Genomic DNA, 56,315 nt, shown 5'->3' with positions numbered 1-56,315 from the left:
TGATCGCGATCCGTTCGCGCTCAYCCTTGTCGGCAACGCGGTGCCTTGCGCAGTAGTCGTTCAAGGCTTTTGTGAGAATGTCGAGCTGGGCGGAATCCGCCACACCGCATGCTGGCATGCTTGCCTCCCTTGACAGGGGCGAAAGCATGATAGCCGCTTCCAAGCGTCCRCTTGCCTCTATTCGGTACGGACGAYGAACAAACAGTACGCTCGAAATGTGACCGTTACGAGTCAATTTGCGTAGGGTGAACTCCATCTACTTCTTCTTCAGCAGCCGCGCCTCCCGAAGAAGCGAGTTCGGATCGATGCCGATCATGTCGACAAGGTCGCGGGCCTGGGTCTCGGTGATGCCGGTTTCCTTCATGAGGAACCGGACCCGGAATTCCTTCTCCGCCCTCAGTCGCTCGTCGCGTTCTTGCTTGCTCTCGGCCATGGATTTGTCCCCAAGCCCTGAAACTGCAAGTTGGCGCTAAGGTTCCACTCAGCGCACGATCTGCCGATGCCCGTCGGGAAGCACGAAGCGCCGGTCATTGTAACGGGCCAGATAACCCGAATGGATGGGATCTGCCAGATGCCGGGATTTCATATAAACCTGCGCCACAGTCGATGRCCCGCCTCGAGCGGATCAACCTCGATCGGCACGCGCCAATTGCCGGGAGAGCCGATGGATTCAATTCTGTYGAGGCGCAAGAGGGCGCGATCATCGACCGCGTAAAGTTCGCCAGCGACCTGGAAGCCGACRCCCGGTTCGTTGAACATCATCGGGGCAAAGCGAGGCCCGGCAATCAGCATTGGAAAGCGCTCACGTGTGCGACGGTTGCCGAGAAACGCGGCCCCGCTCAAACCCCGGTCGTGAAGGGGAAAGCCCATCTTCAAAGTGCCGAATACAAAGACTTTCCAAACCATCGGGCCAAACCATCGGGCCAAACCATCGGGAAGGAACGTTGGCCGACGCCGGAAGTCATTGTCCATGCCATTGTTCGGAACAGGCAGACATGAACGAGACTTCGCATCTGAGAATAGTGGCGTTGGCCGACGAGGCCACCAAGGCCGAGGCGGCAGTTGCGCTCTATCGCTATAACGTCGCTGCCACAGGCGTGGATGACCGCGCGCCCATCGGCGCGATGCTGTGCAATGGCTCGGGCAGGGCGCTCGGCGGGCTTTGGGGTCGCACTGAGCTCGGCCTGCTGTTCCTCGACATGTTTTTCGTGCCGGAGTATTTACGTGGCCGATCCTACGGCGCGCGATTGCTCGCAGCCGTCGAGGAAGCAGCAAAAAGGCGCGGCTGCCGGGCCGCGGTCGTCGAGACGAGCAGCTTTCAAGCCCCCGGCTTCTATGCCCGRCATGGTTACGCCGAATTCGGCCGCATTCCTTTCGCAATCGACGGACAGGCGCGCATTTTTTTGCGCAAACAGCTTGCCTGAGCGGATGTCAGGAGTTCCAGCCCTATCGAGAAATCGGGGAGACGATCCTCAGCGCACGACCTGCCGATGCCCGTCGGGCAGACGGGTGGCGATCAGCTTGTCGATGCGGCGGCCGTCGAGATCGACCACCTCGAAGCGCCAGCCTTGGGCGTCGACGCACTCGCCGGTCGCCGGCAGATGGTGGAGATGCGACAGCACATAGCCCGCGACGGTTTCGTAGTCGCGGTTCTCCGGCAGGTCGATGCCCAGCACCTCGGCCATTTCGTCGGCCTGCATGTAGCCGGCGAGCAGCCAGGAGCCGTCGTCGCGCTTGACGGCGTTCTCCTCCTCTCCGGCCTCGAGATCGGAGCGGAACACGCCGGTGATGGCTTCGAGGATGTCGGCCGGCGTGACGATGCCTTCGAAATGGYCGTATTCGTCGTGGACCAGCGCCATCGGCACATCGGACTCGCGCAGCTTCTGCAAGACATCGAGCGCGTCGGCCTGGTCATGCACGATAGGGGCGGCGCGCACATGCTGGCGCGGATCCAGCACCCTGCCGGCGAGCAGGGCGGCCAGCACGTCGCGCGTCTGGATGACGCCGACCATGGCGTCGACATTGCCGTCGCCGACGGGCAGCCGCGAGTGCTGGGTGTCCATCAAAAGCTTTCGAACCGCGGCTTCGTCGGATTGCAGGTTGAGCCAGTCGACCTCGGTGCGCGGCGTCATCACGGCGCGCACGGCGCGGTCGCCGAGGCGCATGACGCCAGCGATCATGCGGCGCTCGTCGGATTCGATGGTGCCGTGATGCTCGGCCTCGGCAACCAGCATCTTGATCTCCTCATCGGTGACCTTTTCTTCCGCCTCGCCGCTCTGGCCGAGCAGCCAGAGAATGGCGCGGCCGGAAATGTCGAGCAGGAAGACGAGCGGCGCCGAGATGGTGGCAAGGATCGTCATTGYGGGCGCGGCGCGGGCCGCGACGCGCTCTGGATCGCGCAACGCGATCTGCTTCGGTACCAGCTCGCCGACGATCAGCGAGGCATAGGTGATCAAAGCGACGACGATCCCGACGCCGACGGGGTCGGCGATGTTTTCGCGAATRCCGGTCGAGGCCAGATATTGCGCCAGTCTCTCGCCGAGCGTCGCGCCCGAGAAGGCGCCCGAGAGAACGCCGACGAGCGTGATGCCGATCTGCACCGATGACAGGAACTTGCCGGGGTTCGAGCCCAGCGCYAGCGCGCGGCCGGCGCCCTTGACGTTGCGGTCGATCATCRCCTTGAGGCGGGCGGGCCGCGACGACACGATGGCAAGCTCCGACATCGACAAAAGGCCGTTCACCAAGATGAGGACGGCAACGACGGCGATTTCAACGTAAAGCATGGGCGGTCAATAGCATTGCTGCAGTGCATTCGAAAATAGCCTGCCGGTATTTTTGGAAGATGACAGGCCGGAGCAAGACAGGGCTGGCGAGACCATCCGGCGAAGCAGGCATCGGCCTGGAGTTTGCAAGCCGCATATGGGCACGACGGCCCAATTCGGCGACAGCGTCCTATTAAAAATCAACGGGATAGAGTGGAACCAATATCAAATGACATAGTTATAACAGCTCGTTGGGGGTTGCCCAATGGCGCTCGAACCGAAACGTGGCCTTGTCCAGAGGCTTCTGGAAGAGACTGGCATCACCGAGACGCAGGCGCTGGAATTGATCTCGCTGCTTGGATCGAATTGGTCGTCGCTGGTCAGGGAAGCGAAAGCCATCAGGCACAGCCTGAAGCCGCCGACCGGGTCTTCGTCCGCGTGACCTCTGCGCCACCGCTCGGCTTTCGTCGTGCCGTCACTCCCGTGTGTTCAACACGCCAATCACGGCCATGCCATCGGTGAAATAGGGATCGCCGCCGCCGTTGCGTCCGGTCCTGGTGGCGCCGATCCCCGGTATCTTGCTGGTCGAGGCCAGCAGACCGGCGGCATCCAGGTCGCCGATGAGGAAATCGCGCTCCGCGTCGATGTCGGGGTCGATGTGATGCGTGATGGCGCCRGTGTCGTGGCTGAGGCCGACGCCGCGATCGAAGCTCGCGGCGCCCAGCCAGAGCGGGCGGCCGTCGTCGCCGACCGTGTCGGTCAGCCAGAAGCGGACGTGATGGCGCCGGTCGGCGCTGCCGCCGACCGGCTTTTCAAAGGCAAGATCCTGGGCGCGGCCCTCGAACAACAGGCGGCTCATCGGCGCGTCGGGGTAGGGGCGGGAAAACAAGACGCTTTCGCCGATGTCGATCGCGGTCCTGAGCGTCACGGCATCGGCCGTGTCCCAGCCGGCGGCCGCGAAGGCGTGGACGACTTCCTTCTCGGTGCCGACAAGGCCGACATTGATCGGATCGCCGGGAATACCCTGCGGCGTATGCGTCACCATCTCGAAGGGGCGGGTGCGGAAGCCGCGCTCCCGCCAGGTCCAGAATTCCGGCGCGGCGACATAGGCGAGCGCCAGATAGAAAGCGCAGACCGCCGCGAGCCAGATCGCCGCGCGCCGCCTCAGGCTTCGTTCACCCACGACCAACCGCTCCYAAATCCTTGCGCGACCATTTTATGCGGTGTTGGCCGTTTTGGGGCAGAGCCGCCTCAGCGGCAGGCGCGGTAACCGCTTTTGCGGTTCTTGATGTCGAAATGGAAATGGTTGCGGTGGTCGTAGTTGTAGCCGGGGCCGAGCACCGTGGTGAAATATTCGCAGCCGTCGGCGCGCACATTGTTGAGGAAGCCGCGCGTGCGGAAAGCGAACAGGCCGGGCTTGCGGACGTCGATGTCGTCGCCATTGTTGAGCTCGATGCTCATGACGTCGAGGGCGTTGCCCTTGCCGTGCTCGGACAAAACGCCTTCACCGGCGATGTTGCGGCAGGAATAGCTGGAGCCCTGGTGGATCGCCTTGACGCCGGAGAAGTAGCGCCAGCGGGCGGCCGGCTGCAGCTCGTTCTTCGTCCAGGCGGCAAAGGTGGCGGCCATGTTGCAGGTCAGCGTCGCCGCCGGCTTCATGGCGACGCTGCCGATCGCCGAGACCTTTACGGGAAAGTCGATGYCGCACTGGCCTTCATGGATCGGCTGGACGTCCTGATAGACGACGCCCATCCGCTTCAGCTCGTTGCGGCAGTCGATCTCGCTGGCCGGCATCTGCTCGAGAGGCGACATCGGCTCATCCATGCGCGGATAGGCGGCCTGGGTCATGTAGGGGTTGGACGGAACAAGGCGCTGCATGCCGGAATATTGCGGCGCGTCGGGTTGCGGCACTGCCGCCGTCTGGCTGCCGACATCGACGGCCGRCTGCAGCGCAAAGACGTCACCGGTCGTGCAGGCCGATATCATCGCGATGGCGCCCGCGGCCAGCCCGACAATCGCGATCCGCGCGCACTTGTTCCGTCGCGCCGCCATCAGCACAGCGCCAAGTCTTCGAGCCATTGAAGGGCGTCCTTGTCCCCAAGATCTGATCCCAATTGGGATCATGATCCATGTGGCACAAGGTTAACCCTCAACAGTAAAGGAAAGATCAGCGCTGGCATTCATGCCTGGGGCGGAATTGCGGCGTTGTTCTTGGGCCCGAAGCGGCCAGGACTTTCGGAAATCGCCTATTGGCAGAAGGTGCCGCCGTGGCGGCGCGGCTCCAGATCGAGGTGGAAATGCAGCGCATGATCGGGGTCGGCCCCCGGCCCAAGCACCGTCTTGAACGGCCCGCAGGCAGCCTTGCGGACCGCGGCGAGGAACTTCGCATCCTTCTCCGGCGGCGCCGGACCGACCTCGATCTTCCTGTCGTCCGACAGGGTGAAGCTGGCGATGTCGAGCGCGTTGCCGAAGGCATGTTCCGACAGCTTGCGCGTACCGTTGCGCGGCCGACAGACGAATGCCGAGGCCTGGTTGACCGACTTCAAATCGGCRCCGAATTCGGCCTCGGCCGCCGGCTGGACGACATCGGCCATGAAGCGCGCGGTCGCCTCGGCCATCGGGCAGTTGAGCTCGGTGCCGGGGCTGATGCCGATGGACTTGCCGAGCGTCTTCAAAATTATCGGATAGGGGATCGAGCAGCCGATCTGCGCATCGTGCTCGGCCTTGTGCTCCTCGAACTCGACGCCCAGCGCCTTCAGCCGCTCGCGGCATGCGGTTTCTTCCGCCGGCATCTTGTCGGCCGGCATGTCGGCCGAGCGCGGATCGGGAAGCATCGTTTCCTCGCCCGGCGGTTCGGGTTTTTCCGGCGGCTGCGGCGCGGTTTCCGGCGGCTCCGGCTCCAGTTCGACGGGCTTCTGCGGCGGCGTCGGCACGACGTCCGGCGTCTCAGGCTCGGATTCCGTCCGCGGCTCTGATTGAGCGCCCGTCGAACGCGGCGGGCGGGCGTCCCATTTCGGATGCGACTTCTCCTGGTTGAGGAAGTCGTCATTGCTGTCGAGACGCCTTTTGTCTTGCCCGGACTTATCTGCGCCGTTCTCCATATCCTGGGGACGCGGCCCCGGAACCGGTGTCGCCGGCGGCGTTTCAGGAGCCGGAGCGGCGCTCTGGCTGGCCGGCGGCAYGTGCCTTTTGTGCCGATGATGATGTTTGGCCGAGGCCGGGGTAACGAGCAGGATCGCGGCCGCCACAGGCAGCGCCAGTCTGCAAAGTCGTGAAAGGCTCAGCGTTGCCATCGCCCCGAAACGGCAATCGTAGCGCGAAGTTGCTTGCACCAGATGCCTTGCCGATCACAATCGGTTACCGGCGCGTTACGCGCCGATGGCTTCAAGGCCTGCCTCCAGCCAGTCGGCAAGCATCGGCAGGCCGAGCAGATATTTGGCCGTGCGCTTCCTGGGACGCTCCCTGGCGGCGGCCACCGCATCCGCCCATTCGGATGCGTCATAGTCGCCGCGCCCGATCCAGGCGAGCGCGATCAGCTCGGCCGCTTCGTCGATGTTGAGATCGTTGATCAGCTCGCGGAATTCCTCTTCGGTGAGGTTTTCCGAGGCTTCCTCGACAAGGCCGTCATGGTGGTGGCTGGCATGCGTGCCGCCGTCGAACTCGACCTCGTGCTCGGCCCCGTCGTCATAGTCCTCGTTGACGGCGGCGCTCAGCGCCTTCGCCTTGAGGATGAACAGGCGTACCGTGTCCGGATCGATCGARAGGTCCCACTCCTTCTCGAGGCGCTGCTGCACGGCCCTTCTCCACGTGATGCGCTTGGCTGYGATGATAGCGGAATTAAAGCGCGCGTCACGTCCGCAGGTAAATGCTTCTTTCCGGYCATCGAAAATAGTTCGGCAGCCRCTCGCATTTCGGGATGAAACCGCGCCAGAGCGGCGTTAATCTGCCATTGTCACGCTCATGGAGGCTTCGATGCGCAGACGTTTGCTTGTTCAGGTCATGGCTATCGCGGCGCTGCCGCTGTTCGTTGCTCCGGCTTTTGCAGCTGGTGAAGGCGGCAGCAGCAGTGGTCAGACGACCACCACCTGCAAGAAGGGCGAAGTTTGGGACAAGAAAAAGAACAAATGCGTGAAGCCGCAATACGGCATGCTGGATGACGACAGCATCTATGAGGCCGGACACGATCTGGCGATGGCCGGGCGCTATGACGAGGCGATCTCGGTGCTGACGCTCGCCGCCAACAAGCAGGATCCGCGCATCCTCAACTATCTCGGCTATTCGCACCGCCATTCGGGCCGCGTCACGGTCGGCCTCGGCTACTACGAGGAAGCGCTGAGGATCGACCCGAACTACACGTTGGTGCGGGAATATCTCGGCGAAGCGCATCTGCAGATCGGCGATCTCGCCGGCGCGCAGCAACAGCTCCAGGAAATCGAAAAGCGGACCGGCAAGGGCTCGCGCGAATACGGCATGCTGTCCGAGCAGATCGATCATTTCCTGAGGAGCTGACAGGCTTCCAGGCTCCTCGAACCGGCTGCGGGCAAATCGCGGCCGGTTTTCATTTGCCGCGCGCCGCGGACCCRCGAAAGCGGTGATCATTTTGCCGAATTTCATTTTTGGGCGTGAAAATCGCGCGAAGATTGCTATATTCAGGGAAATTGTGGTGAGACGGTTCCGTTAGCCCGAGGCTGCCGGACCGTTTTCTTTTTGTACCTATCGACAAGGCCGCTCCCGAAAACGGGGGCGGCGGCAGGAAAGGTCAGGCATATGATCAAGGTCCCGATGACAGGCGAGGGGTTCGCGTCATTGAAGGAAGAGCTCCGCTGGCGCCAGCAGGAGGAACGCCCGCGTATCATCGAGGCGATTTCCGAAGCGCGCTCGCATGGCGACCTGTCGGAAAATGCCGAATATCACGCGGCGAAGGAATCGCAGAGCCACAATGAAGGCCGCATCAACGAGCTCGAGGATCTGATTGCGCGCGCCGAGGTCATCGACGTCTCCAAGCTCTCGGGCGACAAGGTGAAGTTCGGCGCGACGGTGGTGCTCGTCGACGAGGACACCGAGGAAAAGAAGACCTATCAGATCGTCGGCGACCAGGAAGCGGACGTGAAGTCCGGCCGCATCTCGATCTCGTCACCGATCGCGCGCGCGCTGATCGGCAAGGAAGTCGGCGACGCCATCGAGGTCAACGCCCCGGGCGGCGCGCGGGGGTATGAGATCGTCCAGGTGCAGTTTATCTGAGGACCTTTTGATAATTCTACTCTGGCGGCCGACTAGCGCGGTTTTCTGCGCTTCCGGTGCTCACGTACGTTAAGTACGCTCCGCTCCGGTTCTCGAAAACCACGCTATTCGACTCGCCAGAGCGAATTCTGAAAAGGTCCTCACGCTGGCGCGTTTGATCTGAGCGCCAGGAGGCACTCCGCCTCCGCCATCACCTCAGCCGGCGTTACCTTGCCGCCGGCTGGCGCAAGCAAGGTCGATGCAAACTTTCCGCGCGGGCCGGTGAGACCCGGTTCCGTCGCCAGGAAGATGGCGACCGTCGGCAGGCCGAAGGCGCTGGCGAGGTGGGTGAGGCCGGTGTCGGCGCCGATGACGAGCGTCGAACGGCCGAGGATCGCTGCGATATCCGCGAGCGGCGATCTCGCAACCAGCACCGTCCTTGGCACGGCTGCGGCAATGGCTTGCGCCACCTTCCTTTCCGCCTCATTCGACCAGGTGACGACCGGCGTGAATTGCCGGTCGGCCAGCTCGCGCGCGGTTTCGATCCAGTCCTCGACCGGCCACTTCTTGTCCTCGCGGCTGGTGCCGTGCAGCAGGAAGGCGGTTTTGCCTTCAACGCCGGCCAGGTCGCCCGCCGGCGGCACGATGCCGGACTCCAGCGCCGACAGGTCAGGCTGGTAGCCCAGCGCCAGCCCGAACAGCCGCCTGGTGCGTTCGATGGCATGCAGGTCGCGCGGCACGGCGTATTTGCGCTGATAGAACAGCGTCGCCGAAGGCTCGCGGGCGCTGGCCCGATCGAAGCCGGCGATAGGCGCGCCGGCCTGGATGGCGACCAGGGCCGACTTCAACAAGCCTTGCGCGTCGATGACAAGATCGTAGTTTCCCGACTGCAGCGCCCGCCGCAGACTTGCCATTTCGCGCCAGGTTCCGCCGTCGAAAAGCCTCTTGCGCCAACGCCGGACCGCCACCTTGTGGATGGTGCCGATCGCCGGATGCAAGGCCACGATGCCGGCAAACGGCTCCTCCACGCACCAGTCGAAGCTGATGTCGGGGCGATCRCGCAGCGCGTCCTCGACGGCCGGAAACGTGTGGATGACATCGCCCATCGACGACGTCTTGACGATCAGCACTTTCATGCCGCTGCCGGGACCTCGAGCAGGCGGTCGGCCGCTGCGGTGACGCGGCCGACATCGAGCGTCTTGAGGCAGTTGAGGTGCCCGAGCGGGCAAACCTTCTTGTGGCAGGGCGAGCAGGACAGATGCAGCCAGATCAGCTCGGCGCGCTCGCTGAGCGGCGGCGTGTTTTCCGGCGAGGTCGAGCCGTAGACGGCGACGATCGGCGTGCCGACGGCGGCCGCGACATGCATCAGGCCGCTGTCGTTCGAGACCGCGAGCTTCGCCGCGGCGATCAGGTCGATGGCGTCCTCCAGCCGCGTCTTGCCGGCAAGGTCGATAGCGCCCGGGGCAAGTGCTGCGATCTCAGCCGTGACGTCGGCGTCGTTCTTCGAGCCGAGCAGGGCGACGCCCAGACCCCTGGCCATCATGTCGCGGGCCAGCCCGGCATAGTGGTCGCTCGGCCAGCGTTTTGCCGGGCCGAATTCGGCGCCAGGCATGAGCGCCACGAATTTCTTACCGGTCAGCCCGAACCGCGCCAGCAGATCGGCTTGATTGGCGTTGTCGACGGTAAGCCTCGGCGCACGAAACGTGCCGCCGCGCGCGAGGCCGAAATAGGCGCGCGCCGTGCGCCGCTTCAGGGCTTCGGGCAGCGGCACGATGTCGGTCAGCAGGCCGTAGCGCATCTCACGCAGATTGCCGACGCGGCGCGGGATGCGGGCAAAGAACGGGATCAGCGCCGATTTCCAGCTTCCCGGCAGCACATAGGCCATGTCGTAGCGGCCGCGCAGCAGGCGGCCGAAGCGCCTGCGGCTGCGGAATTCGAGCGCTCCCGGCATCAGCGGAAAGTCGATCTGGCTGCGTATCTCGGGCATGCGCTTGACCAAAGGCGCGGCCCAGGCCGGCGCCAGCACGTCGATGGCCGCATGCGGATGTTTTTCCTTCAGCGCCGCAAACAGGCACTGCGCCATGACCATGTCGCCCACCCAGCGTGGGCCGATCACGAGGATCGTTGGGCCTTCAGCCATTCGACATAGTCCCTGACGCCGGTTTCGACTGTGCGGAATTGGCCATTGTAGCCGGCCGCGCGCAAGCGGGACATATCAGCCTGCGTAAAACTCTGGTAGCTGCCCTTGAGATGGTCGGGGAAAGGGGTGAATTCAATCTCCCCCTTGCCCAGCGTGTCGATCACCGTCTCGGCGATGGCGCGGAACGGCTGCGCGCGGCCGGTGCCGCAGTTGAAGATGCCGCTCAAGCCGCGTTTCCAGAGCCACAGATTGACCTCGGCGACATCGCCGACATGGATGAAATCGCGGCTCTGCTCGCCGGGCCCGAAGTCGCCATAAGCGCCGAACAGTTTCGGATTCTCGCCGCGCTCGACCTGGTTGAACAGATGGAAGGCGACCGACGCCATGGCGCCCTTATGCGCCTCGCGCGGTCCGTAGACGTTGAAGTAGCGCAGACCCGTCACCTGCGAATGATCGGCGTCGAAATTGCGGCGGACGTAGTCGTCGAACAGCTTCTTCGAATAGGCATAGACGTTCAGCGGGCGCTCGAATTCGGGCTCCTCRCGGAACTCGCTGCCGCCGCCATAGACCGAAGCCGACGACGCGTAGAGGAAGGGCACGCGCAGCTTCAGGCAGGCATGCAGCAGCCGCTTCGAATAGGCGTAGTTCACGTCCATCATGAACTTGCCGTTCCACTCGGTGGTGGTCGAGCAAGCGCCCTGGTGGAAGACGGCCTCGATGCGGCCGAGCCCGCCATCCTCGATCAGGCTGAGAAAATCGTCCTTGTCGAGATAGTCGGCGATGCGCAGGTCGGCGAGGTTGGCGATCTTGTGGCCGTCGGTGAGGTCGTCGACGACGACGATGTCGTCATGGCCCTCGGCATTGAGAGCGGCGACGATGTTGGAGCCGWTCATGCCGGCGCCGCCCGTGACGATGATCATGAAGGCCTCTGCTGCTTACGATTCCGGCTCTTATAGGGGAGGCGGAGGGGAGTGTCGATAAAGCTGGCGCCCGTCCCGTACCCAGCTCGTAGTTCTTGTCTATTTCGCCCGTTTTGTCTATTATGTACAAAACGGAGCATTCCATGAAACAATATCCGTCGACCGATTTGAAACAGAATCTCGGTGACGTTCTTGCGGCCGCGAGCCAGCAACCTGTCTCCATCACTCGTCACAACAAGCCTAGATATGTCCTGATGAGCATTGAGGCCTACGAGGCTCGCTTCGCCGACGACAGCCGTCGCGCTTACGCTGCGAAGGACGCCCCGGTCGAACATGTCGAGATGCTTGAGGAGTACGCTGCCGGAGAAAGTCGCGATTAGGTCAATCGCCGCCGCGAGCCCAGTCGCTTCCGGCTGAATGTCGGGAACCACGTCAGGTTAGCGCTGCCCCTCATTGCCCTGCCGGGCATTTCTCCCCGTATAGTGACGGGGAGAAAGGGCTGACCGCAACCTCGGCGCCCCTATTGCAACGTTGGCGATTGGCGAAACCGTCGATGACAGCTCCCCTCTCCCCGTCACTATACGGGGAGAGGATGCCGGCAGGCAGGTGAGGGGCAGCGCCAACGTCTGAAATTATGTTGGAGGAATTCGAAGATATCCATATCTGTGGTATCGCCAATATGGAGATCAGGCCAGCAAGGCGTAGCCTGACAGAGACGTGATCATTGAGGGACCAGGCATGCCGTCCACTGAACTGCTGATCGCCTTCTTCGCCACCACGGCGATCTTCGCCTATATCCCGGGYCCCGCCATGCTTTATGCCGCCGCGCAGACGATGGCGCGCGGCCGTTGGTCGGGGCTGACGGCGGCACTTGGCATTCACCTTGGCGGTTATTTCCATGTCTTCGCGGCCGCCGCCGGCCTGTCCGTCCTGTTCCATGCGGTGCCGCCGCTCTATCTGGCGGTCAAGCTCGGYGGCGCGCTCTACCTGATCTGGCTTGGCGTCTCCATGTTCCGCAAACGAAYGGATGCGGCTCTGCCCTTGATCGAGCGGAAATCGGCCCGTCGCGCCTTTTTCGAAAGCGTCACCGTCGAGGTGCTCAATCCGAAGACCGCGATCTTCTTCATGGCGTTCCTGCCGCAATTCATCGATGCCGCGGCGGCGTTTCCGGTCTGGCTGCAGTTCGTCGTGCTCGGAACCATCGTCAATCTGATGTTCTCCTCCGCCGACATCGTGTGTGTTTTCCTTGCCGGCGCGATGGTCGCGCGGCTTCGCCGATCGGGCCGGGCGCAGCGTTTGATGCAACGGGCAGGCGGTGCCGTGCTTGTCGGGCTCGGCGTTCATGTCGCCCTGCAGCGGAGCTGAGGTAGGCGGGCCGGCGTTGCACTGACCCGAATTGCGGTATATCGGCATCGCCTTGAGCAGCCCACGCCACAATTCCGGCGCTGAAATCTATTCAAGTCCGGCCTTCTTCAGGCATACCTCGAGCGAGATGATCAAGCACAATCCGCCTTCTCCGGAACCTTTGCACCGCACCATCGCCCGGTTCGGCGACGTCACCGTGCTGGTCGTGGGCGATTTCATCCTCGACCGGTTCGTCAGCGGCGTGATCGAGCGCATCTCGCCGGAAGCTCCGATCCCCGTTCTGCATGGCAAGGGCGAGTCGCTCAACATGGGCGGCGCCGGCAATGTCGTCTCCAACATCGTCTCGCTGGGCGCGGCCGCCATACCCGTGTCGGTGATCGGCGCCGACCAGGCCGGCAACAATCTGATGCGCATGCTTGGCGAGATCGGCGTCGACACCGACGGGCTGCTGCAGCGCCAGGACCGCATGACCTCGTCGAAAAGCCGCTTCAGCGCGCTCAACCAGCAGGTGCTCCGTTTCGACGAAGAAGAGATCAAGCCGCTCACCTCCGCCGAGCGGGCCAAGCTCATCGATCATTTCCAGGCGGCGCTCGGCCGCGCCGATATCGTCATCCTCTCCGATTACGGCAAGGGCATCCTGCTCGACGGCGTCGCCGGCGAATTGATCGCGATCTGCCGCGATGCCGGCAAGCCGGTGCTGGTCGATCCGAAGGGGCACGACTACGCGCGCTATGCAGGCGCGACGGCGGTTACGCCGAACCGCAAGGAGCTTGGCGAGGCGGTCGGGCGCAAGGTGTTCGGCGACGACGAGATCGTGGCCGCCGCACGCGACCTGATCGCCGCGCATGATTTCGAATTCATCGTCGCCACGCGCAGCGAGAAGGGCATGAGCGTGGTCTCCGCCGAGGATGCCCGCCACATTTCCACCCAGGYCCGCGAAGTGTTCGATGTTTCAGGAGCCGGCGACACGGTCATCGCGAGCTTCGCGCTTTCGCTTGCCGCCGGCGCCGACCGCGTGCATGCGGCCGTCATCGCCAACGCGGCCGGCGGCGTCGTGGTGGGAAAACGCGGCACGGCGCGGCTGAACGTCGAGGAATTGTCCGGCGCGCTGTTCCGCTCGCATGGGCCGACCGGTCACCAGGACGCCATCCTCGATTTCAATGYCGCGGCCAGGATGGTGGCGGCATGGAAGGAAGAGGGGCTGACCGTTGGCTTCACCAATGGCTGCTTCGACATCCTGCATGCCGGCCATGTCAGCCTGYTGCATGCYGCGCGCAGCCAGTGCGACCGGCTGGTGCTCGGCCTCAACAGCGATGACTCGGTGCGCCGGCTGAAAGGGCCTGGACGCCCGGTCAACAACCAGCACGACCGCGCCTGCGTGCTGGCAGCGCTTGCCTCTGTCGATGCCGTCGTCGTCTTCGAGGAAGATACACCGCTGAAGCTCATCGAGGCGCTCCTGCCGGACATCCTAGTCAAGGGCGCGGATTACACGATCGAGACCGTGGTCGGCGCCGATGTGGTGCAGAAGGCGGGCGGGCGCGTGGTGCTGGTCGACCTCGTCGCCGGCAAGAGCACGACGAACACGATCGGCAGGCTGCGTGCCGCAAACTGAGGGTCTCATGTCCGATTTGAACGACTACCTTGTCCGCTCCGCGGCGGCGATCTCGGCGATGGTCGAGCGCGATCTCACCGCCGAGATGGAACGCGCGGTGAGCACCGTGGTGACCGCGCTGTCGCAAGGCAAGGCGCTGCTGATCTGCGGCAATGGCGGCTCGGCCAGCGACGCCATCCACATCGCCGGTGAGCTGGTCGGCCGCTTCCTGAAGGAGCGCAAGGCCTACAATGTCATCGCGCTGCCGGCCAATGCTGCGGTGCTGACCGCCTGGGGCAATGATTACGGCTTCGACACCGTCTTCTCGCGCCAGGTCGAGGCGCATGGGTCGGAAGGCGCGGTGCTGCTGGCGATCTCGACCAGCGGCAATTCGCCGAGCATCCTTGCCGCCGCCGAGCAGGCGAGGGTGATGGGCATGACGGTGATCAGCCTGACTGGCGAAACCGGCGGCAAGCTCAAGCCRCTGACCGATATCCTGCTCAACGTGCCGTCGACCTCGACGCCTATCATCCAGCAGGGGCATCTGTGCCTCTATCACCATCTGTGCGAGGCGGTCGAAGCGCGTCTCAGCAATGGCTGAGAATACGGGCTTTCCGCTGGCCGAGCCAGGTCTCTGGGTCGAGCGGACCAGCACCAGGAGCTTTCCGACCGGCCGGCCGGCGCTGTTCCTGGACCGTGACGGCACGATCAATGTCGACACCGGCTATCCCGACGATCCGGCGGCCATGGTGTTGCGCGACGGCATCGCGCCGGTCATCGAGGCCGCGAACCAGTGCGGTGTTCCGGTCATCGTCGTCACCAACCAGTCCGGCATCGCGCGCGGCTATTTCGGCTGGGATGYGTTCGCGCGGGTCAATGGGCGGGTGCTGGATTTGCTGGCCGAGCAAAATGCCTTCGTGGACATGGTGCTCGCCTGCGCCTATCACGACGCTGGTTCAGGTCCTCTCGCCATTGCCGATCACCCGATGCGCAAGCCCAATTCGGGCATGCTGCTGGAGGCGGGTCGCCGCCTCGGCCTCGACCTGAAGCGGTCGCTGATCGTCGGCGACAAGCCGGCCGATTTGGAAGCCGGCCAGCGCGCTGGTCTCAAGCGCGGCTGGCTTGTCGACGGCGAGGTCTCGACGATGGACGGGCTTTCGGTTTCGCCGTTACGCGACGCCACGGACCTCGAAGGCCTGCTCACCGCGATACGGTCGCTCTGATCGCGGATTGATTCAAAACCTGGCGCTAAGCCCTTTGTTTGCACGGGCGAATTTCCGGAAGCCGGCACATTAAGTTGGGAAGGCCACCAGCCCTTCGTCCTTGACGCGACGGATGGTCAGGGCGGTGCGTACGGTATCCACATTCGGGGCCGAGGCCAGCTCCTCGATGACGAAGGTCTGGAAGGTGCCGAGGTCGCTCGCCACGCAATGCAGCAGGAAATCGGATTCGCCCGAGACCATCCAGGCGTCACGCACGATCGGCCAGCCGCGCGTGCGCTCGGCGAAGGTCTTCAGCTCGGCATCGGCCTGATGATGCAGGCYGATCAGGCAGAAGGCCACGACATCCATGCCGAGCGCCGGCGCGTTGAGCAGCGCGCGGTAGCCGCGGATGATGCCGGCCTCTTCCAGCCGCCTGACGCGGCGCAGGCAAGGCGGCGCCGAGATGCCGACCCGGTTGGACAATTCGACATTGGTCATTCGGCCGTCACCCTGCAGCTCGCGCAGGATCTTCCAGTCGATGGCGTCGAGATCGGCTTTGAGCGGYATGAATGGGCTTTCACGCAAGAATCTTTCGCGATTTTGTAATTTGGTTTCGCGCTGGAGGCCATAGCTTTGCGATGATTTTCTCCTTGTTTTGATGCAGGGCGTGATCCAGCGCCGCGCATACCTCTGGGCGACATGCATTGGTGACGGGCGGCGATATGGCCCGATATGCAGGGGACGAAGCTTTCCGGGGACGAAGGCCAACTTGCCTTGCTGGTCCCACGGGCAACACTTACATTACGCGCAACAAACCACGGCCGCGCGCCGCAGGGGACTTTTTCATGAACACGAAACACGCACCTGTTCTCATCATCGGTTCCGGCCCGGCCGGCTACACGGCGGCGATCTATGCCGCCCGCGCCATGCTGAAACCGATGCTGGTCGCCGGCCTGCAGCAGGGCGRCCAATTGATGATCACCACCGACGTCGAAAACTATCCGGGCTTCGCCGATCCGATCCAGGGGCCTTGGCTGATGAGCCAGATGCTGGCGCAGGCCGAGCATGTCGGCACCGACATCGTCAACGACATCATCACCGAGGTGGACCTCAATGTGCGGCCGTTTCGCGCCATCGGCGATTCCGGCACGGTCTACACGGCGGATGCCTTGATCATCGCCACCGGCGCGCAGGCCAAGTGGCTGGGTATCCCGTCGGAACAGACCTTCATGGGCTTTGGCGTTTCGGCCTGTGCGACCTGCGACGGCTTCTTCTACCGCGGCAAGGACGTCGCGGTTGTGGGCGGCGGCAATTCCGCGGTCGAGGAAGCGCTCTATCTGTCGAACCTCGCCAAGAGCGTCACCGTCATCCATCGGCGCGGCGATTTCCGCGCCGAGCGCATCCTGCGCGAACGGCTGCTTGCGAAGGACAATGTCCGCGTCATCTGGGACACGGTGGTGGACGAGATCACCGGGCGCCCAGGCAAGGCGCCGCTGCCGCCTTCCGTCGAAGGCCTGGCGCTGCGCAACGTCGTGACCGGCCAGGAATCGAAGCTGCCGGTCGACGGCGTGTTCGTGGCGATCGGCCATGCGCCTGCGGTCGAGCTCTTCGTCGGCAAGCTGAAGCAGAAGCCGAACGGCTATCTGTGGACGGCGCCGGATTCGACCCGCACCGACGTGCCCGGCGTGTTCGCCGCCGGCGACGTCACCGACGACGTCTACCGCCAGGCGGTGACGGCGRCCGGACTTGGCTGCATGGCGGCGCTCGAGGCGGAAAAATATCTGGCGGGCATCGAGGTCCACCGCGAAGCGGCGGAATGACAGATCGGCTGAAAAAAGCCGTTTAAAAGCCTGATTTTTCATTCAGACGCCAAAGGCAACGCGAGGGGAATCATGGCGCTGGACTGGGACAAATTACGCGTATTTCACGCCGCGGCGGAGGCTGGGTCGTTCACCCATGCCGCCGAGACGCTGCATCTGTCGCAATCGGCCATCTCGCGGCAGGTCAGCGCGCTGGAGCATGATGTCGGCGTCGCACTCTTCCACCGCCACGCACGCGGTCTGGTGCTGACCGAGCAGGGCGAGATGCTGTTCCGCACGGCGCATGACGTGCTGATGAAGCTGGAAACCATCAAGACGCGGYTCACCGAAACCAAGGACCGGCCGTCGGGCGTGCTCAGGGTGACGACCACGGTGGGCCTGGGCGCCGGCTGGCTGACCGAGCGCGTGCAGGAATTCATCGAGCTCTATCCCGAGATCAGCCTGCAGCTGATCCTCGCCAATGAGGAGCTCGACCTCACCATGCGCCAGGCCRATTGYGCCATCCGGCTGCGGCAGCCGCAACAGCCGGACCTTATCCAGCGCCGGCTGTTCACGGTGCATTTCCACCTCTACGCAGCGCCGTCCTATATCGCCAAGTTCGGCAAGCCGGCCTCGATCGCCGAGCTCCGGAACCACCGCATCGTCACCTTCGGCGTGCCGGTGCCTTCGCATCTGTCGGAGCTGAACTGGCTGGAGACGGTCGGCGATTTCGAGGGCGCGCAGAGAGTGCCGACGCTGCAGATCAACGACATCCTGTCGATCAAGCGGGCGGTGCAGGGCGGCGCCGGCATCGCCATGCTGCCGGACTATGTGATCAGCAAGGACACGAACCTGGTCCAGCTGCTGCCGGAGACCGAGGTACCGKCCTTCGACACCTATTTCGCCTATCCCRACGCGATGAAGAACCAGGCGAAGCTGCACGTTTTTCGCGATTTCATTATCGCCAAGGCGCGCAGCTGGTCTTATTGAAATGACCGGCCGGGACTACTGGCCGCGCCAGGGTGTGATGCGCGGCAGCCAGCCGGGGACGGCGCGGCGGTAGGTTTCGTATTCCGCGCCGTAGCGGCTGGCGAGCGTCGGCTCTTCATAGACCTTGACGAAGGAGATCATCGCTGCCGCGGCGATGAGGCCGTAAAACAGCACCGGCCAGCTCGAAAAGATCAGCGCCTGGCCAAGGATGATCGCCAGCACCGCGACATACATAGGATTGCGCACGTGGCGGTAGATGCCGCTGATGACCAGTTTCTCGGTCGGCGCCACGGGAGCGGGTGTGCCGAGGCCCTCCAGCGCAAAACGGGCAAAGGCATGGAGCAGGATGGCGGCTGCCCCCACCACAAGAACAGAGCCCGCGGGCACGAAGCCCGACACCGCCGACAGAGGCTTGCGATAATGGTCGGTCAGGAGCCACGGCAGCAGCCCGGCGACAACGCCGGGCGCCGCGACAAGGAACAGCGCGCTGCCGGCGATTGCCGAAAAAGTTCGCATCATCGGTCTCCTGCCGTGAAAATAAACTCGGCTTGCCGAAATTGACATCATTTGGCCGGCTAGCCTATTTCCGAGCAAAATCGGCTCGATTTTGCATTTAAGCAGTCGCTTTAGGGCCGGAAACGCGCCGAAACCGGCGATTTTCCTGGTCCTATGGGTTCCAGGAATAGGTTGGACCACAGCCTGCGTCTTTTTGCATGCGTGTGTTGCAAAATAGATGCTTGTTTCTTGGGCATGATGAGCACATATATAGTGACATCTCCAGGGCGCGTTCTCCTCCCATTAGCGCCCTCGAGTGTTCCCCTCTGGAGGTTAGCCTTAATCGGCACTTCCAATCAAACTCAGCCGGATCTTTATTGATCCGGCTTTTTTGTTGCCTGCATGCCTTCGAGCCGGCAAAAACACGACCGAATCCGCCACGTAACAGTGACATGTAACATCGGGTAACATGTCGCAGACGCAGTCTATGGTTTAAGTGGATGATAGGACGCGGTTGGTCGGTTCGGGAGATGGGGGCATCACTCGGAAGACCGGGCTCAGGCAGCTACCGCGTCCGAACCATTTTTTCCGGATGCGGCGGACCAGCCGTTGCCTCCCAGGAAAACGGTCCGCAATAGGAACGGCGTCCGGATCATCCGGACGCCGTTTTCATTTCGCCACAAATCAAAGCGCGATGCGCTTCAGTCCCTTGCTTGACGCATGTCATTCTCCCGAAACCGTTATGCACTTTGGGGCGACATGCATCAGGCAGCCTTGCCGTTGGCGTTCATCGCCTCATCGGCGAGCCGGCCGGTGAGCTCGGCCATGTGGTCGAAAGCGGCCTTGTAGCTGGCAACGCCGGCAGTGGCCGAGCGCAGCTCGATGATCAGGTCGCCGATCTCGGCCTGCGGCATGGTCGCCTCGACGACGTCCCAGCCCGGCCAGTCGGGCCTTGCGTCATAGCCGAGGATCTGCCCGCGCCGCTGCGGGATCAGCGCGATGATCTTAGAGGTCGCGTCGGAAGGCGTGACGATCTCGACCTTCATGATCGGCTCGAGCAGCACCGGCGAACAGGCGGCCATGCCCTCCTTCATCGCCAGCTTCGCCGCCATCTGGAAGGCCATGTCGGAGGAGTCGACCGCATGGTAGGAGCCGTCCGACAGGTTGACGGCGACATCGACGACCGGGAAGCCCAGCGGACCCGTCTTCAGATAGTCGCGAATGCCCGTCTCCACCGACTGGATATAGGTTTTCGGCACCACGCCGCCGGTGATGGTGTCGGAGAACTGGAAGCCGGAACCGCGCGGCAGCGGCTTGATCTCGATCACCACGTCGCCGAATTGGCCGTGACCGCCGGATTGCTTCTTGTGGCGGCCGCGCTGCTGCGCTCCTTTGCGGATCGTCTCCCGGTAAGGCACCGCCGGGGCATGGCCCTCGATCGGAATCTGGTTCTTGCCCTCGAGGCGCTCACGGACCACGCGCAGATGCATTTCGCCGTGACCCGACAGGACGGTTTCGGCGGAGTCCTGGTTGTGGCGCAGGCTGAGCGACGGGTCTTCCTCGGCAAGCCGCTGGATCGCCGCCGACATCTTGACCTCGTCCTTACGCTCCTTGGGACGAAGCGCGAAGGCGAAGACCGGCTGYGGCGGCTCCAATGTGACCAATGGCCGGATGCCGCCCTTGGTCGAGCTCAGCGTCTGGCCGGTCTTGACGTTGTYGAGCTTGCCGAGCGCGACCGTGTCGCCGGCCTTGGCCGATGTCTGCTTGATCTGGTCTTTGCCCAGCATCCTGTAGATGCCCGAGACCTTTGCCGTGTCGCCGTTGGACAGGAAGAGCTCGGCCGCGTCGGCCAATTGGCCGGAAAGCACGCGCGACACCGAAAGCTTGCCGCCATGCGCGGTGTGGATGGTCTTCATCACCTGCACCACCGTCTGGCCGTCCGGCGCGCCAAGGCGTTTCCTCGTCGTCTCGACATCGGGCGCATCATGGCGGATGGCTTTCAACAGGCGCAGCACGCCATTGCCCTTCTCGGCCGTGCCGATCAGCACCGGCGTCACCGCGCCGGCGCGCAGGTCGGCCGACAGATCGTCGAAGATCGCGTCCTTCGGTGGCTCGATCTCCTCCAGCAATTGCTCCATCAGGTGATCGTCGTGATCGGCAAGTGTCTCCAGCATGGAGAAACGCGCTTCCAGCTCGCGTGCCTTGTCGTCGCCTGGAATTTCGGCCACTTCGCTCGCGGCGTATTCGCGATAGATATAGGCGCGCTCCAGCGCCAGATCGATCGAGCCGATGACGACGCCGTCCTTGCGCACCGGAATCTGGCGCAGCAGCAGCGGTACAGAACTCGCCGGCTGCAGCATCTTCAGCGTCTCGCGCACGCCCGCGATCGCCTTGTCGACCTTGTTGAGGAACAGGATGCGCGGAATGGCGAGGTCGTCGAGCTTGCGCATGATGAGCTGCAGCGCCGGGATCTTCTTCTCGTCGGCCTCGGCGACGACGACCGCGAGGTCGCAGGCGGCAAGCACGGGTTCGGCTTCGAAGGCGAATTCGATCGAGCCGGGGCAGTCGACGAAAGTGATCTGCTCGCCCATGAAATCGGTGGTCGCGAAGGTCGCCTCGACGCTCATGGCGTGGGCGCGGGCTTCGGGTGAATGATCGGAAACGGTGTTGCCCGATGAAACGGGGTTCTGGCGGGGAATGGCGCCCGTGCGGGCGAGAATTGCTTCGAGAAGTGTCGTCTTACCGCTTGCAAAGGGACCGACTATGGCGATGCATTTCGGTCCCGTGCGTCGTTCTCCGGCGCGAGTACCCATGGCTGAACCTCCACTCAGGCGTTTCCCAAGAGGGCGATCAGCAAAAGTGGAAACCGGTTTGCGTCCGATCGCACCCTGTGCAGAGCGGCGGCCGGCCTGTTCGGCCGTCGCGGGCGGGGKTTTCACCTCTTCCCAAAACCATCGTCACACGGGTTTGCCGGCAGGGCAAGAAAAATAGGATGTTCGCCGGCTTGGGTCCGGCAGGCCGCGATTTCCTGTTCGTCAGGCTGTGAGGGCGAGCGGCTCGCGGGCGGCGGCACACAAGGCGCTTGCCCTGTCGCGCGGCGCCGGCTTGCCGAAGAAATAGCCCTGGAAGCGGCTGCAGCCGGCCCTGAGCGCGGAGTCAGGACTGTCGCTCGGCGACTGCCCGAAGCCGGTTGCGACGACCTCACTGCGAAGCGAAACCAAGGCGCGAGACGTCGGATGAACGGGGCGTCAGCCTGCACGGCGCCGGRCTGGCACGACGATCGCGGCGTCCTGTGCCGCCACCCACCCGGCAAAGCGCGACAGCATCGGATTGAACAGGTCCGGCCGCTCCCAGAAAGGGGCGTGTCCGGCCCCGGGCACGACGTGGCATTGCTCCCACAGCGTGCCGCAGTCCAGCGTGTCGAAGTAGTTAATCCGGATGAACGGGTCGTTCTCGCCATTGACGATGGCAACCGGGAAGTCGGCCTGCTCGACCACCTGCTTCTGGTCGGCTCCCTTGCCGGCCATCATCGAGCGTGTCACCGTGGCGCGCAGACGGCCGTCGGTGCGAAGAATGTTTTCGCGGAAGGACGCGTCCGCGCTATCGCCGAAGCAGAGCGTTTCGAAGCGTTCGGCGTCGCGCTCGGAATAGAATTTCTTGGAAGCCAGCAGCATGTCCCAGTTGGCGTGGAAGCCGCGCAGCATGCCGAAGAAGCCCTTCGACACGGGCGGCGCGCCGGTCAGCATCAGACCCTTGACGACCGGATGGAAGCTTGCGAGCTCGATGGCGACATGGCCGCCGAGCGACCAGCCGTAGACGATGGCATGGCGGACGTTCAGGTTGTCGATGAGCTCCGCCGCCGATCGCGCCAGGCCGGTGATCGTATAGTCCGTCGCCGGGTCGGCCGCGTCCGAGGACTCGCCATGGCCCGGGAGATCGAAAGCGATCAGCCGGTGGGCGTCGGCAAGCGGGCTGTCGAACTGGCGGGCGAACACCGCGCGCGAGGCGCCGGACCCGTGGATCATCACGATGGGCATGCCTGGCCCCGCCGATTCGCTGACGCGCAAATCGGCCTGTGGGGTGCTGATGGTGCGCTCGGCAATGGCCATGGCGCATAGAACCTCAGGATTGCGTTGCTTCCAACATCGCATTCCCGGGTCTACACGCGCTTTAGGTTTCTGGTTAAGAAAAGACTAATATGCAGCAACCGGCTATAGTGCCCTCGAATTCTCGGTGTGGCCATGGAATTTGACTTGGAACGCGGGCTCGACCTTCTTGTCTCGATCGTCGGTATCGCCACGGTCGGCCAGTATCTGTGGTCGACGCGCGCCCATTTCCAATCATCGGGCATGTCCTCAGGCGCCACGATAATCTCGGTGGTCGTGGCCGCCACGGCGCTGTTTTTCCTGGCGATCATATGGATCCTCCCGCAGCCGCCGCTGGCCAAGATCGTAGGGCTGGCGGTTCAACTGGTGAGTTCGGCGCTGTTCTGGTGGGCGATTTTGAGGTCGCGCAAGGCGCGGCTGCGGTTCGTCTTCGACGCCGACGATCCGCACGGCCTGGTGACCGACGGGCCGTTCTTGTACCTCCGCCATCCGTTCTACACGTCCTACATCATCTTCTGGGCCGGCTGGGGCATCGCGACCTGGTCGAGCTGGGCTGTGGTGCCGGTTGCAGGGATATTCGTGCTTTATCTGATCGCCGCGCTGGACGAGGAGAAGAAGTTCTCGCGGACGGAAATGGCCGACGCCTACGCGGCCCACCGCAAGCGGGCCGGGCTGTTCTGGCCACGGCTGCCGAAGTCAGGTGACCGTGACCGAAGTGCGATGCCCCAGCCCGGAGGCGGTTGCGTCGCGCGCGGCRTCGACGCAAAGCGCCGCCGCGAGGGTGAGCGGCCACCACCGCCGATGCGGCATCAGTTCGAGGATTGAGACGATGAAGATCATTGCTTGCGGCAGCGTGCCGACCATCATCGCGCCGGACAGGTATTTCACCGGCCGGGTGCTGCAGACGCCGATCATCGAGAAGGAGGCGCCGGCGCGGCTCAGGGCGACGCTGGTCAGTTTCGAGCCCGGCGCGCGCACTTACTGGGACACCCATCCGCTCGGGCAGACGCTCTATGTCACCGCCGGCGCCGGGCTTACCCAGAGCTGGGGCGAGTCGGTCCGGATCATCAGGGCAGGGGACGTCGTCTCCTTCGCACCGGGCGAAAAGCACTGGCATGGCGCCGGCGCGAAAACAGCCATGGCGCACATCGCCATGCAGGAGGCGCTGAATGGCRTGCACGCCGACTGGCTGGAGGCGGTGACGCCGGAGCAATATGGCGRCTGAAGCTGTCCAATAGAAAACCCGGCTCAAGCCGGGTTTCTCATTCAAATGGCGATGCCGCCGATCAGGTCAGCGACGCGGTGAAGCGCTGGATGCGCGTGCAGGCTTCCTCCAGCAAGGCATCCGACGTGGCATAGGAGATGCGGAAGTTCGGTCCAAGGCCGAAAGCCGAGCCGAACACCACCGCGACGCCTTCGGCTTCCAACAGCTCGGAGCAGAACGTCTCGTCATTGTCGATCACCTTGCCGGTCTTGGTCTTCTTGCCGATCAGCCCGGCGCAAGACGGATAGACGTAGAAGGCGCCTTCGGGTGAGGGGCAGGTGATGCCGCRCGCCTGGTTGAGCATCGAGACGACGAGGTCGCGCCGGCCCTGGAAGATCGCCTTGTTCTTGGCGATGAAGTCCTGCGGACCGTTGAGCGCCTCGACGGAAGCCCATTGCGCGATGGTGCAGGCGCCCGAGGTCTGCTGGCCCTGGATCATGTCCATCGCCTTGATGAGCGGCACCGGGCCGGYGGCGTAGCCGATGCGCCAGCCGGTCATGGCATAGGCTTTCGACACGCCGTTCATGGTCAGCGTGCGCTCATAAAGGTTCGGCTCGACCTCGGCGATGGTCTTGAAGATGAAGTCGCCATAGGTCAGGTGCTCATACATGTCGTCGGTCAGCGTCCAGACATGCGGATGCTTGAGCAGCACATCGGCCAGCGCCCGAAGCTCGGCCTCGGTGTAGGMGGCGCCCGACGGATTGGACGGCGAATTCATCAACAGYCATTTGGTTTTCGGCGTGATCGCCTTTTCCAGCACTTCGGCCGTCAGCTTGAAGCCGTTGTCGATCGAGGTGTCGGCGAAGACCGAGGTGCCGCCGCAGATCGCCACCATTTCGGGATAGCTCACCCAGTAGGGGCGCGGGATGATGACCTCGTCGCCCGGGTTCAGCGTCGCCATGAAGGCGTTGAACAGTATCTGCTTGCCGCCGGTGCCGACGATGGTCTGCTCCGGGCGGTAGTCGAGATTGTTCTCGCGCTTGAATTTCTTCGCGATCGCCTCGCGCAGCGGCACGATGCCGGAGACCGGCGGATATTTGGTCTCGCCGCGGCGGATCGCCTCGATCGCCGCGTTCTTGATGTTGTCGGGCGTATCGAAATCCGGCTCGCCGGCGCCGAGGCCGATCACGTCACGGCCGGCATTTTTCAGCTCGCGCGCTTTCTGCGTCACCGCGATGGTCGCGGAAGGCTTWACGCGGGAAAGGGCGTCGGCGAGAAAGGCCATGACAAGATGTCTCCTAGGAAAGGCGGCCAGGAGCGGCCGCGGCGCCTCTCATGTCGCATCATGGCGCCGAGCGCAAGCATTGTGCGATGAGCCAGAGGTCAAGGAGGCGTGACCAAAGTCAGCCTGCGTGAGCGGCAACGCTAAATTCATCAACGGCCGGTAAACCCTTGGCTGGCAGGATCGCAGATCGGATTGCGCCTATTCGCGGAGCGGGAAATCTTGTCGCGCAGCATCGGGCTTGCCCATATCATCCGTCATGACGACGGCACCTCCTCGGGTGTCTGGGGCATCTATACGCTGCAGAGCGCGTTCCAGCCGATCTTCGCCTTCAAGGAGGGCAAGCTTTCGGTCGCTGCTTTCGAGGGGCTGATCCGGCCGTTCCGCGACGGCGAGCCGCAATCGCCGGGGGCATTCTTCGGGACCTGCCCGGCGGCCGACCGACTGCATATCGAGGCCCTGACGCGCACGCTGCATCTTCTGAACGCCGGCGCCTGCCTGCCGGAAGAGGCCTCCATCTTCGTCAATTTCGACCMTTCGGTCTTCACCGATCGCAGCATCGCCGACAAGGCGCTGCGCGACATGCGGCTGGTGCTGCACGAAGCCGGCATCGATCCGCGCCGCATCGTCTGCGAGGTCACCGAGCAGAAATCGGCTTCGCAGGAAACGCTCTACGGCTTCGTCGAGGCGCTCAGGGCGAACGGGTTCCGCATCGCGGTGGACGACTATGGCGCCGATGATTCAGACATCAACCGGATCAAGGAACTCAAGCCCGACATCGTCAAATTCGATGCGCATTGGATCACCCACCTGATGGAGTCCGGCGCCGGCTTCGCGTTGCTGACGGCGATGGTGCAAAGCTTCGAGGACCAGGGCATCCGCACCGTCTTCGAAGGGATCGAGGAAAGCTGGCAGCTGGAGCTCGCCGAGAGGTCCGGCGCCTCGATGGTGCAAGGTTATGTGCTTGCCCGGCCGGAACTTGCCCCCACCAGCTTTCGCGTCTTCGGCAAGGTCGCGCGGCAGCCTTCGGCCGAAGAAAGCAAGGCACAGGTCGCCGCAAGCGGCGCCCCGGCGCCGCAGGCGCGACGGGCAAGAGTGTTCGGGCGCAAGGTCGCGCCATGAGCGGACAACCGGACAGGCGGCGCAACGTCGCCGGGGCGATCTTCGCCGACGAGATCGGCCTCCAGTTCGGCGTCTATGGCGAGTTCCGGCTGTGGAGCGCCTATCAACCGATCTTCGCGCCGGAAGGCAGCGTGCTCAGGGCGGTTGCCGTTGAAGGGCTGATCGAGCCGCGCCGTATTGCCCAGCCGGTAGCCTCTTCGATCTTCTTCGGCGGCGTTCCCGCGTCCGACCGGCTGTTTGTCGAAACGCTGTGCCGGATGCTGCATCTCGGCAATTATCGCAACATCGGCGTCGAGGGATTGACGCTGTTCTTCAACTACAATCCGAACGTCAACGACCATCTCGGACGGGCGCTGGCCGAGATCCGGCTGATGACCAGGCATCTCGGCGATTTCGATCTGGAGCCCGGCCTGCTGGTCTGCGAGATCACCGAGCAGGCGGCCGACGATCACGTTCTTGCCAGCCTGGTGCGCGAAATGCGGCGCGACGGGATCCGCATCGCCATCGACGATTTCGGCACGGGGCATTCGACCGAGGCGCGCATCGACCTGCTTGCGCCCGACATCGTCAAGATCGATGGCGCCTGGTTCGGCGAGCTCTGCCGYCACGCCGCCGCCGAGCGCTTCTTCCGGCCGTTGGTAGCGACGCTGCATGATCGCGGCGCAAAAGTGCTGGTCGAGGGCATCGAAAACGCGCAGCATTTGCGCGTCGCRCTCGAGGGCGGCGTCGACCTTTTGCAGGGTTTCCATCTCGCTCGCCCGGCGCTCGCCGGCACGATCTTCGAGGAAGAACCGCTTTCCATCGGTGCCCTGCTCGACGCCGGCAACAAGGTCGTACCCCTGCATCAGCATCGCTGATGYCGACCAGAGAAAGCGTATCAGCATCGCTGATGCTGGCCCCCAAAGGACGTATAAGCGTCGCTGATGGTTCTTCTCAAAAACAAATCACTGGATGGGACCTGGCCGCGCGCGTTAGAGCGTTCCAAGGAGACTCGGAGAGGCAAGAGGTATGATCCTTTACGACATGGCCGACAGCGGCAATTGCTACAAGCCGCGGCTGTTGATGGCGAAGCTCGGCGTCCCCTTCACCCGGGTCGAGGTGAGTTCGCATACCGGCGAAACGCGCAAGCCCGACTATGTCGCCAAGAATCCGAACGCGATGGTGCCGATGCTCGAGCTCGACGACGGCAGGCGCATCGCCGAGAGCAACGYCATCCTGCTCTATCTCGCCGAGGGCACGCGCTTCCTGCCGGCCGACAAATATGAGCGGGCGCTGGCTTACCAATGGCTGTTCTTTGAGCAATACAGCCATGAGCCCTACATCGCGGTGCGCAAGGCGCTTTTGACCTTCCCGGAACGGGCGAAGGACGCCACGCCGGAACGGCTGGCGCAGACGCTGGAGCGCGGCAACAAGGCGCTGGGCGTGATGAACCAGCATCTGCAGCGGAACGAGTTCTTTGCAGRCAGCGCCTACAGCGTCGCCGACATCGCGCTCTATGCCTATACCCACACCGCCGGGATGGGYGGCTTCCAGCTCGATGCCTATCCGGCCGTCGCCGCCTGGCTGAAGCGGGTCGAGGCGGACAAGGGRCATGTGCCGATCGAGTGGGTGGGGTAATTCCTCATGCGATCGCCGCTTCGCACCTGACCTGTACGAGCGCGCCAACGAGCCGCTCGGTACGCTCACGGCCGTAAGCGGCTATTTCAAAAGGCGTTCATTCGGAGTGGGTGCCGATCCAAAACCAGATCATGTCGTCCTGGTCCCGGACTGCGACGRCACGGTAGTCCAGATCAACTCGAGCTGACCAATAACGTCCAACCCGCTTGAAATGGAGCGAAGGATGAAACGGRTCTGCGCGCAGCTTGGCAAAGCTATCGTCATCCTGATTGATTTAGGTAATTTATCGTAGGCGTCCCATAACGAAGGGGCGGCAAAGTGGTTCACAGAGGCCGGGTCCGGCCGGCGCGGTGGTCGGCCAGTGCTTGTTCTGCAAGCTTGTCCAGCCGCCCCGCCCTCGCGTCGGCTTCGATCTGCTTATCCCACAGATCAGCCTGCAGCGCCTCGAACCAGGCGGCAAAGGCTTTCAGCTCTTCGGGGCTCAGTTCGGCGACGGACTTTTCGATCTGCTCGAGTTTGGTCATGCATGAAAGGTAGCACTAATGGCCCCAAAGTGCCACCCGTGGGCCTGCTGGGCCCGAAGAAGAACTCGCCCCAAACTCTAGGCAACAAAAAAGGCGGGCAATGCCCGCCTTCCTATGCCGGTAGCCTGATCGGGAGCGTCTGGTCCGGGCTGGCAGCTATCTGCTGTTCCAGCTTGTCGGGTCTTTTCGCTCCGGCGCGCTTCTCGCGCGACCGTCAGTACATCCGTGACTTGCCGCGCGCCCCGAACCTTCGTCCGGCGCGCGCCCTGCGCTAAATCAGGCTGCCTTGCTCAGAGACCCAGCAGCGGACTTGCCGGTGCGGCGGTCCTGCTCGATCTCGAAGTTGATTTTCTGGCCTTCAGCGAGGCTGGTCATGCCAGCGCGCTCGACAGCGGAGATGTGGACGAAAACGTCCGCGCCGCCATTGTCAGGCTGAATGAAGCCGTAGCCCTTGGTGGCGTTGAACCACTTGACCGTACCAGTTGCCATGGAAAATGCCCTTCCACATTTGCTTTTGTTTGACCGGACCAAAGTCCGGCCGGTGGTATCGAAATTTTGGAGACGTCAGCAAACGCGAGGGATCGCGAGGCCCGATCGATCGGCCAAATTCAATGTAGCGGATATAGGATAGTTTGCGCGAGAWAACAAGACGGGTCGCTTGAGGCGCTGCCGGCATGTCGTCCTCATCGAAGGCAATGGAAGTTTTGACAGCGGCCCCGCGTTGTGGAGGGATGAGATGCTTGCCGCGTGAGAGCGGTTTGACGCAATTCCGGACGGAAAACCGCTACGCACTTTTCCTGGATTGCTTTAGGAGAGGAACCATGAAGACAATCCTGCTTGCCGCCTGCTTCATCTTGTTGGCCGCGGAGGCGCAAGCGGTGTCGCGTTACGATCCGACGCGCATGAGCTGCGACCGGGTGCAGGCGACGATCGCCAGACAGGGCGCCGTCATCCTGCGCTACCAGTCGGCGCGCGTGCCGGGGCTGCCGCTCTACGACCGCTATGTGCGTGACGAGCGCTTCTGCAACGCGGGCGAAGTGCGGGCGCGCGCCTATGTGCCGAGCGCCGACACCAGGTCCTGCATGGTCTATGTCTGCAAGCGTCCGGATTTCGACCGGCGCTTCCGCCGCCGGTTCCTGCATGACTAATTGATACGGGGGAGCGAGCAGGCGCCCCTCAGAAACCGAACGAGGCCTGCGCCGCCGGCGGCGGGCCGACGCGAACGCCTTCCATGGCCAGCATCTTTTCCTTGGTCGCCGAGCCGCCTGGAGCGGAAAAGCCGCCGATCTTGCCGCCCGCGGCGAGGATGCGGTGGCACGGGATAACCAGCGGCACCGGGTTGGCGCCGAGCGCCGCACCCGTCTCGCGCGGAAGGCCGGCATGGCCGGCGCGCCTGGCCAACTCACCATAGGTGGTGGTCTCGCCGAAGCGGAGCTTGCGCGCCGCATCGTAGATGGCGAGGCGAAAGTCGTCGACGCCGTCCAGATCGACCGGCACGCCGGAGAAGTCGACGTCCTCGCCGRCCGCGTAGGCCTTGATCAAGGCGATCARCTCGACCACCCATCGCGGCTGGTCCGTCGAGGTCGAGACGCCGGGGTGGCGCAACAGCCGGCGCTCGATCGCCTCGCGGCTGCGTTCGGGCAGGCAGAGCCGGATCAGGCCCTTCTCGCTCCAGGCGATGCCCATGAAGCCGATCACTGTTTCTAACACTGCGTGGCCGGCCGTGATCTCAGATGTGGGTTTCATGGCGTATTCCTTCCGTAAAACGGCGAAAAACGAGTACATATCCAGAACAATATGGCATTTCCGCCCTGTTATCGCCACCCGAAAACCGCCTAGTGGCCCCGATTGCCGGGTGTGAATCRCTGGTGTAAGGACTCCTTAACAACCGACAAACCGGACCTGCACGGCTTGCCAGCTAAAATCATATTCACCGCGCTCGGCGTGCTCGTTGCAACAGCCGGTCTCAGCGGCTGCAACACGACCTCGCAAATGAAGGCCGCGCCCGCGCTTGCGGCGGCTTCGACGCCTGCCGTCGCGGACGATACGCCGACCGTTGCGCTGCCGGAAACCGTGGCCGTGCTGCCGGAGCCTTCCGGCCTCGCGCAGGTGCAGACCGCGGCGCTCGCCGGCGATGCCGTCGCCATGGCGACCGCGCCGGGGGCGCCCGTGACGCAAGGCGCGCTGTTGYCGCCGCCCGTCCAGCCCGGCGCGACGCTGGCTCAGCCCGCGGCCTTCGCCGGAGCGACGCCGATGGCCGGCCAGTTTCCGCCGCCGCCGGTGCTGACGGCCGGCGGCTCGCCGACCAGTCCAGGATCCATCAAGCAAGGGGCGTCGATCAAGCAAGCGGCGGTCTACACGACCGCGGGCATGGCAATGCCGGTCACCGGCCAGTCGGCGAAAGTCGCCCCGATGCCGGGCGTCCAGCAGGCCGCCTATGTGGTGCCCGACAACCCGGCGTTGCTGGCGGCACCCGGCCAGCCCGAGCAGCATGCCAGCGGCCCGCGCGGCGAGATCGAGCGGCTGATCGAGAAATATTCGGCGATCTACGAAGTGCCGGTCGAGCTGGTGCGCCATGTCGTCAACCGCGAGAGCACCTTCAACCCGAAAGCCTACAATCACGGCCATTGGGGACTGATGCAGATCAAGCACGCGACGGCGCGCGGCATGGGCTATGACGGGCCGGCGGCCGGCCTGTTCGACGCCGAGACCAATCTCAAATACGCGGTGAAATATCTGCGCGGCGCCTGGCTGGTTTCGGGCGGCAACGCCAAGCGGGCCGACACGCTCTACCAGACCGGCTACTACTACGACGCCAAGCGCAAGGGCCTGCTCGAGGCGAYGGGCCTCGGCGTTGACCGCAAGCGGCGGCGACTGCAGCCCGACRCCTGACCGGACGATCCGCGCGGCGTTTCGAGACAGCGCCATGCATCAGAACACGACGCCCCGCCCGCCGGCTCCCAACGACGTCCGCCTGCGCAAGCTGCTCGACGATACGCTCACCGCGCCGCATTGGCCGGAGGGTTTTGTCATGCGCGCCTTCGAGCATCGTGACGCGCAGGCTTTGCACGCGCTGCTGGAAGAGGTGTTCGACGACGGCGCCGACGGGTCGTTCGACGAATGGTGGCCGCGCATCGCCGGCGATGCGGAATTCGACCCCGCCCTCTGTTTCCTGGCGATCGACGGCAAGGGCCTGCTTGYGGGCGCAGCGCTCTGCTGGACGTCCGGCTTCGTCAAGGGCCTCGCCGTCCATCCGGAGTCGAGACGGCAAGGCCTCGGCGAGGCGTTGATGCGGCACGTGTTCCTGACCTTTCGCGAGCGCGGGGCGACGCATGTCGATCTCAAGACCAACACGGTGAAGAACACGGCGGCCTTCAGGCTCTACGAGCGGCTAGGCATGATTCCGGTCGACTGGGAAGGCTGACAGCGCCAGCATTGTGAACGGCTTCACATAGGCTGACGTTAGGTCATGCTAATGCGTCGTCGTGCCGGGCGGCCGATCGGCGGATCGACGCTGGCAAGGCGTCGGAGGCGGCTGTGCCGGCATGCGTCAGCCACTCCCAGACGGGCTCCGGGGCGGGGGTTTCGGAGCCCGTCCGCTTTCGCGAAAAGCGGGTCAAGGGAGCGCGATGCCGACGCGGTCGAGCCGACCGGGTCCGGCTTCACCGACCGCTGGCCCGACCGTCACCGCAGCACCGACGGAACCGAAAAGCGGCGCTCGGCATTCAACGCGGGGTGGGGTCTTGATGAGCTGACGAATGCGCGGACGTCCGCCTCGCCGGCTCGGAAGCGAGAGCGACCCGCCCGTGAAGTTCTTAGCACCTGCCGTTTTCGCTTTCGTAACAAGCTTGCTGCTGGCGACTTCTCCGGCGCGCGCCATCGAACTGTCGATTGTGTCGGGCGACACCGGCAACGGCATCAAGGTGCTGCGCGAGATCCTCGACCGTTACGAGAAAAAGAGCGGCAACAAGGTCGACATCGTCGTCATCCCGCCTTCGACCACCGACCAGTTCGGCCAGTACCGGCTCTGGCTTGCCGCCGGCAGCAGCGACATCGACGTCTACCAGACCGACGTCATCTGGRCGCCGCAGCTGGCCAGCCAACTGGTCGACCTGACCGAGGCGACCAGGGATGTGGCGGGCGCGCATTTCCCGTCGATCATCCAATCGCAGACGGTCAACGGCAGGCTGGTCGCCCTGCCGATCTTCACCGATGCGCCGGCGCTCTATTACCGCAAGGATTTGCTCGACAAATATCACGCCAAGGTGCCGACCACCTGGAAGGAATTGCAGGACACCGCCAAGCTCGTCATGAACAAGGAGCGGGCGGCCGGCAACAGGGATCTCTGGGGCTATGTCTTCCAGGGCAATGCTTATGAAGGGCTGACCTGCAACGCGCTCGAATGGGTGATGTCGAATGGCGGCGGCGGGATCATCGAGCCGGACGGCCGCATCTCCATCGACAATCCAAAGGCGGCGGCGGYGCTCGACAGGGTCAAGGGCTGGATCGGCACGATCGCGCCGCCGGGCGTGCTTGCCTATCAGGAGGAGGAAGCGCGCGGCGTCTGRCAGACCGGCAATGCCGTCTTCATGCGCAACTGGCCCTATGCCTATGCGCTCGGCAACAGCGAGAATTCGCCGATCAAGGGCAAGTTCGACGTGGCGCCRCTGCCGGCCGGCGATAGCGGGCATCCGGTCGCGACGTTGGGCGGCTGGAACCTCGCCGTCTCCAAATATTCGAAACATCCCGCCGAGGCGATCGACCTGGTCAAGTTCATCGCCTCGCCCGAGATGCAGAAATACCGGACGCTGAAGACGTCGAACCTGCCGACCATCGCGGCGCTCTATGACGATCCCGACATCGCCCGGCAGCAGCCGATCGTGCCGCGCTGGAAACCGATCTTCCTCAATGCGCAGCCGCGTCCCTCGGCGACCGCCAGGATCAAATACAACGAGGCATCGAGCCAGTTCTGGACGGCCGTGCACAACACGATCTCCGGGAACGGAACCGCCGCCGACAATCTGGCCGAGCTCGAGGCGAGGCTGACCAGGCTGAAAGGCAAGGGCTGGTGAGCGCGGCAGGGCGATCGCCGCTGATGCGCCGGCGCGTGCGCACGGCCTGGCTGTTTCTGACGCCGATGCTCTTCGTGCTCGCCGTCGTCGCCGGCTGGCCGTTCCTGCGCACGGTCTATTACAGCTTCACCGACGCCTCGCTGGCCGATCTCGACGCGCGGCAATGGGTGGGCTTCGACAACTATTTTTCGGTGTTGCGGCTGCCGAGCGGCCGGGTGCTCTATGACGGGCTGCTGGTCGATCCGGTCTGGTGGCGCGCGGTGTGGAACACGGTGCGCTTCGCCGTGGTGTCGGTGGCCTGCGAGACGGTGCTCGGCATGGTCGTCGCGCTTGCGCTCAACGCCGAATTCCCGGGGCGCGGCATCGTGCGGGCGGCGATCCTCGTCCCCTGGGCGATCCCGACCATCGTTTCGRCCAAGATGTGGCAGTGGATGCTCAACGACCAGTTCGGCATCATCAATGTCGTTCTCCTCAACCTTGGCCTGATCCACGACAAGATCGCCTGGACCGCCAGCGCCGACACCGCGATGATCGCGGTGCTCATCGTCGATATCTGGAAGTCGACGCCGTTCATGGCGCTGCTGATCCTGGCGGCCCTGCAGATGCTGCCGCGTGAGATCCTCGAAGTGGCGAAGCTCGACGGCGCCAGCCCCTGGCAAGTCTTCCGATGGGTGACGCTGCCGCTGATCCGGCCTGCGGTGATGGTGGCGGTGATCTTCCGCGCGCTCGATGCGCTGCGCATCTTCGACCTGATCTATGTGCTGACGCCGAACAACGTGCGGACCAAGTCGATGTCGATCTTCGCGCGCGAGAACCTGTTCGAGTTCGACAAGTTCGCCTATGGYTCAGCCGCCTCGACGCTGCTTTTCCTGATCGTCGGCCTGCTCACCATCGCCTATATCCGGCTCGGCCGGCTGAGCTTCGAGGGAGGGCGCTGAGGTGAAGATGCTGAAGCGCRCCGCCTTCTATCTGCTGCTTCTGGCGATCGTCTTCGTCGCAGTGTTTCCGTTCTACTACGCCATCGTCACCAGCCTGAAGTCGGGAACCGAATTGTTCCAGGCGGACCTGTGGCCGCGATCGTTCAGCCTCGCCAATTACCGCAATGTGCTGACCGAAGGTCCCTTCCTGCGCAATCTCGTCAATTCGCTCGTCGTCTCCGGCGCGGTCGTGGTGGTCTCGCTGCTCATCGGCATCACCGCGGCCTATGCGCTGGCGCGCATCCGTTTTCGCGGGCGCTCGGCGCTGATGCTCGCCATCCTGTCGGTCTCGATGTTTCCGCAGGTGGCCGCGCTTGCCGGGCTGTTCGAGATCATCCGGGCGCTGCATCTCTACAATTCGCTCTTGGCGCTCATCCTGTCCTACATGATCTTCACGCTGCCGTTCACGGTCTGGGTGCTCACCACTTTCGTGCGCGACCTGCCGGTCGAGATCGAGGAGGCGGCGATCCTCGACGGCGCCGGGCCGTGGCTCATCGTCACGCGCATCTTCCTGCCGCTGATGTGGCCGGCGCTCRCCACCACCGGGCTGCTCGCCTTCATCAGCGCCTGGAACGAGTTCCTCTTCGCGCTCACCTTCACCTCCACCAACACGCAGCGCACCGTGCCGGTGGCGATCGCGCTTCTGTCGGGCAACTCGCAGTTCGAGATCCCCTGGGGCAACATCATGGCCGCCTCGGTGATCGTCACCGTGCCGCTGGTGGTGCTGGTGCTGATCTTCCAGCGCCRCATCGTCTCCGGGCTTACCGCCGGCGGTGTGAAGGGATAGCGCGTCAGATGTCCGGCGCGTTGCCGACCTTCTTCTTCATCTCCAGCGCCCAGGCGCGCCCTTCGTCGCCGCCCCACAGCAGCCAAGCGATGTAGCCTGCCGAGGGATTGTCCTCGTTGCCGTAATTCCTGCCCTTCTTGTCGACCTCGTGGCGGGCGAAATAGCTGACCATGCGCCGGATGGTCGAGGGCGACAGATTCTTGCGGTTCTTGAGCTCGGTGGCGCGCGCGACGCCGATCTCGGTGCCGCCGCGGCCGAACTGCTGGCGCAGCCGCAAGCCCTTGGCGGCGTTGTCGGCAACGATCTGCGGGCAGCGCAGGTCGATCTCGTCGCTGTCGGTCATTTTTCTCCCCCGTTCCCGGACGGTTCTAGTCAGGCAAAGGAATGCCGCAAAGCGGGGCTGGTTCCGACGATGAAAAAATGTCGGATCGCATCCGGGCGGCGCGTCCTTGGGTCGTAGAGCAACCCGCGCCGGGACGCCGGCGCGAAGGCCAAGGAGACGATCATGATCACCTTTCCCAATGAATCCGCCAACTACCGCACGGCCCGCGAGAAACTGCTGAAGAAGGAAATCGAGCTGCGCCGCGCCATGGAGGCGGTCGCCGAAGCGAGGCGCGCTTTGCCGCCGGGCGGGCTGGTGCCGCAGCATTATGTGTTCGATGCCCTGGACGACAAGAACCAGCCGGCGAAGGTCAAGCTGTCGGGCCTCTTCGCGCCGGGGAAGGATACGCTGATCCTCTACCAGATGATGTTCCCGCGCCATCCGCAGGAGACGCGCGAGGTGGCGGCGGGCGGCGAGACGGCGAAGCTTGCCCGGCAGGACCAGCCATGCCCGTCCTGCACCGCGCTGCTCGACCAGTTCGACGGCGCGATCGGCCATCTCGAAGCGGCGGGCTTCAACTTCGCCGTGGTGGCGAAGACCGCGCTCGACAATTTGATGGCGCTCGGCCGTGACCGCGGCTGGAAAAACATGCGGCTGGTCTCCTCGGCCGGCAACGCTTTCAAGCGGGATTACAATTCCGAAACCGCCGAAGGCGCGCAGATACCGCTGCTTTCGGTGTTCCACCGCGACGGCGACGGCATCCGGCATTTCTGGTCGTCGGAGCTCGGCTTCGAGCCGTCCGAACCCGGCCAGGACCCTCGCGCCATCGGCACCTGCGAGATCCTGTGGAATCTGATGGATTTCACGCCGGAAGGGCGCCCGAACTGGCACGAGCAGTTGCAATATGCCGGACAGGCGCCCGCCGCGCACTGCCACTGATGGCGATGCGGGCCTCGGCCCGCGCGCTCTTTTTGAGGCAACCCCTGGGGCCGGTGCGGCGTTGGGGAAGGCGGAGGGGCTGTTTCGGACCGGAGATCGAGATGAAAACGCTGCTGCCCCTGGTCGCCGTCGCGCTTCTTGCCGGCGCGCCCGCCGCGTTCGCCCAATCGGACGACACAGATGCCGTGGGACCGATGGTGACCGAGAACAAGGTCGACACCCAGACCTTCGTCACCACCGTGCCCAACGCCAATGAATCCGAGATCCAGTCGAGCAAGCTGGCGCAGGAGAAGTCGGCATCGGCCGACGTCAAGGCCTTCGCCGCGCAGATGATCAAGGATCACAGCAAGGCGGGCGAGGATTTCAAGGCGGYAATGAGCCAGGGCCAGACCACCGCGTCGATCAAGCCCGCCGGCCCGGCGCTGCAGYCGAAGGAACAGCAGATGCTCGACGAATTGAAGGCTGCCGGCGGCAAGGACTTCGACGCCAAATACATCAAGATGCAGACCGACGCGCATAAGGATGCGGTGGCGCTGTTTTCCACCTATGCCAATTCCGGCGACGACCCGGCGCTGAAGGAATTCGCCAAGAAGACGCTGCCGGTTTTGAAGATGCATGAGAAGCACGTGAAGGACCTGGCGGTCGCGCATCAGTAAGGGTTTGGGAGAAGCCAATAGGCCAGCGTCGGTGCGAGGCCCCCCTCTCTGTCCTGCCGGACATCYCCCCCTCAAGGGGGGAGATTGGCAGCTTCGACGCCTCCGCCTTTCCTGCGACGTTGGAGATTGGCGAAAGCCGGCGTGACGGCTAATCTCCCCCCTTGAGGGGGAGATGTCCGGCAGGACAGAGAGGGGGGCGAAGGAACGCTACGTTGCGCATTTTTTGCGCAAGGATCGGTCGGCTTATCTAGGGCAGGGGTGAGACAAGCGCACCTTCTCCATGTGCGCCAACGGCTTCGTGTTCATCTCGGCGACGCCGCCTGCCRACATGGCGATCGGCGAGATGGTGCGCGGCGACATCGAGACCCAGACCGAGGCATCGCTGAAGGCGCTGAAACACTGCCTGGAAGCGGCCGGCACCCCGCTGGACAAGGTGGTGATGGTGYGCATCTACGCCCCGGCTTCTATAACGCCATCAACCAGGTCTACGCGAAGTATTTTGCCACCAACCCGCCGGCGCGGAGTTTCGTGTCGGTGGCGTCATGGCCGATGGAGTTGATCGAGATTGAGTGTGTAGCGGTGGCGTGATTACGACAGCCACGGGACACATTTTTCAAGCCGGCGTAATTTCTGCTTGTCTTTAAAGTAAAGTCGTCCTCAAATCCCGGTGGGGATAGGGAGGGCGAGTCATGAATAAGCTACCTAAGAAGTTCGTCGACCGGATTGCGTCGAATATCAAGAAATATCAGCGTATTGCCGTAACACAGCAGAAATCGGATGTGGCCGAGGCCGACACCGTTACGCTGGTGAAAGACATCCTTGCCGAGGTGTTCGGTTACGAGAAATACGAGGAGCTCACCTCCGAGCATCAGATCAAAGCCACCTACGTCGATCTTGCGATTAAGATAGGCGGCAAACTTCGATTGCTTGTCGAGGTGAAATCAGCCGGTGCGGAACTCGCGGATAATCATTTGCGTCAGGTCATCGACTATGGCGCTCATCAGGGTATCCATTGGGTAATCCTGACGAATGCCGTCGAGTGGCGACTGGTCCGGATCTATGTGGCGAACCAAATCAGCCATGAAGAAGTCTGCCGTATCGTTTTAGCCGACGTGAATCCAAAAAATGAAGACCATCTTCAGTGCCTGTTCCTATTCGCCAAGGAAGGRCTGACAATCGACGCGATGGATGCTTTTCACCAGCAGGCCCAGCTTTTCAACAAATTCACGGTCTCTGCGATCATGCGCTCAGAACCAGTAATCTCACTCCTACGGCGAGAAATTCGAAGGCTCTTTCCCGATATTAGAGTCGGCAACGAAAACCTCTCACAGCTTATCGAGAATGAGGTAATTAAGCGCGACACAATTGAGGGTGATAAGGCAAAGGAGGCGGCTTCCAGAATAAAGAAAGCCGCAAGTAAGTTGGAGCGAGCCAAAAATAAGATCGAAAAGACGACTACTCCAGAGGCTGTGAGCTAACGAGCAAAGGTACGCCGTAGCGAGATTTGGGTCGCGTCGCTACGACCTTACCCAAAATACTCCTGCAGCGGCCGCACCTCCAGGTTCCCCGCCCGCAGCGCCGCAATCGCCTCCGCCACCGCCGCCGCCCCTGACAGCGTCGTGTAATACGGCACCTTCTGCATCAGCGTTGCCCTGCGCAGGGACTTCGAGTCGGACACCGCCTTCTGGCCGTCGGTGGTGTTGAAGACGATCTGGACCTGGCGGTTGCGGATGGCGTCCTCGATGTGGGGGCGGCCTTCCAGCACCTTGTTGATCTTCTCGGCCGTCACGCCGTTCTCGGCGAGGAAGCGGGCGGTGCCGGAGGTGGCCAGCACTTTAAAACCTTGGCCGGCGAGGCGTTTCACCGCCGGCAGGATGCCCTTCTTGTCCTCGTCGCGCACCGAGACGAACAGGGTGCCGGAGCGGGGCAGGTCGACATTGGCGCCCAGCTGGCTCTTGGCGAAGGCCAGCGCGAAATCGCGATCGAGGCCCATGACCTCGCCGGTCGAGCGCATTTCCGGGCCGAGCAGGATGTCGACGCCGGGGAAGCGGGCGAAGGGGAAGACGGCTTCCTTGACCGCGATATGGCCGGGGTTGCGCGCGTCGGGCATGGCGCCGTAATGGGCGAAGGCGTTTTCCAGCGTCTCGCCGGCCATGATGCGGGCGGCGATCTTGGCGATCGGACGCCCGATGGTCTTGGCGACGAAGGGCACGGTGCGCGACGCACGCGGGTTCACTTCCAGCACATAGACCGTGCCGTCCTGGATGGCGTATTGCACGTTCATCAGGCCGCCGACATTGAGCGCGCGGGCAAGCGCCGCGGTTTGGCGCTCCAGCTCGTCGACGAGGTCGGGATGCAGCGAGTGCGTCGGCAGCGAGCAGGCGCTATCGCCCGAATGGATGCCGGCTTCCTCGATATGCTCCAGGATACCGGAGACGAAGGTCTCCTTGCCGTCGCAAAGGCAATCGACGTCGACCTCGATGGCGCCGGACAGATAGGTGTCGAACAGCAGCGGGTTCTTGCCGAGCAGCGTGTTGATCTGGCCGGTCTTGTCGTTGGGGTATTTCTGCTTGATGTCCTCCGGCACCAGGCCGGGCACGGTATCGAGCAGGTAGGTCTGCAGCATGCTTTCGTCATGGATGATCTGCATGGCGCGGCCGCCGAGCACATAGGACGGGCGCACGACCAGCGGGAAGCCGAGCTCGCCGGCGACGAGGYGGGCCTGCTCGACCGAATAGGCGATGCCGTTCTTCGGMTGGGTGAGGTTCAGCTTGTGCAATAGCTTCTGGAAGCGGTCGCGGTCCTCGGCGAGGTCGATCATGTCGGGCGAGGTGCCGAGGATCGGGATRCCGGCCTTCTCCAACGCATCCGCCAGCTTCAGCGGCGTCTGGCCGCCGAATTGGACGATGACGCCGACGAGCTCGCCCGAGGCCTGCTCGGCGCGCAGGATCTCCAGCACGTCCTCCGCCGTCAGCGGGTCGAAATAGAGGCGGTCGGACGTGTCGTAGTCGGTCGAGACCGTCTCCGGGTTGCAGTTGACCATGATCGCCTCATAGCCGGCGTCGCGCAGGGCAAAGGCGGCATGGCAGCAGCAATAATCGAACTCGATGCCCTGGCCGATGCGGTTCGGGCCGCCGCCGAGGATGACGACCTTTTTCCGCGCCGACACGCGCGCCTCGTTGTCGAGCGTCCCGGCGAAGGGCACTTCATAGGTCGAGTACATGTAGGCGGTCGGCGAGGCGAACTCGGCGGCGCAGGTGTCGATGCGCTTGTAGACCGGATGAACGTCGAGCTTTTCGCGGGCCTTCCGGACGACTTCCGCGTCGGTCTTGGTCAGCGAGGCAAGGCGGGCGTCGGAAAAACCCATCGCCTTCARCATGCGCAGATTGACGGCATCCTGCGGCAAGCCGTGCTCAYGGATGCGCTCCTCCATGGCGATGATGCCGGCGATCTGCTCGAGGAACCACGGGTCGATCTTGCACATGGCGTGCACGTCTTCGAGCGACGTGCCCATGCGGATCGCCTGCGCCACCATGCGCAACCGGTCGGGCGTCGGCGTGCCGAGCGCGGCGCGGATCGCGTTGCGGTCGTCGACGTGATCGGCGGCGGTTGGCCCGTGGCCGAAGCCCGGGATGTCGATCTCGTCGAGGCCGGTCAGGCCGGTTTCCAGTCCACGCAAAGCTTTCTGCAGCGATTCCTGGAAGGTGCGGCCGATGGCCATCACTTCGCCCACCGACTTCATGGCGGTGGTCARCACCGGCTCGGCGCCGGGGAACTTCTCGAAGGCAAAGCGCGGGATCTTGGTGACGACGTAGTCGATGGTCGGCTCGAAGGAGGCGGGCGTGGCGCCGCCGGTGATGTCGTTCTCCAGCTCGTCCAGCGTGTAGCCGACGGCGAGCTTGGCCGCGACCTTGGCGATCGGGAAGCCGGTGGCCTTGGAGGCCAGCGCAGAGGAGCGCGRGACGCGCGGGTTCATCTCGATGACGACCAGGCGGCCGTCGGCCGGGTTGACGGCGAACTGTACGTTGGAGCCGCCGGTCTCGACGCCGATCTCGCGCAGCACCGCGATCGAGGCGTTGCGCATCATCTGGTATTCCTTGTCGGTCAGCGTCAGCGCCGGCRCGACGGTGATCGAGTCGCCGGTGTGCAYGCCCATCGGATCGAGGTTCTCGATCGAGCAGATGATGATGCAGTTGTYCGCCTTGTCGCGGACGACCTCCATCTCGTACTCCTTCCAGCCGAGCACGCTTTCCTCGATCAGCACCTCGGTGGTGGGCGAGGCGTCGAGGCCGGACTGGACGATGTCGTAGAATTCGGCGCGGTTGTAGGCGATGCCGCCGCCGGTGCCGCCCATGGTGAAGGAGGGGCGGATGATCGCCGGAAGACCGACATGGTCGAGCGCCTGGGCGGCGATCGCCATGGCATGGCTGATATAGCGCTGCTTGCGGTCGCCTTCGCCGAGATTCCAGCGGGTTTCCAGTGCGTCGAGCGCGCCATCGAGGTTTTCCGGGTTCTCGGCTTTGAGCGCCGCGCGCTCAGCCTCATGCGTCTTGCGGTCGGCGTTCTTGACGTCGGTGGCGTTGGCCAGCATCGAGCGCGGCGTCTCCAGCCCGATCTTGCTCATCGCCTGGCGGAACAGCGCGCGGTCCTCGGCCTTGTCGATGGCATGCGCGTCGGCGCCGATCATCTCGACATTGTAGCGGTCGAGCACGCCCATGCGGCGCAGCGAGAGCGCCGTGTTGAGCGCCGTCTGGCCGCCCATGGTCGGCAGCAGCGCGTCCGGCCGCTCCTTGGCGATGATTTTGGCCACCACTTCCGGCGTGATCGGCTCGATATAGGTGGCGTCGGCCAGCTCCGGATCGGTCATGATGGTGGCCGGGTTGGAGTTGACCAGGATGACGCGGAAGCCCTCTTCCTTCAGCGCCTTGCAGGCCTGGGTGCCCGAATAGTCGAACTCGCAAGCCTGGCCAATGACGATGGGGCCGGCCCCGATGATCAGGATCGACTTGATGTCGGTGCGTCTTGGCATATTCGAAAAATCCGTTCGGCGAGCGGCTTGCACGAAAAACCGGGACGGGGGGAGGACCCGGCCGGTTGTGCTTGCGATTCAGGTATCAGGCTAGGAGGGCCTTATAGGGAAGAGTTTTGGCGGATGTAACCCCGAAAATGARGGGCAGTAAGCTGCGGGTCGGTGTTCCCCGACGGCCTAATCCCTCTATTCGCCCAGCGCTAGTTCGTCCGTGATCTCGAAACGCTCGGAAACGCCGACGCGGATCATGTTCAGCGTGCCTTCACGCGTGAACCGCAATTCGTCGGGCGAATCCGAGCTGGCTGGCTGGCCGCTATGGAAGATGATGACGCGCRCTCCGCCATCGGGCCAGGTCACGGTCACCGTGCTGTCGCCGTCCTTGCGGGTAACGCTGACGTCGCAGCGGGTCATCGGCTGGCCGATGCGGCGCGCGCAGGGGATACCGCCGGCGGCGTCGGGGGCAGGAGCGTCGGATTGGGCGTTTGCCGCGGCTGCGAAAGCGAGACCATAGGCATCCAGCATGGCGGTCTTGCCGATTTCGGCCGCGGAAGGCGGCTCGGCCGGCTCGCCGCCGCCCAGGCGCGCCGCTATATCCGGCTGTGGCTCCTCAGGAGGCGATTGAGACGCGACTGTGGCGGTCGCCGGCGCGGCGCCGTCTTCAGGAGGCGGCGCCGGGTTGTTGGGACTGAGATAGCGGGCCGGCGCCCAGCCGGTGATGTGGGCGTCCTGCGTGTCCTCGACCTTGCACCATGGATAATTGTTGACGGCCTTGCAGCCGTAATTCTTCACGGCCGCGCCGTTGGGCAGGCGCGCTTCGATCTTTCCGCCCGGTGAAGCGGTCGCGCGGATGTTGAGCAAATCGTCCGGCGCGAGGCCACCGATGATCGAGATGATTGTTCCGGGCGCATCCTGAGCCAAGGCCGGGAGGGCGGCCAGACACAAGGGAGCGGCGATCAGCAGCGTCGATCGGAGCGTGACTTTGCGCTTCATCCCTCGGCCATAACCAATGCACTTCAATCGTGATGCTCGATATGAGCTTCGCTCAATCCTTTATAAAACCAGTCCGCAGCGCTTGCGCCCATTCCGGTCTTCCCGCTTGTTCGGCCTGCTTTGCGGCGGCTTCATGGTCGTAGTCGACGGCGATGCTCTCGAAGCGGCTGGGACGGCCGTCCGTGCCAAGTTCGACGATGCCATAGCGGGCGTGCGGCGAGCCTTGCTCCGAGACATGCGCCGGCGGCGTGTCGTCGTCATAGGCCGGACAGCCGACGCTGCCCGGGTTGAAGATGACCGGACCGCCGGGGACGCGGATGAGCTCATTGCGGTGGCTGTGGCCGCACAGCACCAGGCGGCAGGCCGGATCGAGCGGCTTCAGCCGGCGCCTGATCGCGGCAAGCGGCGCGCGCACCAGCCGGCCGTCGACAATGGCGTCGGCAAGATATTTCTCGTCATGGTCCGGCCGGGCATGGAAGGCGACGAAGCCGGGCGCGATCTCCAATGTCAGCGGCAAGGCGAGCAAGGCCTCGCGCTGCGAGGCGGTCAGCCGCTCCTGGGCGTAGCGATCGGACGGCCACATGGTCTCGTCGGCCGTGTCCTGGGCGACGCGGCGGTCATGGTTGCCGCGCACCGTCGGCAGGTTGAGCGCCTGCAGCCGTTCCATCGTCTCGCGCGGCCAGAGCGGTCCGGAGACGCAGTCGCCGAGATCGACGGTGATGTCGGCGCCGCCGCGCGACCGGAGATCGTCAAGCACCGCATCCAGCGCCAGCACATTGCCATGGATGTCGGCGATAACCGCGATGCGCATGGATCAGGCCGAAACCTCGACTTCGGCGGTGCCGACCGCCGGCAGATCCTTGTCGCCGTCGGCCGCGGCAATCACGCTGTCGAGCAGGCCGGGAAAACGCTTGTCGAGGTCGTCGCGGCGCAGCGTGATCAGCCGGCTGGTGCCGACCGCTTCGCTGCGGGTGACGCCCGCCTCGCGCAGCTTGGCGAGGTGGTAGCTGAGATTGGTCTTGGAGGYGAGGTCGAGGAACTTGCTGCAGTTCAGCGGCACGCCTTCCTTGCTCGCCAGATAGCGCACGATGGCAAGCCGGGTCGGGTCGCCGAGCACGGCAAGCACGATCGGCAGGCTGATCTGGTCGGCGGTTGGATGGGGCAGGCTCATGACCCAGAATTAAGCACAAACGGCACGAACTTCAACGCGRCTTCCTTTTCCGCCGACAGACATGACCTTTTCTTTTCGACCCCGTCCTGACACAGGGCTGTCAGTAGGGTTCAGCTATTTTGTCMCGGCTCGGTTGACATCATGCCCTGCCATGTCCAATTGTTCAATAACTTTTGAACTAAGGACAGTTCCCCATGGACAAGCGGATCTTCTGGCTGGCGCTCGGGTCGTTCGCGATCTCGACCGAAGGCTTCGTCATCTCGAGCCTTCTCCCCGACATCGCGACCGATGCCGGCATTTCCGTGCCGCTCGCCGGCTCGCTGATCACCGCCTTCGCGCTCGCCTATGCGATCGGCGCGCCGGTGCTGGCGACGCTGACCGGCGATTGGGACCGGCGGCGCGTCATCCTGTGGACGCTGGTCTTCTTCGTCATCGGCAACCTGGTGGCGGCGGTGAGCTCGTCCTTCGAGCTGTTGTTGATCGCGCGCATCGTCATGGCGCTGTCGTCCGGCCTGTTCGCGGCGACCGCGCAGGGCACGGCCGTGGCGCTGGTCGACGACCATCACCGGGCGCGCGCCATCGCCGTCGTCGTCGGCGGCACCACGGTGGCGGTGGCGGTCGGCGCGCCGCTCGGCGCGCTGGTCGCGGCGATCGCCGGCTGGCGCGGCACCTTCTTCGCCATCGCCGGGCTCGGCGCGCTGTCCGGCGCGATCCTGTGGTGGCGGCTGCCGCGCGGCATCATCGGCACCAGGCTGCCGCTGAAGCGCAGGCTGGCGGCGGCGGTGCGCCCCGGCGTGATGCCGATCCTGCTGACGACGGCGCTCGCGCTTGTCGGCGCCTYCACGGTGTTCAGCTTCATCGCGCCTTTGGCCATCGAAGGCGGCGGGCTCTCGCCGATCGCGCTGCCGGGCATGCTGCTCGCCTTCGGCGTCGGCGCCGTCATCGGCAACATCGCCGGTGGGCAGGCCGCGGACCGCTTCGGYGCCACACGCACCGTCGCCTGGTCGTTGACGCTGTCGGCCGCGATGCTCGTCACCTTCTCGCTGATCCCGACCTTCCTGCCGCATCATCTGGCCGGACCGGCGTTGATGGCCATGATGGTGCCGTGGGGCATCGTCGGCTGGGCTTTCCCGCCGGCGCAGGCGAGCCGCATCATCAAGCTTGCGCCTGATGCCGCGCCCATCGTCCTGTCGCTCAACGCCTCGGCGCTCTATCTCGGCGTCRCGCTGGGCGCGGTGGTCGGCGCCGCGGTGCTGCGCTTCGGCGTCCCGGCCGATCTCGGCTTGGTTGCGGCGGTATTCCCGATCGTCGGCCTGGGCGTCGTGCTGGCCGGTCGGATGTTGGTTAGCCCTGCCGCAATGCCAGCCGAGTAAGCCGGTACACAGACCCTGATTGGCGGCCGCTTCTTCAGACGGAAGGAGCGGCCGCCGGCATTTCCAGGTCGAGGTCAGCCACGGCGTCCAGCGCGGCGCGCAGCTTCGCTGCCTGCTCGGCGCCGACCTTGTCCTCGAATTGCCGCTGGGCGACGCTCCAAAGCTTGAGCGCCTCGTCGAGCTTGGCCTGACCTTGCGGCGTCAGCCGCACGCGCTTGACACGGCGGTCGTCCTTGTCGGGAAAGGTCTCGACATAGCCGTCGCGGATCAGCGGCTTCAGCGTATGGCCAAGCGCCGAGAGGTCCATGATCAGCGCCTCGGCGATGGTGCCCATTGCCGGCTCATCGCTGACATGGATCTGAAAAAGCAGCCCGAACTGCGTGCCCTTCAGGCCGGACGGCGCAAGCGCGTCGTCGTAGAAGCGGCCGAGGCTGCGCGCGGCACGGCGCAACGTGGCGTTGTTGCAGCGGCTGAATCCCGGTTTCTGGGCTTCGTTCATGGTCACTCCTCGCCGGCGCGTCGGCGCTCGAATGGTGGGCGTCGGGGGCGGCATCGCGAAGGGCGGTGCCCCCCGGCCTGCCGCAGAAATAGTTTTCGCCGCCGCCGTTGACAAGATAGTGGCATATACCTACTTCGCAGAAAGTGGCATATGCCACTAATTGAAATCAGCGGCTCTGCTGGTGATGCGATCATCGGCGCCGAGCCAAGCGAAGCGAACAAAGGAACAAGACAATGAGCACGAAGGACAACAAGGGCACAGCCGTTATCACCGGCGCATCGTCGGGCATCGGCGCGGTCTATGCGGACCGGCTGGCGGGGCAGGGCTATGATCTGGTGCTGGTGGCGCGGCGCGCCGACCGGCTGCAGGAGGTGGCGGWCAGGCTCGCCTATGCCTATGGCCGCAAGGTCCAGACGATCGTCGCCGACCTTGCGGCCGATGCCGATCTGCGCCGTGTCGAGCAGGCGGTCGCGACGGACGACAGCGTGACGCTGCTGGTGAACAATGCCGGCGTGGGCGGCCTGGAGACGATTGCCGACGCCGATGCCGACGCGGCCGAGCGCATGATCAAGGTCAATGTCGTGGCGCTGACCAGGCTGACCCGCGCGGTGCTGCCGGGCCYCATCAAGCGCAATCGCGGCGCGATCATCAACATCGCCTCGGTCGTCGCCTATGGCATTGCCGTCGGCGGCATCTACAGCGGCACCAAGGCCTATGTCGCCAACTTCACCGAAGCGTTGCAGAAGGAAGTCGCCGGCACCGATGTGAAGGTCCAGTCCGTCGTGCCCGGACCGGTCCGCACCGAGTTGTGGGACGTCTCCGGAATCAGCCTCGACAGGCTCAATCCGGACTGGATCATGAGCGCAGAGGATCTGGTCGACGCCGCGCTTGCCGGTTTCGCCCAGGGCGAGACCGTAACCGCGCCCGGCCTTGCCGACGCTTCCGAGCTGAACACCTATCTCGGCGCCCGGGATCATTTCTACGGCAGCCTGTTCTCGAGCAAGCCGGCGGCGCGCTACGCCGTCTGAGGGCTGGGTTCCTCGCCCCCGCAAAGCGGGGGAGAGGTGGCCGCGAAGCGGCCGGAGAGGGGGCTTCGCAGGGCGAGTCCCTTCGCAGGGTTACTTGTTAGGGCGGCGCCATTCCCCTCTCCGTCTCGGCTTCGCCGAGCCACCTCTCCCCACTTTCGTGGGGCGAGGAACCGGGTGCTATACCGGCCGCCACATCTGCAGGATCGAGGCGGCCAGCAGCAGGCCGAGCACGATGTTGAGCGCGCGCCACTGGCGCTCCGTCTTGAGCAGGCGGGCAAGCAGGGTTCCGGCCACGCACCACAGCGACAGTGAGAAGGCGGCCGCCAGGCCGAACACGGCGCCGAGCAGCAGCGCGAGTTGCAACGGACCGTCCGCCAGCGCCGCGAAGGATGCGGCGGCTCCGAGCCCCATCGCCCAGCCTTTCGGGTTCATCCACTGGATACCGGCGCCGCCGAAAAAACTGTTCGGCTTGGCCATGCTGATATCGAGATTGGGCGGACCACTGCGGCCGATCTTGATCGCCAACCAGATGAGATAGAGCGAGCCGGCGATCTTCATGGCGAGCTGYAGGGATGGAATGGCGGCTAAAAGTCCAGCCAGGCCGGCCGCGCCCGCGGCTGCCACGGTCGCCAGTCCGGCGGCACTGCCGGCCATCAGCGGCACGGAACGGCGAAAGCCGRATTGCGCGCCGGACGCGGTCGACAATGTTGTGGCGATGCCGGGCGTCGAGGTCGAGATCAGCGCGAACAGAACCAGCGGGATGATGGTTTCGGACATGCGGGCTTCCCAGTGGAGAAAGCCGGCATGCTTAGGCGCTTCGAGGCATCAGTAAATGCAATGTTTGATATGGTTTGCATTAGCAATTATAATGCCGTGGATGATCCGCGATCTCGACATGACCCTGATCCGCACCTTCGTCACGACGGCCGACAAGGCCAGCATGACGGCGGCGGCCAACGCKCTCCATTTGACGCAAGGCGCTGTCAGCCAGCAGGTTAAGCGGCTGGAAGAGGTGTTGGGACAAAGCCTGTTCGAGCGCGACCRCCGCGGTCTGAGGCTGACGCGTTCCGGCGAGCGGCTGCTCGACAAGGCTAGGCGCCTGTTGCGGCTCAATGACGAAATCCTTGCCGAGATCAGGGGCGGGGCGGTTGCCGGGCGGGTGCGGGTCGGCGTGCCTTACGATCTCGTCGGCACGCTGCTCGCGCCTGTGCTTAAAGCTTACGCCGAAGCCTATCCGCAGGTGGAGATATCGCTGGTCTGCGCGTCCTCGCCGGAGCTCGCGGCGGCGCTGGCGGCAGGCACCATCGACCTTGCCGTCATCGAGGAGCGCGTCGGCCCCAGCCCTGGCGAATGCCTGCTTATCGACCGGCTGGTATGGGTCGGCGCCAGAGGCGGGGCGGCACGCCTGAAGCGCCCGCTGCCGGTTTCCATCGTCGCCGACACTTGCGCCTTCCGGCCGGCGGTGCTGTCGGCACTCGCCGAGCACGGGCTCGATTGGCGCACCGTGTTCGAGAATGGCAACATCGATGCCACGACCGCGACGGTGCGGTCGGATCTTGCCGTGACCACCTGGCTTGCCTCGACGGTTCCGGCCGATCTCGACATCCTGTCCGATGCAGGCCTTCCGGCGCTGCCGAATTTCTCCGTCAACCTGCATCTGCCGAAACATGCCACCCAGCCGGCCGCGCAGGCGTTTGCCGGCCATATCCGCGAAGGCCTTTCCCGCTATCGCCAGGCGGCGTGAACGGAAGATTGGGTCAACTGTTCGATGCCGCCATCGCGACCGCCAATTGCGCCTCGAAAGCGCGTTTGAAGGCCGGCCGCGCCTCGCCGCGGGAGACATAGGCGGCAAGGTTCGGGAACTCGTTCAGGAGGCCCGATCTCTGCAGCCGGCGCAGCACGCCCACCATGACGAGGTCGCCCGCGCTGAAGGCGCCATCGAGCCAGTCGCAATCGCCGAGATGGCGGGAGAGCTCGGCCAGCCGCTTGCGGATCCGGTCATCGACCAGGGGCAGGCGCTCATCGTGCCACGGCGCATCGCGCTCCAGGATCACGRCTGTCGCGCGATCGAGGATCGGCGGCTCAACCGTGCTGTACGCAGCGAACATCCAGGTGATCGCGCGTGCCCGGGCGTTCGCGTCGTCGGGCAACAGGCCTGTATGGCGCTGCGCGATGTGAAGGACGATCGACCCCGACTCGAACAGAGCGAGACCGCCTTCTTCATAGGTCGGGATACTGCCGAAGGGACTGAGCGCAAGATGCGCGGGTTGCTTCATCCCGCCGAACGAAACGAGACGGACGTCGTAAGACTGTCCGACTTCCTCGAGCGCCCAGCGCACGTGCATGTCGCGCGCCAGCCCCCTGCCGCCATCGGGCGAGCGTTCAAAGGCGGTAATGGTGGGGATCATCGGCGGCTCCTGACCGGTCCGTCGCGTTGCGAAGAGGCTTCAAAATCGGAAGCGCGGCAGGCCCGGCCCGCCGCGGACAGCCTTGTGCTACTTYCAGGTCCTGCGCCGTTCGAGCTCGGCTTGCGAAGGCTCCTGCTGGGCGAACGAGCCCGTACGGATTTCGCCTGCACGCTCATAGGTCGCCATGATGACGCCGGTGGTGGAAGCCTGCGATTTGACGAGCTTGAAGGCCGCCGGCATCGCGTTGTCGCCGAACAGCCGCTTGCCCTTGCCCAGCACCAGCGGGAAGATCATCAGCCGGATCTCGTCGATCAGCCCGTTGGCGAGCAAGGTCTGGATCAGATTACCCGATCCCTGGATGAGCAGGTCAGGTCCATCTTCCTGCTTGAGTTCCTTGAGCCTGGCGACGATATCGGGCCCAAGCGATCGGGTGTTCTGCCAGGTCAGCGAATCCGGGCGATGCGTTGCCACATATTTGACTGCGGGGTTGAAGACGTCCGCGATCGGGTCCTTCTGATACGGCCAGTACGCGGCGAAGATGTCGTAGGTCCTGCGGCCGAGCAGCAGGTCGAAGGGCTTGGAGAACAGTTCCTCCATCGCCGCGCCCGCCACCTCGTCGAAATAATGGAAGGTCCAGCCACCGAATTCGAAGCCGCCGACCGGATCCTCTTCCGGCCCGCCGGGCGCCTGCATGACGCCGTCGAGGCTGACGAAGGTGGCAGCGATGATCTTGCGCATAGTTTTTCTCCTTTTGGCTGGTCCGTGCCCGTCACGCCCGGATTTCGAGCTAAGGACGAACGGCAAGGCCGCGTTCCGACACGGCCCAGCGAATTTCTATCGCGTGTTGTCAGCGCGAATGGCGCGTGACGAGAACCAGACTTCGCCGAACACGGCGGTTGCGGTGCGGTCCGGCGCCTTTGTCGCCGTCAGCCATATCGAGCGGGTGCGCGCGGCGCGCTCGCGGGTCGGTATTTTCGCGTCCGGCCCGGCAGCGGAGGCACCGACGCAAGGGATGAACCAGGAGCCCATGAAGGGCCGGCAGGCAAAGCCGCTTTCCAAGTGGGTTATGAGGACCGCGAGGCCGACGGCTTCGGAGGGACGCCACGGAAAGATCATGCGGCCRCCGGGTTTCAGCGCTTTCAGCCATGCGGCGGGCGGGGCGACGACGCCGGCATTGACATAGACGATGTCGGAGGACGGCAGCGGATTGGCGACGGCATCGGCTTGGATCACCTCGATGTTGCTGTATCGGGCAAGGTTCRCCTTGGCGCGCGCTGCAAGGTCGACCTCGATCTCGAAGGCGGTGACGTTGCCGCCCGGCTCGACCAGTCTCGCAAGYAGCGCCGTGTAATAGCCGGTGCCGGCGCCGATATGGGTGACGGCCTCGCCTGGTTTCGGCTCGACCTTGCCGAGCCACATCGCGTGCAGCAGCGGCTCACCATTGTTGATGCCCTTGTCGGCGTCGAGCACGACGAGCACGTTCTGGTAGATGTAGCCGGGATCGGCGCTYGGCGTTTCGAACCGGCCTTCGCCGGCAAAGACAGTCCATGGTCCCGGACCCAGGAACGCCTCGCRCGGCACCGAGGCGAACACCTCCTCGATGCGCGGGTCGGCCGACCGGGCCTGCGCGGCCAACAGCTTGGCATAGAATCTGMGGGCTTCGTCCGGTTCGGCCATGGCGCCAAGAATAGCGCGTCCGGCTGGAATGTCGCGGTCAGCCGGCGATGGTGTCGTAGAGCAGCTTGAAGTTGAGAACGAGGATGATTGCGGCCACCACCCAAGCCAGGACCGCGACGGCACGTGGTATGGCGAAACTGCCCATCTTCTTCTTGTCCGACACGAACTGCACCAGCGGGATGACGGCGAAGGGCAGTTGCATCGACAGCACCACCTGGCTGAACACAAGCAGCTCGGCCGTGCCCTTCTCGCCATAGAGCGYGGTGACGGCCACCACCGGGACGATGGCGATGCCGCGCGTCAGGAGGCGGCGCGCCCATTGCGGGATGYGCAGCCGCAAAAAGCCTTCCATCACAATCTGGCCGGCGAGCGTCGCGGTGACGGTCGAGTTGAGGCCGGAGGCAAGCAGCGCGACGGCGAAGAGGATCGAGGCGATGCCCAGGCCCAGCAACGGCGACAGCAACTCGAAGGCCTGACCGATCTCGGCGACGTCATGATGGCCGGTGTTGCGGAAGGYGACCGCCGCGACGATCAGGATCGATGCGTTGACGAACAGCGCCAGGATCAGCGCGATGGTCGAATCCGTCGTCGCCCATTTGATGGCGTCGCGCTTGCCTGCATCGGTACGCTCATAGGCGCGGGTCTGCACGATCGAGGAATGCAGATAGAGGTTATGCGGCATGACCGTCGCGCCGATGATGCCGATGGCGATGTAGAGCATCGCCGGATTGGTGACGATCTGCGACGACGGCAYGAACATCGAGTGCAGGATCGTGCCCGCCGGCGGCGCGGCGACGAAGATCTGGATGGCAAAGCAGCCGAAGATGATGATCAGCAAGGCGACGACGAAGGCTTCGAGGTAGCGGAAGCCCTTGTTCATCAGGAGAAGCACCAGGAAGGCATCGAGCGCGGTCAGCATGGCGCCGCCGATCAGCGGAATGCCGAACAGAAGCTGCAGCGCGATCGCCGTGCCGATCACCTCGGCGAGGTCGCAGGCGATGATCGCCAGCTCGCAGGCGATCCAGAGCACCAGATTGACGGGGCGCGGATAGTAGGCGCGGCAGGCCTGGGCGAGGTCGCGACCGGTGGCGATGCCAAGACGCGCGGCCAGCGCCTGCAGCAGGATCGCCATCAGGTTGGACAGCATGATGATGAAAAGCAGCGTGTAGCCGAATTGCGCGCCGCCGGCGAGGTCGGTCGCCCAATTGCCGGGGTCCATATAGCCAACCGAGACCATGTAGCCCGGTCCCATGAAGGCGAACAGGCGGCGGAACCAGACGCCGGTGCGCGGCACGGCGATCGAGGCGTTCACCTCGCGCAGGCTGGGCTGCTCGTCGTCGGGCCTGTCGAATCGCCATGCGGGTCGGGCTACGGTTGCTGCATCGGCATCGGACATGGGACTTCCGCTGAATTATCGAAGTGTCTTTTACCTATGCCATGGCTCAACATTATGCAATAGGCTATATTTCAATGATCATGCTTTCGTGATCCGCGGGAGCAACTTCCGGGGCGGGCGGCGGCAAACGCCGGTTGCGCACACGCGGGAATGCAAATAAACGGCCGGGATCATCAGGGGTTTCATGCTATGGATGCGATCCTGATTCAGCCGAYGGGCATGATGTCGTCCGAAAACCGCTTCACACTTTTCGGCATCATGCTCCAGGACAGGCCAGGAGGAGCGCATATTGGCGCTTAGGAACAAACCGGTTCGACGCGAAGAGCCGCTTCCCGATGCCGAGATCCATTCGGAAGGATTCCGGCAGCAGCGCCAGGCGCGCCGCAGCGCGCTGGTCGAGGACTATGTCGAGCTCATCGCCGATCTGATCGAGGACGGCAACGAGGCGCGGYAGGTGGATATCGCCGCAAGGCTCGGCGTCGCGCAGCCGACAGTGGCCAAGATGCTGACCAGGCTGTGCGCCGACGGGCTGGTGTCGCGCAAACCCTATCGCGGCGTGTTCCTGACCGAAGCCGGCCGCAAGGTCGCCGAGGAAAGCCGCATCCGCCACCAGACGGTGGAGGCCTTCCTGCGCTCGCTGGGCGTCAGCGCCGAGACGGCGCGCATCGACGCCGAAGGCATCGAGCACCATGTCAGCGCCGAAACGCTTGACGCTTTCCGCCGGGCGATGACGCATCGCCAGGCGTAGGAATTCGATCCGCCCGAACGCCTTGAAACGGAACCGACGCATCTCCGCCGCATTACTTTCCACGTCGCGCGATTGTCGCGCGTAGGGAGGAAGCAATGGGCATCGAACAAGCACCGACCGCCAAGGGAAAGCAGGCGGCCAGGGGATTGCGGCAGGCGGCCGCCAGGGACGAGCGTAAGACCGAGGCCGAGACCGGTCATCCGCTGAAGAAGGGCGCGGCGCGTTTCGAGGAACGCTCGAAAAGTTCGGACGGCAAAAGTGCCGGCGCCAAGCAGAAAAGCTGAGATTTCCGRCCGGTTTATACGGGCTTGAAATTAACCGGCCAGATCGGAGTTTGCTCCAGCCCGCGCATTGTCGCGGGCGAAAAATTCTGTGACTTAGGCCAGCCGTTGCGATAATTGTCTGCAGGGGACGGTGGCGTGCCGATCCGCCAGGACATTCGCATTGCGAGGAGTTGCCATGCTTTGGAGAGGCCGTYGTCAGAGCGACAATATCGAGGACCAGCGCAGCGATGGCGGCGGGCTCGGCGGCGGTTTGGGCGGCGACGGCCAGTTCCGTATCCCGATCGGCGGCCGCACCGGCGGTGGCGGCAGCATCCTGTTGGTCATCCTGGTCGTGCTCGCGGGATGGTATTTCGGCTTCGATCCGTCGCAGATCCTGGGTGGCGGCGACGGCGGGTTGCTGCCGGGCGGCGGCGGCCAGATCACGGAAGACACCAGCTCGCAAAATGGCGGCGCGCCCGCCAATGACGAGATGAAGCAATTCGTTGCGACCGTGCTGGCGGAAACCGAGGACACCTGGACCGGCATTTTCAAATCTCAGGGGTTGACCTACGAGGATCCCAAGCTGGTGCTGTTCAGCGGCCAGGTTCGTTCGGCCTGCGGTTTCGCTTCGGCGGCGGCCGGGCCGTTCTACTGCCCAGGCGATCACAAGGTCTATCTCGACATGACCTTCTTCCAGCAGCTCGACCAGCAGTTCGGCGCTTCCGGCGAATTCGCGCGCGCCTATGTGGTGGCGCATGAGGTCGGCCACCACGTGCAGAACCTCACCGGCATCATGAGCAAATTCAACCAGCTGCGGCAGGGCATGAGCGAGGCCGACGCCAACCAGCTCTCCGTGCGCATCGAGCTTCAGGCCGATTGCTTCGCCGGCGTGTGGGCCCATTACACCGCGCAAAAAGGCATATTGGAGCAGGGCGACATCGAAAGCGCGCTGAACGCCGCCAAGCAGATCGGCGACGATACGCTGCAGAAGAGGATGCAGGGTTATGTCGTGCCGGAGAGCTTCAACCACGGCACATCGCAGCAGCGGCAGATATGGCTGGCGCGAGGCTACAAGAGCGGTAAGCTGTCCGATTGCAACACGATGAGCGGTCCGATCTGAGGCGGCGCCCGCCGCTTCTTTTCGCATGTGATCCGCGATCGGCGGCAGCTGGCAAGTGATGTCAGCATAAGACGTTTGGCTTCGTTCGCGGATTGTTCCTGCTGCGAACCTCGCCTATAAGGTGCGTCCCGCCTCGGGCGGCCTGAGGAGCTTATCGCCATGATCGACCCGAAAACCGCCAAGCGGGGCCTTGCGCTCGTTTTCACGACGCTGCTGCTCGACATCATCGGTTTCGGCATCATCATGCCGGTGCTGCCGGCCTATCTGGAGGAACTGAGCGGCGTCAGCGTCAGCGAGGCTGCGATCGAGGGCGGCTGGCTGTTCTTCGTCTACGCGGCGATGCAGTTCTTCTTCGCGCCGATCATCGGTGGCTTGAGCGACCGCTTCGGCCGCAGACCTGTCCTACTTGCCTCGGTGCTGACCTTCTCGATCGACAATCTGATCTGCGCCATCGCCTGGTCCTATCCGATGCTGTTCATCGGCCGCGTGCTCGCCGGCATTTCCGGCGCCAGCTATTCGACGACATCGGCCTTCATCGCAGACATCTCGAACGACGAGAACCGGGCGAAGAATTTCGGCCTGCTCGGCATCGCCTTCGGCGTCGGCTTCGTCATTGGCCCGGTGCTGRGCGGGCTGCTCGGCACGTTCGGGCCGCGCGTGCCGTTCTATTTCGCCGCARCACTTGCCTTCGTGAATTTCCTGATCGCGATGGTGTTCCTGCCGGAAACGCTCGACGAAAAGCACCGTCGGCCCTTCGAGTGGAAGCGCGCCAATCCGGTCGGCACGCTCATGCAGATGCGCAATTATCCGGGCATCGGCTGGATCGGGCTTGTGTTCTTCCTGATGACGCTCGGCCACATGATGTATCCGGCGGTCTGGGCGTTCGTCTCCAACTACCGCTATGGCTGGAACCAGCAACAGATCGGCTTCTCGCTCGGCGCCTTCGGCCTGTGCGGCGCGATCATCATGGCGACGGTGCTGCCGCGGATCATTCCAAAACTCGGCGAGTGGAGGACAGCGGCGATCGGGCTGACCTTCACCGCGCTCAGCGCGTTCGGCTACGCGTTTTCGACGCAAGGCTGGATGATCTATGCGGTGATCGTGGCCGGCTGCCTGGAAGCGCTGGCCGATCCGCCGCTCAGAAGCCTCGCCGCCGCCAAGGTGCCGCCTTCGGCGCAAGGCGAATTGCAGGGCGCGATGACCTCGATCTTCTCGATCACCTCGATCATCACGCCGCTGCTCTATACGGCGATCTTCTCCTGGTTCACGAGCCCCACGGCACCGGTCGTGTTCGGCGGTGCCCCTTATGTGCTCGGCGCGATCTTCCTGACGCTGGCGGTCATCGTCTTCGTGACGAAAGTGGCCAAGCCGACGCCGAAGGAAGTCGAGCGCATGCACACCCAGGAAGCGGTGACTGACGCCGCTTAGGCCGGTCGCTTGAACTAGAGCGGGATGAGATTAGCTCCGGTCATAGCCTGAGTTTGCAAAATAGTTTGAGCATTCGTGTGGAGTGACACGATT

62 protein-coding genes and 1 pseudogene (1 of these 63 running past the window's edge) are annotated in these 56,315 nt (G+C 64.1%); 33 read left to right on the top strand and 30 right to left on the bottom strand.

Annotation, left to right across the window (positions count from 1 at the left end; translation table 11 throughout):
• The 3 genes from LCM4576_RS36860 to LCM4576_RS22155 all read right to left on the bottom strand — a co-directional run.
• Positions 1-118 carry the 5' portion of a hypothetical protein gene (locus LCM4576_RS36860; protein WP_071034662.1) on the bottom strand. The gene continues 77 nt to the left of window position 1, outside the view, so only the first 118 of its 195 coding nucleotides appear in the window; the start codon lies at positions 116-118; the stop codon falls past the left edge of the window.
• Between the two features lie 138 nt (positions 119-256).
• On the bottom strand, positions 257-433 hold the full coding sequence (locus tag LCM4576_RS36570) for a hypothetical protein (protein WP_157900472.1): 177 nt from the start codon (positions 431-433) through the stop codon (positions 257-259).
• Between the two features lie 149 nt (positions 434-582).
• Positions 583-972: a gamma-glutamylcyclotransferase family protein gene (locus LCM4576_RS22155; RefSeq protein WP_244510868.1), complete on the bottom strand. Its 390-nt coding sequence runs from the start codon at positions 970-972 to the stop codon at positions 583-585.
• Between the two features lie 50 nt (positions 973-1,022).
• Between LCM4576_RS22155 and LCM4576_RS22150 the strand changes: the two genes are divergently transcribed.
• On the top strand, positions 1,023-1,424 hold the full coding sequence (locus LCM4576_RS22150) for a GNAT family N-acetyltransferase (protein WP_244508369.1): 402 nt from the start codon (positions 1,023-1,025) through the stop codon (positions 1,422-1,424).
• Positions 1,425-1,472: 48 nt separating this feature from the next.
• Here LCM4576_RS22150 and LCM4576_RS22145 read toward each other — a convergent pair whose 3' ends face one another.
• Complete coding sequence (locus LCM4576_RS22145; protein ID WP_071034660.1) at positions 1,473-2,783, bottom strand: hemolysin family protein; 1,311 nt, start codon at positions 2,781-2,783, stop codon at positions 1,473-1,475.
• A gap of 244 nt (positions 2,784-3,027) precedes the next feature.
• Between LCM4576_RS22145 and LCM4576_RS36855 the strand changes: the two genes are divergently transcribed.
• A complete protein-coding gene (locus LCM4576_RS36855) occupies positions 3,028-3,204 on the top strand; it encodes a hypothetical protein (protein ID WP_198540293.1) in 177 nt (58 codons plus the stop codon).
• Positions 3,205-3,237: 33 nt separating this feature from the next.
• Here LCM4576_RS36855 and LCM4576_RS22140 read toward each other — a convergent pair whose 3' ends face one another.
• The 4 genes from LCM4576_RS22140 to LCM4576_RS22125 all read right to left on the bottom strand — a co-directional run bounded on the left by LCM4576_RS22140 (position 3,238) and on the right by LCM4576_RS22125 (position 6,556).
• Positions 3,238-3,945 carry an LssY C-terminal domain-containing protein gene (locus LCM4576_RS22140; protein WP_071034703.1) on the bottom strand — a complete coding sequence of 236 codons (708 nt, stop codon included), beginning with the start codon at positions 3,943-3,945 and terminating at the stop codon, positions 3,238-3,240.
• Between the two features lie 68 nt (positions 3,946-4,013).
• Complete coding sequence (locus LCM4576_RS22135) at positions 4,014-4,841, bottom strand: extensin family protein (RefSeq protein ID WP_071034659.1); 828 nt, start codon at positions 4,839-4,841, stop codon at positions 4,014-4,016.
• Positions 4,842-5,008: 167 nt separating this feature from the next.
• Positions 5,009-6,055 carry an extensin family protein gene (locus LCM4576_RS22130; RefSeq protein ID WP_071034658.1) on the bottom strand — a complete coding sequence of 349 codons (1,047 nt, stop codon included), beginning with the start codon at positions 6,053-6,055 and terminating at the stop codon, positions 5,009-5,011.
• Positions 6,056-6,130: 75 nt separating this feature from the next.
• Positions 6,131-6,556 carry a DUF3775 domain-containing protein gene (locus tag LCM4576_RS22125; protein WP_071034657.1) on the bottom strand — a complete coding sequence of 142 codons (426 nt, stop codon included), beginning with the start codon at positions 6,554-6,556 and terminating at the stop codon, positions 6,131-6,133.
• Between the two features lie 178 nt (positions 6,557-6,734).
• Between LCM4576_RS22125 and LCM4576_RS22120 the strand changes: the two genes are divergently transcribed.
• The gene (locus tag LCM4576_RS22120; protein WP_040990365.1) at positions 6,735-7,271 is read left to right on the top strand and encodes a tetratricopeptide repeat protein; all 537 of its coding nucleotides are present in this window, start codon (positions 6,735-6,737) and stop codon (positions 7,269-7,271) included.
• 258 nt (positions 7,272-7,529) lie between these two features.
• Positions 7,530-8,003 (top strand): transcription elongation factor GreA, encoded by a 474-nt coding sequence (gene greA, locus LCM4576_RS22115; RefSeq protein ID WP_027168132.1) that lies wholly within the window; start codon positions 7,530-7,532, stop codon positions 8,001-8,003.
• A gap of 140 nt (positions 8,004-8,143) precedes the next feature.
• On the opposite strand, the gene waaC is transcribed toward greA, so the two are convergent.
• From waaC to rfaD, 3 genes are read right to left on the bottom strand one after another with little or no spacing between them, the layout of a single operon-like run.
• On the bottom strand, positions 8,144-9,118 hold the full coding sequence (waaC, locus tag LCM4576_RS22110) for a lipopolysaccharide heptosyltransferase I (RefSeq protein ID WP_071034656.1): 975 nt from the start codon (positions 9,116-9,118) through the stop codon (positions 8,144-8,146).
• On the bottom strand, positions 9,115-10,122 hold the full coding sequence (gene waaF / locus LCM4576_RS22105) for a lipopolysaccharide heptosyltransferase II (RefSeq protein ID WP_071034655.1): 1,008 nt from the start codon (positions 10,120-10,122) through the stop codon (positions 9,115-9,117). Before waaF ends, waaC begins: the two co-directional genes overlap by 4 nt.
• Positions 10,095-11,042 carry an ADP-glyceromanno-heptose 6-epimerase gene (gene rfaD, locus LCM4576_RS22100; RefSeq protein WP_071034702.1) on the bottom strand — a complete coding sequence of 316 codons (948 nt, stop codon included), beginning with the start codon at positions 11,040-11,042 and terminating at the stop codon, positions 10,095-10,097. The genes waaF and rfaD overlap by 28 nt, the downstream gene beginning before the upstream one ends.
• A 143-nt stretch (positions 11,043-11,185) precedes the next feature.
• Between rfaD and LCM4576_RS22095 the strand changes: the two genes are divergently transcribed.
• The 5 genes from LCM4576_RS22095 to LCM4576_RS22075 all read left to right on the top strand — a co-directional run bounded on the left by LCM4576_RS22095 (position 11,186) and on the right by LCM4576_RS22075 (position 15,221).
• Positions 11,186-11,422, top strand: a complete 237-nt coding sequence (locus LCM4576_RS22095) for a type II toxin-antitoxin system Phd/YefM family antitoxin (RefSeq protein WP_040990363.1) — start codon at positions 11,186-11,188, stop codon at positions 11,420-11,422.
• A gap of 358 nt (positions 11,423-11,780) precedes the next feature.
• A complete protein-coding gene (locus LCM4576_RS22090; protein ID WP_071034654.1) occupies positions 11,781-12,407 on the top strand; it encodes a LysE family translocator in 627 nt (208 codons plus the stop codon).
• A 127-nt stretch (positions 12,408-12,534) separates the two neighbouring features.
• On the top strand, positions 12,535-14,019 hold the full coding sequence (gene rfaE1 / locus LCM4576_RS22085; RefSeq protein ID WP_071034701.1) for a D-glycero-beta-D-manno-heptose-7-phosphate kinase: 1,485 nt from the start codon (positions 12,535-12,537) through the stop codon (positions 14,017-14,019).
• Between the two features lie 7 nt (positions 14,020-14,026).
• A complete protein-coding gene (locus LCM4576_RS22080) occupies positions 14,027-14,599 on the top strand; it encodes an SIS domain-containing protein (protein WP_040989594.1) in 573 nt (190 codons plus the stop codon).
• On the top strand, positions 14,592-15,221 hold the full coding sequence (locus tag LCM4576_RS22075; RefSeq protein ID WP_071034653.1) for an HAD-IIIA family hydrolase: 630 nt from the start codon (positions 14,592-14,594) through the stop codon (positions 15,219-15,221). Before LCM4576_RS22080 ends, LCM4576_RS22075 begins: the two co-directional genes overlap by 8 nt.
• A 69-nt stretch (positions 15,222-15,290) precedes the next feature.
• Here the strand turns inward: LCM4576_RS22075 and LCM4576_RS22070 are convergent, their stop codons facing one another.
• Positions 15,291-15,767, bottom strand: a complete 477-nt coding sequence (locus LCM4576_RS22070; RefSeq protein WP_071034700.1) for an Lrp/AsnC family transcriptional regulator — start codon at positions 15,765-15,767, stop codon at positions 15,291-15,293.
• A gap of 278 nt (positions 15,768-16,045) precedes the next feature.
• Between LCM4576_RS22070 and trxB the strand changes: the two genes are divergently transcribed.
• Together trxB and LCM4576_RS22060 are read left to right on the top strand one after the other, a co-directional pair.
• Positions 16,046-17,020 (top strand): thioredoxin-disulfide reductase, encoded by a 975-nt coding sequence (trxB, locus tag LCM4576_RS22065; protein ID WP_071034652.1) that lies wholly within the window; start codon positions 16,046-16,048, stop codon positions 17,018-17,020.
• Between the two features lie 72 nt (positions 17,021-17,092).
• Positions 17,093-17,989, top strand: coding sequence for a LysR family transcriptional regulator (locus LCM4576_RS22060; protein WP_071034651.1), 897 nt, complete (start codon positions 17,093-17,095; stop codon positions 17,987-17,989).
• A 15-nt stretch (positions 17,990-18,004) separates the two neighbouring features.
• Here the strand turns inward: LCM4576_RS22060 and LCM4576_RS22055 are convergent, their stop codons facing one another.
• The 3 genes from LCM4576_RS22055 to LCM4576_RS22040 all read right to left on the bottom strand — a co-directional run bounded on the left by LCM4576_RS22055 (position 18,005) and on the right by LCM4576_RS22040 (position 22,593).
• Positions 18,005-18,505 carry an isoprenylcysteine carboxylmethyltransferase family protein gene (locus LCM4576_RS22055; protein WP_071034699.1) on the bottom strand — a complete coding sequence of 167 codons (501 nt, stop codon included), beginning with the start codon at positions 18,503-18,505 and terminating at the stop codon, positions 18,005-18,007.
• A gap of 743 nt (positions 18,506-19,248) precedes the next feature.
• Positions 19,249-21,297 (bottom strand): elongation factor G, encoded by a 2,049-nt coding sequence (locus LCM4576_RS22050; RefSeq protein WP_071034650.1) that lies wholly within the window; start codon positions 21,295-21,297, stop codon positions 19,249-19,251.
• A 435-nt stretch (positions 21,298-21,732) separates the two neighbouring features.
• A complete protein-coding gene (locus tag LCM4576_RS22040; protein ID WP_071034648.1) occupies positions 21,733-22,593 on the bottom strand; it encodes an alpha/beta fold hydrolase in 861 nt (286 codons plus the stop codon).
• A 132-nt stretch (positions 22,594-22,725) separates the two neighbouring features.
• Between LCM4576_RS22040 and LCM4576_RS22035 the strand changes: the two genes are divergently transcribed.
• Together LCM4576_RS22035 and LCM4576_RS22030 are read left to right on the top strand one after the other, a co-directional pair.
• Entirely contained in the window at positions 22,726-23,415 is a 690-nt protein-coding gene (locus LCM4576_RS22035) for an isoprenylcysteine carboxylmethyltransferase family protein (RefSeq protein ID WP_083361464.1), read from the top strand.
• Between the two features lie 4 nt (positions 23,416-23,419).
• Complete coding sequence (locus LCM4576_RS22030) at positions 23,420-23,815, top strand: cupin domain-containing protein (protein WP_071034647.1); 396 nt, start codon at positions 23,420-23,422, stop codon at positions 23,813-23,815.
• Positions 23,816-23,876: 61 nt separating this feature from the next.
• Here LCM4576_RS22030 and LCM4576_RS22025 read toward each other — a convergent pair whose 3' ends face one another.
• Positions 23,877-25,079 carry a pyridoxal phosphate-dependent aminotransferase gene (locus LCM4576_RS22025; RefSeq protein WP_071034646.1) on the bottom strand — a complete coding sequence of 401 codons (1,203 nt, stop codon included), beginning with the start codon at positions 25,077-25,079 and terminating at the stop codon, positions 23,877-23,879.
• A gap of 219 nt (positions 25,080-25,298) precedes the next feature.
• Between LCM4576_RS22025 and LCM4576_RS22020 the strand changes: the two genes are divergently transcribed.
• From LCM4576_RS22020 to LCM4576_RS22010, 3 genes are all read left to right on the top strand, one after another.
• On the top strand, positions 25,299-26,198 hold the full coding sequence (locus LCM4576_RS22020; RefSeq protein WP_071034645.1) for an EAL domain-containing protein: 900 nt from the start codon (positions 25,299-25,301) through the stop codon (positions 26,196-26,198).
• Positions 26,195-27,055 carry an EAL domain-containing protein gene (locus LCM4576_RS22015; RefSeq protein WP_040989574.1) on the top strand — a complete coding sequence of 287 codons (861 nt, stop codon included), beginning with the start codon at positions 26,195-26,197 and terminating at the stop codon, positions 27,053-27,055. Before LCM4576_RS22020 ends, LCM4576_RS22015 begins: the two co-directional genes overlap by 4 nt.
• A 151-nt stretch (positions 27,056-27,206) precedes the next feature.
• Complete coding sequence (locus LCM4576_RS22010) at positions 27,207-27,815, top strand: glutathione S-transferase family protein (protein ID WP_071034644.1); 609 nt, start codon at positions 27,207-27,209, stop codon at positions 27,813-27,815.
• 323 nt (positions 27,816-28,138) lie between these two features.
• On the opposite strand, the gene LCM4576_RS22005 is transcribed toward LCM4576_RS22010, so the two are convergent.
• On the bottom strand, positions 28,139-28,339 hold the full coding sequence (locus LCM4576_RS22005) for a hypothetical protein (protein ID WP_041010462.1): 201 nt from the start codon (positions 28,337-28,339) through the stop codon (positions 28,139-28,141).
• Between the two features lie 276 nt (positions 28,340-28,615).
• Positions 28,616-28,828, bottom strand: coding sequence for a cold-shock protein (locus tag LCM4576_RS22000; protein ID WP_027168154.1), 213 nt, complete (start codon positions 28,826-28,828; stop codon positions 28,616-28,618).
• A gap of 332 nt (positions 28,829-29,160) precedes the next feature.
• On the opposite strand from LCM4576_RS22000, the gene LCM4576_RS21995 reads away from it, so the two are divergent.
• Positions 29,161-29,487, top strand: a complete 327-nt coding sequence (locus LCM4576_RS21995; protein WP_041010155.1) for a hypothetical protein — start codon at positions 29,161-29,163, stop codon at positions 29,485-29,487.
• A gap of 28 nt (positions 29,488-29,515) precedes the next feature.
• On the opposite strand, the gene LCM4576_RS21990 is transcribed toward LCM4576_RS21995, so the two are convergent.
• On the bottom strand, positions 29,516-30,085 hold the full coding sequence (locus LCM4576_RS21990) for a methylated-DNA--[protein]-cysteine S-methyltransferase (RefSeq protein WP_071034698.1): 570 nt from the start codon (positions 30,083-30,085) through the stop codon (positions 29,516-29,518).
• 165 nt (positions 30,086-30,250) lie between these two features.
• Here LCM4576_RS21990 and LCM4576_RS21985 point away from each other — a divergent pair, with 165 nt between their 5' ends.
• The 5 genes from LCM4576_RS21985 (at position 30,251) to LCM4576_RS21965 (ending at position 35,175) form a co-directional block, all read left to right on the top strand.
• Positions 30,251-31,231 (top strand): lytic transglycosylase domain-containing protein, encoded by a 981-nt coding sequence (locus tag LCM4576_RS21985; RefSeq protein ID WP_071034643.1) that lies wholly within the window; start codon positions 30,251-30,253, stop codon positions 31,229-31,231.
• Between the two features lie 34 nt (positions 31,232-31,265).
• Entirely contained in the window at positions 31,266-31,763 is a 498-nt protein-coding gene (locus LCM4576_RS21980; protein WP_071034642.1) for an N-acetyltransferase, read from the top strand.
• A gap of 424 nt (positions 31,764-32,187) precedes the next feature.
• Positions 32,188-33,411, top strand: a complete 1,224-nt coding sequence (locus tag LCM4576_RS21975; protein ID WP_407067390.1) for an ABC transporter substrate-binding protein — start codon at positions 32,188-32,190, stop codon at positions 33,409-33,411.
• Between the two features lie 23 nt (positions 33,412-33,434).
• Positions 33,435-34,349, top strand: coding sequence for a carbohydrate ABC transporter permease (locus tag LCM4576_RS21970; RefSeq protein WP_071034641.1), 915 nt, complete (start codon positions 33,435-33,437; stop codon positions 34,347-34,349).
• A gap of 7 nt (positions 34,350-34,356) precedes the next feature.
• Positions 34,357-35,175: a carbohydrate ABC transporter permease gene (locus tag LCM4576_RS21965; RefSeq protein WP_071034696.1), complete on the top strand. Its 819-nt coding sequence runs from the start codon at positions 34,357-34,359 to the stop codon at positions 35,173-35,175.
• 4 nt (positions 35,176-35,179) lie between these two features.
• Here the strand turns inward: LCM4576_RS21965 and LCM4576_RS21960 are convergent, their stop codons facing one another.
• Positions 35,180-35,518, bottom strand: a complete 339-nt coding sequence (locus LCM4576_RS21960) for a hypothetical protein (protein ID WP_071034640.1) — start codon at positions 35,516-35,518, stop codon at positions 35,180-35,182.
• A 162-nt stretch (positions 35,519-35,680) separates the two neighbouring features.
• Between LCM4576_RS21960 and LCM4576_RS21955 the strand changes: the two genes are divergently transcribed.
• From LCM4576_RS21955 to LCM4576_RS21940, 4 genes and pseudogenes are all read left to right on the top strand, one after another.
• Positions 35,681-36,436 (top strand): DUF899 family protein, encoded by a 756-nt coding sequence (locus LCM4576_RS21955; protein ID WP_071034639.1) that lies wholly within the window; start codon positions 35,681-35,683, stop codon positions 36,434-36,436.
• A 101-nt stretch (positions 36,437-36,537) separates the two neighbouring features.
• Positions 36,538-37,092, top strand: coding sequence for a DUF4142 domain-containing protein (locus LCM4576_RS21950; protein WP_071034638.1), 555 nt, complete (start codon positions 36,538-36,540; stop codon positions 37,090-37,092).
• Between the two features lie 286 nt (positions 37,093-37,378).
• Positions 37,379-37,680, top strand: a pseudogene (locus LCM4576_RS34995) (Rid family hydrolase); the annotation flags it as partial.
• A gap of 101 nt (positions 37,681-37,781) precedes the next feature.
• Complete coding sequence (locus LCM4576_RS21940) at positions 37,782-38,570, top strand: type I restriction enzyme HsdR N-terminal domain-containing protein (RefSeq protein WP_040989545.1); 789 nt, start codon at positions 37,782-37,784, stop codon at positions 38,568-38,570.
• Positions 38,571-38,617: 47 nt separating this feature from the next.
• Here the strand turns inward: LCM4576_RS21940 and carB are convergent, their stop codons facing one another.
• The 4 genes from carB to LCM4576_RS21920 all read right to left on the bottom strand — a co-directional run bounded on the left by carB (position 38,618) and on the right by LCM4576_RS21920 (position 44,282).
• Positions 38,618-42,121 carry a carbamoyl-phosphate synthase large subunit gene (gene carB / locus LCM4576_RS21935; protein WP_071034636.1) on the bottom strand — a complete coding sequence of 1,168 codons (3,504 nt, stop codon included), beginning with the start codon at positions 42,119-42,121 and terminating at the stop codon, positions 38,618-38,620.
• 186 nt (positions 42,122-42,307) lie between these two features.
• On the bottom strand, positions 42,308-43,111 hold the full coding sequence (locus LCM4576_RS21930) for an SH3 domain-containing protein (protein ID WP_071034635.1): 804 nt from the start codon (positions 43,109-43,111) through the stop codon (positions 42,308-42,310).
• A gap of 52 nt (positions 43,112-43,163) precedes the next feature.
• On the bottom strand, positions 43,164-43,922 hold the full coding sequence (locus LCM4576_RS21925; RefSeq protein ID WP_071034634.1) for a metallophosphoesterase: 759 nt from the start codon (positions 43,920-43,922) through the stop codon (positions 43,164-43,166).
• A 3-nt stretch (positions 43,923-43,925) separates the two neighbouring features.
• Complete coding sequence (locus tag LCM4576_RS21920; RefSeq protein WP_071034633.1) at positions 43,926-44,282, bottom strand: helix-turn-helix transcriptional regulator; 357 nt, start codon at positions 44,280-44,282, stop codon at positions 43,926-43,928.
• Positions 44,283-44,476: 194 nt separating this feature from the next.
• Here LCM4576_RS21920 and LCM4576_RS21915 point away from each other — a divergent pair, with 194 nt between their 5' ends.
• A complete protein-coding gene (locus tag LCM4576_RS21915) occupies positions 44,477-45,655 on the top strand; it encodes an MFS transporter (RefSeq protein WP_071034632.1) in 1,179 nt (392 codons plus the stop codon).
• Between the two features lie 34 nt (positions 45,656-45,689).
• On the opposite strand, the gene LCM4576_RS21910 is transcribed toward LCM4576_RS21915, so the two are convergent.
• The gene (locus tag LCM4576_RS21910) at positions 45,690-46,154 is read right to left on the bottom strand and encodes a MarR family winged helix-turn-helix transcriptional regulator (RefSeq protein ID WP_040989531.1); all 465 of its coding nucleotides are present in this window, start codon (positions 46,152-46,154) and stop codon (positions 45,690-45,692) included.
• Between the two features lie 233 nt (positions 46,155-46,387).
• Between LCM4576_RS21910 and LCM4576_RS21905 the strand changes: the two genes are divergently transcribed.
• A complete protein-coding gene (locus LCM4576_RS21905; protein WP_071034631.1) occupies positions 46,388-47,182 on the top strand; it encodes an SDR family oxidoreductase in 795 nt (264 codons plus the stop codon).
• A gap of 177 nt (positions 47,183-47,359) precedes the next feature.
• On the opposite strand, the gene LCM4576_RS21900 is transcribed toward LCM4576_RS21905, so the two are convergent.
• Positions 47,360-47,959: a LysE family translocator gene (locus tag LCM4576_RS21900; protein ID WP_071034630.1), complete on the bottom strand. Its 600-nt coding sequence runs from the start codon at positions 47,957-47,959 to the stop codon at positions 47,360-47,362.
• 100 nt (positions 47,960-48,059) lie between these two features.
• Between LCM4576_RS21900 and LCM4576_RS21895 the strand changes: the two genes are divergently transcribed.
• Positions 48,060-48,926, top strand: coding sequence for a LysR substrate-binding domain-containing protein (locus LCM4576_RS21895; protein ID WP_071034629.1), 867 nt, complete (start codon positions 48,060-48,062; stop codon positions 48,924-48,926).
• A 13-nt stretch (positions 48,927-48,939) separates the two neighbouring features.
• Here the strand turns inward: LCM4576_RS21895 and LCM4576_RS21890 are convergent, their stop codons facing one another.
• The 4 genes from LCM4576_RS21890 to LCM4576_RS21875 all read right to left on the bottom strand — a co-directional run bounded on the left by LCM4576_RS21890 (position 48,940) and on the right by LCM4576_RS21875 (position 52,663).
• Positions 48,940-49,590: a glutathione S-transferase family protein gene (locus LCM4576_RS21890; RefSeq protein ID WP_071034628.1), complete on the bottom strand. Its 651-nt coding sequence runs from the start codon at positions 49,588-49,590 to the stop codon at positions 48,940-48,942.
• Positions 49,591-49,677: 87 nt separating this feature from the next.
• Positions 49,678-50,328: a dihydrofolate reductase family protein gene (locus tag LCM4576_RS21885; protein WP_071034627.1), complete on the bottom strand. Its 651-nt coding sequence runs from the start codon at positions 50,326-50,328 to the stop codon at positions 49,678-49,680.
• 96 nt (positions 50,329-50,424) lie between these two features.
• The gene (locus tag LCM4576_RS21880) at positions 50,425-51,267 is read right to left on the bottom strand and encodes a protein-L-isoaspartate O-methyltransferase (protein WP_071034626.1); all 843 of its coding nucleotides are present in this window, start codon (positions 51,265-51,267) and stop codon (positions 50,425-50,427) included.
• A 37-nt stretch (positions 51,268-51,304) separates the two neighbouring features.
• Positions 51,305-52,663, bottom strand: a complete 1,359-nt coding sequence (locus LCM4576_RS21875) for an Nramp family divalent metal transporter (RefSeq protein WP_071034625.1) — start codon at positions 52,661-52,663, stop codon at positions 51,305-51,307.
• A 289-nt stretch (positions 52,664-52,952) separates the two neighbouring features.
• Between LCM4576_RS21875 and mntR the strand changes: the two genes are divergently transcribed.
• The 4 genes from mntR to LCM4576_RS21855 all read left to right on the top strand — a co-directional run bounded on the left by mntR (position 52,953) and on the right by LCM4576_RS21855 (position 56,222).
• Positions 52,953-53,411 carry a manganese-binding transcriptional regulator MntR gene (mntR, locus tag LCM4576_RS21870; protein WP_071034624.1) on the top strand — a complete coding sequence of 153 codons (459 nt, stop codon included), beginning with the start codon at positions 52,953-52,955 and terminating at the stop codon, positions 53,409-53,411.
• 95 nt (positions 53,412-53,506) lie between these two features.
• Positions 53,507-53,695 (top strand): hypothetical protein, encoded by a 189-nt coding sequence (locus tag LCM4576_RS21865; protein WP_041002355.1) that lies wholly within the window; start codon positions 53,507-53,509, stop codon positions 53,693-53,695.
• Positions 53,696-53,870: 175 nt separating this feature from the next.
• Positions 53,871-54,794 (top strand): neutral zinc metallopeptidase, encoded by a 924-nt coding sequence (locus LCM4576_RS21860; protein WP_071034623.1) that lies wholly within the window; start codon positions 53,871-53,873, stop codon positions 54,792-54,794.
• A gap of 159 nt (positions 54,795-54,953) precedes the next feature.
• Positions 54,954-56,222, top strand: a complete 1,269-nt coding sequence (locus LCM4576_RS21855) for a TCR/Tet family MFS transporter (protein ID WP_071034622.1) — start codon at positions 54,954-54,956, stop codon at positions 56,220-56,222.
• Positions 56,223-56,315: the final 93 nt, after the last annotated feature.

This window comes from Mesorhizobium sp. LCM 4576 (assembly GCF_001854815.1).
GTDB lineage: Bacteria > Pseudomonadota > Alphaproteobacteria > Rhizobiales > Rhizobiaceae > Mesorhizobium > Mesorhizobium plurifarium.
The sequence above is the reverse complement of the archived record's forward strand: the minus strand, read 5'-3'. Positions and strand labels throughout refer to the sequence as shown.

Excerpts from the sequence above, each read along its gene's own strand:
- LCM4576_RS36570 (WP_157900472.1), bottom strand. The coding sequence starts at position 433 with ATGGCCGAGAGCAAGCAAGAACGCGACGAGCGACTGAGGGCGGAGAAG.
- LCM4576_RS36855 (WP_198540293.1), top strand. The coding sequence starts at position 3,028 with ATGGCGCTCGAACCGAAACGTGGCCTTGTCCAGAGGCTTCTGGAAGAG.
- LCM4576_RS22120 (WP_040990365.1), top strand. The coding sequence starts at position 6,735 with ATGCGCAGACGTTTGCTTGTTCAGGTCATGGCTATCGCGGCGCTGCCG.
- greA (WP_027168132.1), top strand. The coding sequence starts at position 7,530 with ATGATCAAGGTCCCGATGACAGGCGAGGGGTTCGCGTCATTGAAGGAA.
- waaF (WP_071034655.1), bottom strand. The coding sequence starts at position 10,122 with ATGGCTGAAGGCCCAACGATCCTCGTGATCGGCCCACGCTGGGTGGGC.
- LCM4576_RS22095 (WP_040990363.1), top strand. The coding sequence starts at position 11,186 with ATGAAACAATATCCGTCGACCGATTTGAAACAGAATCTCGGTGACGTT.
- LCM4576_RS22055 (WP_071034699.1), bottom strand. The coding sequence starts at position 18,505 with ATGCGAACTTTTTCGGCAATCGCCGGCAGCGCGCTGTTCCTTGTCGCG.
- LCM4576_RS22005 (WP_041010462.1), bottom strand. The coding sequence starts at position 28,339 with ATGACCAAACTCGAGCAGATCGAAAAGTCCGTCGCCGAACTGAGCCCC.
- LCM4576_RS22000 (WP_027168154.1), bottom strand. The coding sequence starts at position 28,828 with ATGGCAACTGGTACGGTCAAGTGGTTCAACGCCACCAAGGGCTACGGC.
- LCM4576_RS21995 (WP_041010155.1), top strand. The coding sequence starts at position 29,161 with ATGAAGACAATCCTGCTTGCCGCCTGCTTCATCTTGTTGGCCGCGGAG.
- LCM4576_RS21960 (WP_071034640.1), bottom strand. The coding sequence starts at position 35,518 with ATGACCGACAGCGACGAGATCGACCTGCGCTGCCCGCAGATCGTTGCC.
- LCM4576_RS21955 (WP_071034639.1), top strand. The coding sequence starts at position 35,681 with ATGATCACCTTTCCCAATGAATCCGCCAACTACCGCACGGCCCGCGAG.
- LCM4576_RS21925 (WP_071034634.1), bottom strand. The coding sequence starts at position 43,922 with ATGCGCATCGCGGTTATCGCCGACATCCATGGCAATGTGCTGGCGCTG.
- LCM4576_RS21910 (WP_040989531.1), bottom strand. The coding sequence starts at position 46,154 with ATGAACGAAGCCCAGAAACCGGGATTCAGCCGCTGCAACAACGCCACG.
- LCM4576_RS21865 (WP_041002355.1), top strand. The coding sequence starts at position 53,507 with ATGGGCATCGAACAAGCACCGACCGCCAAGGGAAAGCAGGCGGCCAGG.